Source organism: Streptomyces sp. NPDC014861 (assembly GCF_043081625.1).
Classification (GTDB): Bacteria; Actinomycetota; Actinomycetes; order Streptomycetales; family Streptomycetaceae; genus Streptomyces.
In genome coordinates this window covers 57672-113807 of record NZ_JBIBWV010000007.1, presented here as the reverse complement: position 1 = coordinate 113807, position 56136 = coordinate 57672, and the positions used below count along the sequence as shown (strand labels likewise).

The 56136-nt window shown below is 72.7% G+C and carries 51 protein-coding genes and 1 riboswitch (2 of these 52 running past the window's edge); of the genes, 36 read left to right on the top strand and 15 right to left on the bottom strand.

Translation table 11 applies throughout. The features are described 5' to 3' along the window. From ACF1BN_RS16865 to ACF1BN_RS16835, 7 genes are all read left to right on the top strand, one after another. Positions 1–41, top strand: partial view of an NUDIX hydrolase gene (locus ACF1BN_RS16865; protein WP_392332387.1) — the final stretch only. The gene continues 469 nt to the left of window position 1, outside the view; 41 of the gene's 510 nt are visible here — the last part of the coding sequence; its start codon lies beyond the left edge, outside the window; its stop codon occupies positions 39–41. Positions 42–70: 29 nt separating this feature from the next. Then, positions 71–379 (top strand): DUF2469 domain-containing protein, encoded by a 309-nt coding sequence (locus ACF1BN_RS16860; protein ID WP_005311352.1) that lies wholly within the window; start codon positions 71–73, stop codon positions 377–379. A gap of 116 nt (positions 380–495) precedes the next feature. Further along, entirely contained in the window at positions 496–861 is a 366-nt protein-coding gene (locus ACF1BN_RS16855) for a YraN family protein (protein WP_392332386.1), read from the top strand. Continuing rightward, complete coding sequence (locus tag ACF1BN_RS16850; protein ID WP_392332385.1) at positions 861–2474, top strand: YifB family Mg chelatase-like AAA ATPase; 1614 nt, start codon at positions 861–863, stop codon at positions 2472–2474. Before ACF1BN_RS16855 ends, ACF1BN_RS16850 begins: the two co-directional genes overlap by 1 nt. Further along, positions 2471–3730, top strand: a complete 1260-nt coding sequence (gene dprA, locus ACF1BN_RS16845; protein ID WP_392332384.1) for a DNA-processing protein DprA — start codon at positions 2471–2473, stop codon at positions 3728–3730. The genes ACF1BN_RS16850 and dprA overlap by 4 nt, the downstream gene beginning before the upstream one ends. Positions 3731–3951: 221 nt before the next feature. Then, a complete protein-coding gene (whiG, locus tag ACF1BN_RS16840) occupies positions 3952–4785 on the top strand; it encodes an RNA polymerase sigma factor WhiG (protein WP_360314453.1) in 834 nt (277 codons plus the stop codon). A 53-nt stretch (positions 4786–4838) separates the two neighbouring features. Next, a complete protein-coding gene (locus ACF1BN_RS16835; RefSeq protein ID WP_392332593.1) occupies positions 4839–5405 on the top strand; it encodes a TetR/AcrR family transcriptional regulator in 567 nt (188 codons plus the stop codon). Positions 5406–5679: 274 nt separating this feature from the next. On the opposite strand, the gene ACF1BN_RS16830 is transcribed toward ACF1BN_RS16835, so the two are convergent. Then, a complete protein-coding gene (locus ACF1BN_RS16830; RefSeq protein WP_392332383.1) occupies positions 5680–6129 on the bottom strand; it encodes a murein hydrolase activator EnvC family protein in 450 nt (149 codons plus the stop codon). Positions 6130–6386: 257 nt separating this feature from the next. On the opposite strand from ACF1BN_RS16830, the gene rpsB reads away from it, so the two are divergent. The 9 genes from rpsB to ACF1BN_RS16785 all read left to right on the top strand — a co-directional run bounded on the left by rpsB (position 6387) and on the right by ACF1BN_RS16785 (position 16289). Further along, on the top strand, positions 6387–7307 hold the full coding sequence (gene rpsB, locus ACF1BN_RS16825) for a 30S ribosomal protein S2 (protein WP_392332382.1): 921 nt from the start codon (positions 6387–6389) through the stop codon (positions 7305–7307). A gap of 111 nt (positions 7308–7418) precedes the next feature. Then, positions 7419–8255 (top strand): translation elongation factor Ts, encoded by an 837-nt coding sequence (gene tsf, locus ACF1BN_RS16820; protein WP_376600594.1) that lies wholly within the window; start codon positions 7419–7421, stop codon positions 8253–8255. A gap of 163 nt (positions 8256–8418) precedes the next feature. Then, positions 8419–9183: a UMP kinase gene (pyrH, locus tag ACF1BN_RS16815; RefSeq protein WP_376600592.1), complete on the top strand. Its 765-nt coding sequence runs from the start codon at positions 8419–8421 to the stop codon at positions 9181–9183. Positions 9184–9283: 100 nt separating this feature from the next. Further along, positions 9284–9841: a ribosome recycling factor gene (gene frr, locus ACF1BN_RS16810; protein ID WP_376600591.1), complete on the top strand. Its 558-nt coding sequence runs from the start codon at positions 9284–9286 to the stop codon at positions 9839–9841. Next, positions 9841–10950: a phosphatidate cytidylyltransferase gene (locus tag ACF1BN_RS16805; RefSeq protein WP_392332381.1), complete on the top strand. Its 1110-nt coding sequence runs from the start codon at positions 9841–9843 to the stop codon at positions 10948–10950. Before frr ends, ACF1BN_RS16805 begins: the two co-directional genes overlap by 1 nt. Positions 10951–11182: 232 nt before the next feature. Next, positions 11183–12295, top strand: a complete 1113-nt coding sequence (gene rlmN, locus ACF1BN_RS16800) for a 23S rRNA (adenine(2503)-C(2))-methyltransferase RlmN (RefSeq protein ID WP_383822917.1) — start codon at positions 11183–11185, stop codon at positions 12293–12295. Positions 12296–12324: 29 nt separating this feature from the next. Beyond that, positions 12325–12434, top strand: a riboswitch (TPP riboswitch). Positions 12435–12514: 80 nt separating this feature from the next. Continuing rightward, a complete protein-coding gene (locus tag ACF1BN_RS16795) occupies positions 12515–13606 on the top strand; it encodes a thiamine ABC transporter substrate binding subunit (RefSeq protein ID WP_392332380.1) in 1092 nt (363 codons plus the stop codon). Between the two features lie 38 nt (positions 13607–13644). Then, positions 13645–15258 carry an ABC transporter permease gene (locus ACF1BN_RS16790; protein WP_392332592.1) on the top strand — a complete coding sequence of 538 codons (1614 nt, stop codon included), beginning with the start codon at positions 13645–13647 and terminating at the stop codon, positions 15256–15258. Next, positions 15258–16289, top strand: a complete 1032-nt coding sequence (locus ACF1BN_RS16785) for an ABC transporter ATP-binding protein (RefSeq protein ID WP_392332379.1) — start codon at positions 15258–15260, stop codon at positions 16287–16289. The genes ACF1BN_RS16790 and ACF1BN_RS16785 overlap by 1 nt, the downstream gene beginning before the upstream one ends. Here the strand turns inward: ACF1BN_RS16785 and ACF1BN_RS16780 are convergent. From ACF1BN_RS16780 to ACF1BN_RS16760, 5 genes are all read right to left on the bottom strand, one after another. Beyond that, the gene (locus ACF1BN_RS16780) at positions 16274–17281 is read right to left on the bottom strand and encodes a hypothetical protein (protein WP_392332378.1); all 1008 of its coding nucleotides are present in this window, start codon (positions 17279–17281) and stop codon (positions 16274–16276) included. The two genes, ACF1BN_RS16785 and ACF1BN_RS16780, sit on opposite strands and share 16 nt — an antisense overlap. Before the next feature lie 171 nt (positions 17282–17452). After that, entirely contained in the window at positions 17453–18601 is a 1149-nt protein-coding gene (locus tag ACF1BN_RS16775; protein ID WP_392332377.1) for a hypothetical protein, read from the bottom strand. Further along, positions 18583–19311, bottom strand: coding sequence for an ABC transporter ATP-binding protein (locus ACF1BN_RS16770; protein WP_392332376.1), 729 nt, complete (start codon positions 19309–19311; stop codon positions 18583–18585). The genes ACF1BN_RS16775 and ACF1BN_RS16770 overlap by 19 nt, the downstream gene beginning before the upstream one ends. 225 nt (positions 19312–19536) lie before the next feature. After that, on the bottom strand, positions 19537–20925 hold the full coding sequence (locus ACF1BN_RS16765; protein WP_392332375.1) for an aspartate aminotransferase family protein: 1389 nt from the start codon (positions 20923–20925) through the stop codon (positions 19537–19539). Continuing rightward, complete coding sequence (locus tag ACF1BN_RS16760; RefSeq protein ID WP_234338256.1) at positions 20910–21401, bottom strand: Lrp/AsnC family transcriptional regulator; 492 nt, start codon at positions 21399–21401, stop codon at positions 20910–20912. Before ACF1BN_RS16760 ends, ACF1BN_RS16765 begins: the two co-directional genes overlap by 16 nt. A 205-nt stretch (positions 21402–21606) precedes the next feature. On the opposite strand from ACF1BN_RS16760, the gene ACF1BN_RS16755 reads away from it, so the two are divergent. From ACF1BN_RS16755 to ACF1BN_RS16745, 3 genes are all read left to right on the top strand, one after another. Continuing rightward, the gene (locus ACF1BN_RS16755; protein ID WP_392332374.1) at positions 21607–23043 is read left to right on the top strand and encodes a gamma-aminobutyraldehyde dehydrogenase; all 1437 of its coding nucleotides are present in this window, start codon (positions 21607–21609) and stop codon (positions 23041–23043) included. Between the two features lie 311 nt (positions 23044–23354). Continuing rightward, positions 23355–24518 (top strand): spermidine/putrescine ABC transporter substrate-binding protein, encoded by a 1164-nt coding sequence (locus ACF1BN_RS16750; protein WP_392332373.1) that lies wholly within the window; start codon positions 23355–23357, stop codon positions 24516–24518. 50 nt (positions 24519–24568) lie between these two features. Beyond that, the gene (locus tag ACF1BN_RS16745; protein WP_392332372.1) at positions 24569–25108 is read left to right on the top strand and encodes a hypothetical protein; all 540 of its coding nucleotides are present in this window, start codon (positions 24569–24571) and stop codon (positions 25106–25108) included. 75 nt (positions 25109–25183) lie between these two features. Here the strand turns inward: ACF1BN_RS16745 and ACF1BN_RS16740 are convergent, their stop codons facing one another. The 6 genes from ACF1BN_RS16740 to ACF1BN_RS16715 all read right to left on the bottom strand — a co-directional run bounded on the left by ACF1BN_RS16740 (position 25184) and on the right by ACF1BN_RS16715 (position 30847). Further along, entirely contained in the window at positions 25184–26365 is a 1182-nt protein-coding gene (locus ACF1BN_RS16740; protein WP_392332371.1) for a serine hydrolase domain-containing protein, read from the bottom strand. 95 nt (positions 26366–26460) lie between these two features. Continuing rightward, positions 26461–27174: a response regulator gene (locus tag ACF1BN_RS16735; protein ID WP_392332370.1), complete on the bottom strand. Its 714-nt coding sequence runs from the start codon at positions 27172–27174 to the stop codon at positions 26461–26463. Then, positions 27171–28331 (bottom strand): sensor histidine kinase, encoded by a 1161-nt coding sequence (locus ACF1BN_RS16730; protein WP_392332369.1) that lies wholly within the window; start codon positions 28329–28331, stop codon positions 27171–27173. Before ACF1BN_RS16730 ends, ACF1BN_RS16735 begins: the two co-directional genes overlap by 4 nt. Continuing rightward, positions 28331–29107, bottom strand: coding sequence for an SAM-dependent methyltransferase (locus tag ACF1BN_RS16725; protein WP_392332368.1), 777 nt, complete (start codon positions 29105–29107; stop codon positions 28331–28333). Before ACF1BN_RS16725 ends, ACF1BN_RS16730 begins: the two co-directional genes overlap by 1 nt. Next, positions 29107–29793 (bottom strand): glycerophosphodiester phosphodiesterase, encoded by a 687-nt coding sequence (locus tag ACF1BN_RS16720; protein ID WP_392332367.1) that lies wholly within the window; start codon positions 29791–29793, stop codon positions 29107–29109. The genes ACF1BN_RS16725 and ACF1BN_RS16720 overlap by 1 nt, the downstream gene beginning before the upstream one ends. A gap of 22 nt (positions 29794–29815) precedes the next feature. After that, entirely contained in the window at positions 29816–30847 is a 1032-nt protein-coding gene (locus ACF1BN_RS16715; RefSeq protein ID WP_392332366.1) for an adenosine deaminase, read from the bottom strand. A gap of 75 nt (positions 30848–30922) precedes the next feature. Between ACF1BN_RS16715 and ACF1BN_RS16710 the strand changes: the two genes are divergently transcribed. Continuing rightward, on the top strand, positions 30923–31729 hold the full coding sequence (locus tag ACF1BN_RS16710; RefSeq protein WP_392332365.1) for a DUF4190 domain-containing protein: 807 nt from the start codon (positions 30923–30925) through the stop codon (positions 31727–31729). A gap of 9 nt (positions 31730–31738) precedes the next feature. On the opposite strand, the gene ACF1BN_RS16705 is transcribed toward ACF1BN_RS16710, so the two are convergent. After that, positions 31739–32302 carry an NADAR family protein gene (locus ACF1BN_RS16705; protein ID WP_392332364.1) on the bottom strand — a complete coding sequence of 188 codons (564 nt, stop codon included), beginning with the start codon at positions 32300–32302 and terminating at the stop codon, positions 31739–31741. 175 nt (positions 32303–32477) lie between these two features. Here ACF1BN_RS16705 and ACF1BN_RS16700 point away from each other — a divergent pair, with 175 nt between their 5' ends. The 8 genes from ACF1BN_RS16700 to ACF1BN_RS16665 all read left to right on the top strand — a co-directional run bounded on the left by ACF1BN_RS16700 (position 32478) and on the right by ACF1BN_RS16665 (position 42286). Further along, positions 32478–33992 carry a gamma-aminobutyraldehyde dehydrogenase gene (locus ACF1BN_RS16700; RefSeq protein WP_392332363.1) on the top strand — a complete coding sequence of 505 codons (1515 nt, stop codon included), beginning with the start codon at positions 32478–32480 and terminating at the stop codon, positions 33990–33992. A gap of 49 nt (positions 33993–34041) precedes the next feature. Beyond that, on the top strand, positions 34042–35289 hold the full coding sequence (locus tag ACF1BN_RS16695) for a spermidine/putrescine ABC transporter substrate-binding protein (protein WP_392332362.1): 1248 nt from the start codon (positions 34042–34044) through the stop codon (positions 35287–35289). Between the two features lie 55 nt (positions 35290–35344). Further along, complete coding sequence (locus ACF1BN_RS16690; RefSeq protein WP_392332361.1) at positions 35345–36493, top strand: ABC transporter ATP-binding protein; 1149 nt, start codon at positions 35345–35347, stop codon at positions 36491–36493. Then, a complete protein-coding gene (locus ACF1BN_RS16685) occupies positions 36490–37419 on the top strand; it encodes an ABC transporter permease (protein WP_392332360.1) in 930 nt (309 codons plus the stop codon). The genes ACF1BN_RS16690 and ACF1BN_RS16685 overlap by 4 nt, the downstream gene beginning before the upstream one ends. Further along, positions 37419–38213, top strand: a complete 795-nt coding sequence (locus ACF1BN_RS16680; protein ID WP_392332359.1) for an ABC transporter permease — start codon at positions 37419–37421, stop codon at positions 38211–38213. The genes ACF1BN_RS16685 and ACF1BN_RS16680 overlap by 1 nt, the downstream gene beginning before the upstream one ends. A gap of 38 nt (positions 38214–38251) precedes the next feature. After that, complete coding sequence (locus ACF1BN_RS16675) at positions 38252–39670, top strand: NAD(P)/FAD-dependent oxidoreductase (protein ID WP_392332358.1); 1419 nt, start codon at positions 38252–38254, stop codon at positions 39668–39670. A gap of 209 nt (positions 39671–39879) precedes the next feature. Then, entirely contained in the window at positions 39880–40362 is a 483-nt protein-coding gene (locus tag ACF1BN_RS16670) for a hypothetical protein (RefSeq protein WP_392332357.1), read from the top strand. A gap of 121 nt (positions 40363–40483) precedes the next feature. Next, positions 40484–42286, top strand: coding sequence for a chitinase (locus ACF1BN_RS16665; protein ID WP_392332356.1), 1803 nt, complete (start codon positions 40484–40486; stop codon positions 42284–42286). On the opposite strand, the gene ACF1BN_RS16660 is transcribed toward ACF1BN_RS16665, so the two are convergent. Then, positions 42252–43004, bottom strand: coding sequence for a phosphatase PAP2 family protein (locus ACF1BN_RS16660; RefSeq protein WP_392332355.1), 753 nt, complete (start codon positions 43002–43004; stop codon positions 42252–42254). The two genes, ACF1BN_RS16665 and ACF1BN_RS16660, sit on opposite strands and share 35 nt — an antisense overlap. A 115-nt stretch (positions 43005–43119) precedes the next feature. Next, positions 43120–44454: a 4-aminobutyrate--2-oxoglutarate transaminase gene (gene gabT, locus ACF1BN_RS16655; protein WP_392332354.1), complete on the bottom strand. Its 1335-nt coding sequence runs from the start codon at positions 44452–44454 to the stop codon at positions 43120–43122. A gap of 251 nt (positions 44455–44705) precedes the next feature. Here gabT and ACF1BN_RS16650 point away from each other — a divergent pair, with 251 nt between their 5' ends. The 8 genes from ACF1BN_RS16650 to ACF1BN_RS16615 form a co-directional block, all read left to right on the top strand. Then, complete coding sequence (locus tag ACF1BN_RS16650) at positions 44706–47123, top strand: ATP/GTP-binding protein (protein WP_392332353.1); 2418 nt, start codon at positions 44706–44708, stop codon at positions 47121–47123. Positions 47124–47317: 194 nt separating this feature from the next. After that, positions 47318–48874, top strand: a complete 1557-nt coding sequence (locus ACF1BN_RS16645; RefSeq protein ID WP_392332352.1) for a PucR family transcriptional regulator — start codon at positions 47318–47320, stop codon at positions 48872–48874. Positions 48875–48943: 69 nt separating this feature from the next. Beyond that, positions 48944–49945: an EamA family transporter gene (locus tag ACF1BN_RS16640; protein WP_392332351.1), complete on the top strand. Its 1002-nt coding sequence runs from the start codon at positions 48944–48946 to the stop codon at positions 49943–49945. A 55-nt stretch (positions 49946–50000) separates the two neighbouring features. Beyond that, positions 50001–51440 (top strand): PQQ-binding-like beta-propeller repeat protein, encoded by a 1440-nt coding sequence (locus tag ACF1BN_RS16635; RefSeq protein ID WP_392332591.1) that lies wholly within the window; start codon positions 50001–50003, stop codon positions 51438–51440. Between the two features lie 219 nt (positions 51441–51659). Next, entirely contained in the window at positions 51660–53105 is a 1446-nt protein-coding gene (locus ACF1BN_RS16630) for an aldehyde dehydrogenase family protein (protein WP_392332350.1), read from the top strand. 344 nt (positions 53106–53449) lie between these two features. After that, the gene (aroA, locus tag ACF1BN_RS16625; protein WP_392332349.1) at positions 53450–54694 is read left to right on the top strand and encodes a 3-phosphoshikimate 1-carboxyvinyltransferase; all 1245 of its coding nucleotides are present in this window, start codon (positions 53450–53452) and stop codon (positions 54692–54694) included. A 34-nt stretch (positions 54695–54728) separates the two neighbouring features. Continuing rightward, a complete protein-coding gene (gene dxr, locus ACF1BN_RS16620; RefSeq protein WP_392332348.1) occupies positions 54729–56006 on the top strand; it encodes a 1-deoxy-D-xylulose-5-phosphate reductoisomerase in 1278 nt (425 codons plus the stop codon). Further along, on the top strand, positions 56003–56136 hold the beginning of the coding sequence (locus tag ACF1BN_RS16615) for a M50 family metallopeptidase (RefSeq protein WP_392332347.1). It continues 1174 nt past the right edge of the window; only the first 134 of its 1308 coding nucleotides appear in the window; the start codon lies at positions 56003–56005; its stop codon lies off the right edge, out of view. Before dxr ends, ACF1BN_RS16615 begins: the two co-directional genes overlap by 4 nt.

Sequence of the window (56136 nt, the reverse complement as noted above, 5' to 3'; positions counted from 1 at the left end):
CGGAAATCGTCCGAGGGGCGCCCGCGGCTGGCGCACAATAGGGGGACGCACGGCTGAAGGGGAACATGCCATGAGCGCCGAGGACCTCGAGAAGTACGAGACCGAGATGGAGCTGAAGCTCTACCGGGAGTACCGCGACGTCGTCGGGCTGTTCAAATACGTGATCGAGACCGAGCGGCGCTTCTACCTCACCAACGACTACGAGATGCAGGTGCACTCGGTCCAGGGAGAGGTCTTCTTCGAGGTCAGCATGGCCGACGCCTGGGTCTGGGACATGTACCGGCCGGCCAGGTTCGTCAAGCAGGTCCGCGTCCTCACCTTCAAGGACGTCAACATCGAGGAGCTCAACAAGAGCGACCTCGAACTGCCCGGCAGCTGACACCCGCCCCGCGCTCACCCGTGTGAGTGACACGGTCCTCCACGACCGCCCACTCGTCCACAGCCCCGCACGCGCCCAGGACCACCACCGTCACAGTCGGTGACGGAGGTGGTCCCATGAACGCGACCCGAGCACTCGGACGGTACGGAGAAGAGCTGGCGGCCCGCCGGCTCACCCGCACCGGCCTGCACATCCTCGCCCGCAACTGGCGCTGCGGCCGCACAGGAGAGATCGACATCGTCGCCCGGCACGGCGACACCCTCGTCATCTGCGAGGTCAAGACCCGACGCATCGGCCACTTCGAACACCCCATGGCCGCCGTCACCCCCCGGAAGGCCGCCCGCCTCCGGCAGCTCGCCCACTGCTGGCTCGACCGCACCGGCACCCCGGCACCCGCCGGCGGCGTCCGCATCGACCTCATCGGCATCGTCCTGCCCCGCCGCGGCGCCCCCGTCCTCACCCACGCCCAAGGGGTGGCCTGATGGGATTCGCCCGCACCTGCTCCGTCGCCCTCGTCGGCGTCGAAGGCGTCGTCGTCGAAGTCCAGGCCGACCTCGAACCCGGCGTCGCCGCCTTCACCCTCGTCGGCCTCCCCGACAAGAGCCTCAGCGAGAGCCGCGACCGCGTCCGCGCAGCCGTCGTCAACTCCGGCGCCGAATGGCCCCAGAAGAAACTCACCGTCGGACTCAGCCCCGCCTCCGTCCCGAAGAGTGGCTCGAGCTTCGACCTCGCCGTCGCCGCGGCCGTCCTCGCCGCGGCCGAACGCATCGACCCCCGCTCCGTCGCCGACCTCGTCCTCATCGGCGAACTCGGCCTCGACGGACGCGTCCGACCCGTCCGAGGCATCCTCCCCGCCGTCCTCGCCGCCGCCGACGCCGGCTACCACCAGGTCGTCGTCCCCGAACAGACCGCCGGCGAGGCCTCCCTCGTCCCCGGCGTCTCCGTCCTCGGCATCCGCACCCTCCGCCAGCTCATCGCCGTCCTCACCGACGAACCCGTCCCCGACGAGGACCCCACCGAACAAGGCCGCCCCGACGCCATGCTCGCCGGCCTCCTCGTCCCCGGCGCCGGCATCGGCACCGGACTCGCCCCCGACCCCGGCGAAGGCCCCGACCTCGCCGACGTCGCCGGCCAGCACGCCGCCCGCCGAGCCCTGGAGGTCGCCGCCGCCGGCGGCCACCACCTCCTTCTCAGCGGACCACCCGGCGCCGGAAAAACCATGCTCGCCGAACGGCTCCCCGGCATCCTCCCGCCCCTCAACCGCCAGGAATCCCTCGAAGTCACCGCCGTCCACTCCGTCGCCGGCATCCTCCCGCCCGGCGAACCCCTCGTCCGCCGCGCCCCCTACTGCGCACCCCACCACTCCGCCACGATGCAGTCCCTCGTCGGCGGCGGAAACGGCATCCCCCGACCCGGAGCCGTCTCCCTCGCCCATCGAGGCGTCCTCTTCCTGGACGAAGCACCCGAATTCTCCACGAAATCCCTCGACGCCCTCCGCCAGCCCCTCGAATCCGGACACGTCGTCATCGCCCGCACCGCCGGCGTCGTCCGACTCCCCGCCCGCTTCCTCCTCGCCCTCGCCGCCAACCCCTGCCCCTGCGGCCGCCACACCCTCCACGGCGCCGGCTGCGAATGCCCGCCCTCCGTCATCCGCCGCTACCAGGCCCGCCTCTCCGGCCCCCTCCTCGACCGCGTCGACCTCCGCGTCGCAGCCGAACCCGTCACCCGCGCCGACCTCCTCGGCCAAGGCAGCCGAGGCGAATCCACCACCACCGTCGCCGACCGCGTCCGCGAGGCCCGCGCCCGCGCCACCGCCCGCCTCACCGGCACCCCCTGGACCCTCAACAGCGAGATCCCCGGCCACGAACTCCGCACCCGCTACCTCGCCGCCCCCGGCGCCCTCGCCCACGCCGAACGCGACATCGAACGAGGACTCCTCACCGCCCGAGGCGTCGACCGCGTCCTCCGCGTCGCCTGGACCCTCGCCGACCTCGCCGGACACGACCGCCCCGGACACGACGACATCGCCCACGCCCTCGAACTCCGCACCGGCATCGCGCGAGGCGTCCCCCTCACCACCGGAGACCGCCCATGACCAGCCACCGCAGCAGCCACAGCGACCACACACACCCGACCCTCCCCGCCCCCGCCCCCGCTCCGGTCCCGACACCGCCCCCCGGCACCGGCGACACCGAACGACTCGCCCGCGCCGCCCTCACCCGCATCGTCGAACCCGGCGACGAACAAGCCGGCCACGCCCTGCGCACCCACGACGCCACCACCCTCCTCGCCCTCCTCCGAGACCCCCGCGAACCGCCACTTCCCGGCACCGGGACCCGCCGCCTCGCCGGCTGGCGCCACCGCGCCCGCACCACCACCACACCCGAAGCCGACCTCGATCACATCACCCGCCTCGGCGGCCGCTTCCTCATCCCGGGCGACCCCGACTGGCCCACCCAACTCGACGACCTCGGCGACACCCGACCCATCGGCCTCTGGACCCGAGGCCCCGCCCCCCTCCGCACCTGGGCCCTCCGCTCCGTCGCCCTCGTCGGAGCCCGCGCCTGCACGCCGTACGGCGCCCACACCGCCGCCGACCTCGCCACCGGCCTCAGCCGCCACGGCTGGATCGTCGTCTCAGGCGCCGCCTACGGCATCGACGGCGCCGCCCACCGAGGCGCCCTCGCCGCGGGCGGCGCCACCGCCGCCGTCCTCGCCAGCGGCGTCGACACCCCCTACCCCCGAGGCCACAGCGGACTCCTCGACCGCATCGCCCACCAAGGCATCCTCATCGGCGAACTCCCACCCGGCAGCCACCCCACCCCCAGCCGCTTCATCCTCCGCAACCGCGTCATCGCCGCCCTCACCCGCGGCACCGTCGTCGTCGAAGCCCGCCACCGCAGCGGCTCACTCGTCACCGCCCGCGCCGCCACCCGCCTCGGCCGCCACACCATGGGCGTCCCCGGCCCCGTCACCAGCGCCCTCTCCGCCGGCGTCCATGAACTCCTCCGCGGCGGCGCCACCCTCGTCACCGACGCCGACGAGATCGTCGAACTCGTCGGATCCATCGGCGACCTCGCCCCCGCCCGCCGCGGCCCCGTCCTCCCGCGCGACCTCCTCCACCCCGCCACCGCCCAGGTCCTCGAAGCCCTCCCCGCCCACCCGCCCGCACCCACCACCGAGATCGCCCACCGCGCCGGCACCACCCCCGACGACGCCCTCGCCCGGCTGTACGAACTCCACGCCCTCGGTCACGCCGAGCGGGACGGTGACGGATGGAGGTTGACGAACACCGGCAACCCGGCGTCGAACGCGCGGCGAGGCGGTCCTTGCCCCGGGGCATACGGGTGAAAAAGTGAGGCCGATGAGCAACCGAGTTCCCCCGGCCGCACCCGCGGGGCCGACGCGCGCCACGGCCCCGGATCGAAGATGTGGCCGAGCACGTCCACCCGGACCGGCGCGATCCGCTCCCGTTCGCTCACCGCGACAGCGCACTCACGCTACGCTCACCAGGATTCCCCACAGGACGACCGGACCGACGCACCCGACAGCAGAACGGCTCAAGGCAACGCATGCCCCAGCACACCTCCGGGTCTGACCGCGCTGCGGTGCCCCCAGCAGCCCGGGGCACCGTGCGGCCGCCCGCGCCGACCTCCCTCGAAGAGCTGTGGCGCTCCTACAAGGCCACCGGTGACGAGCGGCTGCGGGAACAGCTGATCCTGCACTACTCGCCGCTCGTCAAGTACGTCGCCGGACGCGTCAGCGTCGGCCTGCCGTCCAACGTCGAACAGGCGGACTTCGTCTCCTCCGGGGTGTTCGGCCTCATCGACGCCATCGAGAAGTTCGACGTCGAGCGCGCCATCAAGTTCGAGACCTACGCCATCACCCGCATCCGCGGAGCGATGATCGACGAACTGCGCGCCCTCGACTGGATCCCCCGATCCGTGCGGCAGAAGGCCCGCAACGTCGAGCGCGCCTACGCCACCCTGGAAGCCCAGCTCCGGCGCACCCCCAGCGAGAGCGAGGTCGCCGCCGAACTCGGCATCCAGCTGGAGGAACTCCACGCCGTCTTCAGCCAGCTGTCCCTCGCCAACGTCGTCGCCCTCGAAGAACTCCTCCACGTCGGCGGCGAGGGCGACCGCCTCTCCCTCATGGACACCCTGGAGGACACGGCCGCCGACAACCCCGTCGAGGTCGCCGAGGACCGCGAACTGCGCCGGCTCCTCGCCCGCGCCATCAACACCCTCCCCGAGCGGGAGAAGACCGTGGTCACGCTCTACTACTACGAGGGCCTGACCCTCGCCGAGATCGGCCACGTCCTCGGCGTCACCGAGAGCCGCGTCAGCCAGATCCACACCAAGTCGGTCCTCCAGCTTCGCGCCAAGCTTGCCGACGTGGGGCGCTGACCCCGCCCGACCGGTCGTACAGTGGAGCCGTGCCCAGGATTCGAGCGGCCTCCGTGGCCGAGCACCGGACCATGCAACGCGGCGCCCTGCTGGACGCCGCGCGATCCCTGCTGTCCGAGGGCGGGACGGAGGCGCTGACCTTCCCCGCACTCGCCGAGCGCACCGGCCTCGCGCGTTCGTCGGTCTACGAGTACTTCCGCTCCCGCGCCGCCGTCGTCGAGGAACTGTGCGCGGTCGACTTCCCCGTCTGGGCCGCCGAGGTCGAACTCGCCATGGCCGACGAGGACACCCCCGAGGCCAAGGTCGCCGCCTACGTCCGCAAGCAGCTGGAGCTCGTCGGCGACCGCCGCCACCGCGCCGTCGTCGCCATCTCCGCCGGCGAACTCGACGACCGGGCCCGCGAGAAGATCCGCGCCGCCCACGGCGGCCTCGTCGCCATGGTCGTCGCCGCCCTCGCCGACCTCGGCATGACCGAACCCCGCCTCGGCGCCATGCTCCTCCAGGGCGTCGTCGACGCCGCCGTCCGCCGCATCGAACTCGGCGTCGCCGAGGACCCCGACAGCATCGCCGAGGCCGCCGTCACCATGGCCCTCCACGGCGTCACGGGCCCCCACACCTGACACATCCGCGGCGCCCCCCTCCACCCGAACCAGGGGGCCCTCCCCCTCCCCCCCCCGCCCCCGCCCCCCACCCCCCACCCTCCCCACCCCCTCCGTGCATTCGGCTCAGCTCGGCCGGGCCCGTCACGACACGGCCCGACCCACCTCACCCCGGACCGCCCCGACCCGACCCGCCAACCCGCCCCGACCCGACCCGCCGACCCGGCCCGGCCCGACCCGCCGACCCGGCCCGGCCCGCCGTCCCGGCCCGGAAAGACCCCTGCCCCCGCTCGTCTCATTCCGTCAGCGGCAGCAGGCGTGACGGTGCCCTCCTCAGCAGTGACAGCGGGTCGAGGTACTGGTCGCCCCGGAGGAGGCCCCAGTGGAGGCATGAGCGGGGGCAGTGGGTGCCGGGGGCGACGGTGGCGACGGGGTCTCCGGCGCGGACGTGGTCGCCGGTGCGGGCCAGGGGGGTGACGGGGGTGAAGGTGGTGCGCAGCGGGGGTGTGCCGGTGCCGGGGAGGGTGAGGGTGAGGGTGCCTCGGCCGCCCACCGGGCCGGCGAAGGTGACGGTGCCGGTGGCGGGGGCACGGACGGTGGTGCCTTCGGGGGCCGCCAGGTCGATGCCCCGGTGGCCCGCGGCGTAGGGGCCGGCGGGGGGTTGCCAGGGGCGGAGGATGTCGGGGGCGGGTGGGCCCAGGGGCCACCAGAGGGTGAGGGCGAGGAGGAGTGTCGTCGTGTGCATGGGGTGAGCGTGCCCGGTGCGTACGGTCGGTGACGGGGACGGTTGCTTTCTGTGGACGACGGGCGGCCTGTGGACAGTGCCGTCACCCGGCGCTCCCGGGGTCCCGTACACTTCCTATGGCGACCCGGGTCACCGGGTCGACTTCGCACGCCCCGCCACTCGTCTCGCTGAGCGCGGTGGCAGCGCCTTTCGGTCCTTCGTGGCACGGCGCGCCGGGGCGTCAGGAACACAACCGAGAAACCCAAGGAGATACGGCCATGGCCGTCGTCACGATGCGGGAGCTGCTGGAGAGCGGCGTCCACTTCGGTCACCAGACCCGTCGCTGGAACCCGAAGATGAAGCGCTTCATCTTCACCGAGCGCAACGGCATCTACATCATCGACCTGCTCCAGTCGCTGTCGTACATCGACCGCGCCTTCGAGTTCGTCAAGGAGACGGTGGCCCACGGTGGCTCCGTCATGTTCGTCGGTACGAAGAAGCAGGCCCAGGAGGCCATCGCCGAGCAGGCGACGCGTGTCGGCATGCCGTACGTCAACCAGCGTTGGCTCGGTGGCATGCTCACCAACTTCTCGACCGTCTACAAGCGTCTGCAGCGCCTCAAGGAGCTCGAGCAGATCGACTTCGAGGACGTCGCGGCCTCGGGTCTCACCAAGAAGGAGCTCCTGGTCCTCTCTCGCGAGAAGGCCAAGCTGGAGAAGACCCTCGGTGGTATCCGCGAGATGCAGAAGGTGCCGAGCGCCGTCTGGATCGTCGACACCAAGAAGGAGCACATCGCCGTCGGCGAGGCTCGCAAGCTCAACATCCCGGTCGTCGCGATCCTCGACACCAACTGCGACCCCGACGAGGTCGACTACAAGATCCCGGGCAACGACGACGCGATCCGCTCCGTCACCCTGCTCACCCGCGTGATCGCCGACGCCGTCGCCGAGGGCCTCATCGCCCGTTCCGGTGCCGCGACCGGTGACTCGAAGCCGGGCGAGAAGGCCGCCGGCGAGCCGCTCGCCGAGTGGGAGCGCGACCTGCTCGAGGGCGAGAAGAAGGCCGACGAGGCCGGTGCCGAGGTCCAGGCCTCCGCCGAGACCGAGAAGGCCGTCGAGGCCGAGGCCGAGGTCGAGACCCCGGCCGCCGAGGTCGAGGCCCCGGCCGCCGAGGCCGACGCTCCGGCCGAGCAGGCCTGACCCTTCCGCACTCCGGAACACCACGGAGGTGACGGCGGGGGCCCATGAAGCCCCCGCCGTCCCGCCGTAGATCTTCGTAGATCTTTCTGACTTCGAGAGAGAAACAGACTCATGGCGAACTACACCGCCGCTGACGTCAAGAAGCTCCGTGAGCTCACCGGCGCCGGCATGATGGACTGCAAGAAGGCCCTCGAAGAGGCCGGCGGCGACGTCGACAAGGCCGTCGAGGCCCTGCGCATCAAGGGCCAGAAGGGTGTCGCCAAGCGCGAGGGCCGCTCTGCCGAGAACGGCGCCGTGGTCTCCCTCATCGCCGACGACAACACCTCCGGTGTCATCGTCGAGCTGAAGTGCGAGACGGACTTCGTCGCCAAGGGTGACAAGTTCCTGGCCGTCGCCAACGCGCTCGCCGCCCACGTCGCCGAGACCAAGCCGGCCGACATCGCGGCCCTGCTCGCCTCCGAGATCGAGGCCGGCAAGACCGTGCAGGCCTTCGTGGACGAGGCCAACGCGAACCTGGGCGAGAAGATCGTCCTGGACCGCTTCGCGGCCTACGCCGACGGCTACGTCGCCGCGTACATGCACCGCACCATGCCCGACCTCCCGCCGCAGATCGGTGTCCTCGTCGAGCTCGACAAGGAGAACGCCGAGGTCGCCAAGGGTGTCGCGCAGCACATCGCCGCCTTCGCGCCGAAGTACCTCACCCGTGAGGACGTCCCGGCCGAGGTCGTCGAGTCCGAGCGTCGCATCGCCGAGGAGACCACCCGCGCCGAGGGCAAGCCCGAGGCCGCGATCGCCAAGATCGTCGAGGGTCGCGTGAACGGCTTCTTCAAGGACGCCACGCTGCTCGGCCAGCCGTACGCGCTGGACAACAAGAAGTCCGTCCAGCAGATCCTGGACGAGGCCGGTGTCACCCTGAAGCGCTTCAGCCGCATCAAGGTCGGCATCTGAGTCCTTCGCCCACGCGACGGACACCGGACCCGGGTAGGGTCTGAGACAGTCGTCCCGCCCCGCGCGGGACGACCGCAGATGTGACGAGGAGGCCATTGCCGTACGGGAAACCCACGAGGACCCAAGGCAATGGCCTCCTTCGTATGTGCACGAGGAGAACTCCATGAATCAGGGCGCCGTACAGGGCGACGACAACAGCGGCAAGAAGCTCGGCCGCTACATGCTGAAGCTGTCCGGGGAGGCCTTCTCCGGCGGTACCGGTCTCGGAGTCGACCCCGACGTCGTGCACGCCATCGCGCGTGAGATCGCGGCCGTCGTCCGAGACGGCGCTCAGATCGCGATCGTGATCGGCGGCGGCAACTTCTTCCGCGGCGCCGAGCTCCAGCAGCGCGGCATGGACCGGGCCCGCTCCGACTACATGGGCATGCTCGGCACCGTGATGAACTGCCTCGCCCTCCAGGACTTCCTGGAGAAGGAGGGCATCGACTCGCGCGTGCAGACGGCCATCACCATGGGCCAGGTCGCCGAGCCGTACATCCCGCTGCGCGCCGTGCGCCACCTGGAGAAGGGCCGCGTGGTCATCTTCGGCGCCGGCATGGGCATGCCGTACTTCTCCACGGACACCACCGCCGCCCAGCGCGCCCTGGAGATCGACGCCGAGGCCCTCCTCATGGGCAAGAACGGCGTGGACGGCGTCTACGACTCCGACCCGAGGACCAACCCCGCCGCGGTCAGGTTCGACGCGCTGGAGTACAGCGAGGTCATCACCCGCGACCTCAAGGTCGCGGACGCCACGGCCATCACGCTGTGCCGCGACAACAAGCTCCCGATCCTCGTCTTCGAACTGCTCGCCGAGGGCAATATCGCGCGCGCCGTGACAGGTGAGAAGATCGGCACGCTCGTGAGCGACCAGGGCACCCGGGCCTGAGCACGTCTCCCACCGGGAACCGCCCCTCACGGGGCTGGACGACAGCCCTGCCGGTCGTACACCGTGCAGGACACAACGCGACGACACGCAGGAGCATGTGGTGATCGAAGAGACCCTCCTCGAGGCCGAGGAGAAGATGGAGAAGGCCGTCGTGGTCGCCAAGGAGGACTTCGCCGCGATCCGCACCGGCCGTGCGCACCCGGCGATGTTCAACAAGATCGTGGCCGACTACTACGGCGCCCTCACTCCCATCAACCAGCTGGCCTCGTTCTCGGTGCCGGAGCCGCGCATGGCCGTGGTGACCCCGTTCGACAAGAGCGCGCTGCGCAACATCGAGCAGGCCATCCGCGACTCGGACCTCGGCGTCAACCCGAGCAACGACGGCAGCATCATCCGTGTGGTGTTCCCCGAGCTGACCGAGCAGCGCCGCAGGGAGTACATCAAGGTCGCCAAGGGCAAGGCCGAGGACTCCAAGATCTCGATCCGCTCCGTGCGCCGCAAGGCCAAGGAGACCATCGACAAGCTCGTCAAGGACGGCGAGGTCGGTGAGGACGAGGGCCGCCGCGCGGAGAAGGAGCTCGACGACACCACCGCGAAGTACGTGACGCAGGTGGACGAGCTGCTGAAGCACAAGGAAGCCGAGCTGCTCGAGGTCTGATGAACGACTCATCCTGGGGGGCGCCGGCGGCCGGTTCAGGCCTCGGCGGACCCGACCAGGGGCCTGCCCCGGCGGGTCCCGCCCACGATCGGCACCGGGCGGCGCAGACTCGCCCCATGCCCATCGTGCCCGACGTACCCGCCGGCGGATTCCAGGACGGACACGGTCGGGGGGACGCTCACCCGGGCGGCCCCCTGTTCCGTGACGAGACGCCGCACGAGCACCCGCAGGAGCCCATGCCCAGCCCCGTCCCGCCTCCTCCGCCGCCCGCGGCCCCCGCGCCGCGGCAGAAGAAGAACGCGGGCCGGGACCTGGGGGCCGCCATAGGGGTCGGCGTCGGTCTCGGGGCAGTGATCATCGTGTCGCTGTTCATCTGGCCGCCGGCGTTCATCGGCGTCGTGGCGGTGGCCGTGGTCGTCGGTCTGTGGGAGCTGACCTCGCGGCTCCAGGAGCGCAAGGCGATCAAGGCACCGCTGGTGCCGCTCGCGGTCGGCGGCGCGGCCATGGTCGTCGCCGGGTACGTGCGGGGCCCCGAGGGCGCCTGGGTCGCGATGGCCCTGACAGCGCTCGCGGTGCTCGTCTGGCGGATGACGGAACCCCCCGAGGGGTATCTGAAGGACGTCACGGCGGGTGTCTTCGCCGCGTTCTACGTACCGTTCCTGGCGACCTTCGTGGCGCTGCTGCTGACCGCCGACGACGGGCCGTGGAGGGTGCTGACCTTCCTGCTGCTCACGGTGGTCAGCGACACCGGCGCGTACGCGGTCGGCTGGCGGTTCGGCAAGCACAAGCTGGCGCCGCGGATCAGCCCCGGCAAGACCCGTGAGGGCCTGTTCGGCGCGGTGGCCTTCGCGATGGCGGCCGGCGCGCTGTGCATGCAGTTCCTGATCGACGGCGGCACCTGGTGGCAGGGGCTCGTCCTCGGCCTGGCGGTGGCGGCGAGCGCGACGCTCGGCGACCTCGGCGAGTCGATGATCAAGCGGGACCTGGGCATCAAGGACATGGGGACGCTGCTCCCCGGTCACGGCGGCATCATGGACCGGCTGGACTCGCTGCTGCCGACGGCGCCGGTGGTGTGGCTGCTGCTCGCGCTGTTCGTGGGCACGGGCTGAGCGGGCGCCGCGCCGTCCGCCGGCGGTGGCCGGGAGGACGGTCGTGATCTCCGTCGGAGCGGGTTGACGGACAACGGGTACTCTGGAAGGGCTCGGGGCGTGTGTCCCGGGCCCTTTCGTCGTCCTCGCCGCCGCGGGGACGGTCCAGTGAGGTCGCTCCGGCACCAGCGTGCCGTGCTCCCCGCCGTCGCGGGACGTCCGACCTCGTGCCTGTTTGAGGAGAGACGCCGCCGTGGCTCGTCCGGCCCCCGGAGAACTCACTTTCGTCGCCCCGCGCGGAGCCAAGAAGCCGCCGCGGCACCTCGCCGACCTCTCGCCCGCGGAGCGGAAGGAGGCCGTCGCCGCGATCGGCGAGAAGCCGTTCCGCGCCAAGCAGCTGTCGACCCACTACTTCTCCCGGTACGCGCACGACCCGGCGGCGTGGACCGACATCCCGGCCGCCTCGCGGGAGAAGCTGGCCGGGGAGCTGCTGCCGGACCTGATGTCGGTGGTGCGGCACATCTCGTGCGACGACGACACCACCCGCAAGACGCTGTGGCGGCTGCACGACGGCACGCTCGTCGAGTCGGTGCTGATGCGCTACCCGGACCGGGTGACCATGTGCATCTCCTCGCAGGCCGGCTGCGGCATGAACTGCCCGTTCTGCGCGACCGGGCAGGCGGGGCTCGACCGGAACCTGTCGACCGCCGAGATCGTGCACCAGATCGTGGACGGCATGCGGGCGCTGCGCGACGGCGAGGTGCCGGGCGGTCCGGCGCGGCTGTCGAACATCGTGTTCATGGGCATGGGCGAGCCGCTCGCCAACTACAAGCGGGTCGTCGGCGCCATCCGCCGCCTGACCGACCCCGAGCCCGACGGGCTCGGGATCTCCCAGCGGGGGATCACCGTGTCCACGGTGGGCCTGGTGCCGGCGATGCTGCGCTTCGCCGACGAGGGCTTCAAGTGCCGGCTCGCGGTGTCGCTGCACGCCCCGGACGACGAGCTGCGGGACACGCTGGTGCCGGTGAACACGCGCTGGAAGGTGCGGGAGGTGCTGGACGCGGCGTGGGAGTACGCCGAGAAGTCCGGGCGCCGGATCTCCATCGAGTACGCCCTCATCCGGGACATCAACGACCAGGCCTGGCGGGGTGACCTGCTGGGCAAGCTGCTCAAGGGCAAGCGGGTGCACGTCAACCTGATCCCGCTGAACCCGACGCCGGGGTCGAAGTGGACCGCGTCGCGTCCCGAGGACGAGAAGGCGTTCGTCGACGCCATCGCCCGCCACGGCGTGCCGGTGACCGTCCGTGACACCCGGGGCCAGGAGATCGACGGTGCCTGCGGGCAGCTGGCGGCCTCCGAGCGCTGACCTTGTACTCTGTGCTCGAACACACCTGCATATTCCGACAGGGGAGCGCCACAGCGCTGAGAGTGCGGTAACCGTAGACCGCAGACCCTCTGAACCTTGCCCAGGTCATTCTGGGTAGGAAGTTCGGTCGTAACTCGAGCTGTTGCGCCCTGCCCGCGTCCGGTCCCCGGCCGCGGGCAGGGCCGCGTCTCTTCCTGGTCCCACCCAGGAGGACAACCGATGCACACCAAGAAGGCAGCCGCCGTCGCGCTGGTCGCGGCGCTCGGCGTCACGAGCCTCGCCGCCTGCTCCACCGAGGACGTCCGCGAGGGCGCGGGCAAGACGGGGGAGCCGGCGCCGAAGTCCGTGACCCTCGTGAGCCACGACTCCTTCAACGCCTCCAAGGAGGTGCTGGCGGAGTTCACGAAGCAGACCGGATTCACCGTGAAGGTGCTGAAGGCCGGCGACGCGGGCGAGGCCGTCAACAAGGAGATCCTGACCAAGGGCTCCCCGCAGGGCGACGTCTTCTTCGGCGTCGACAACACGCTGCTCTCCCGCGCCCTCGACAACGGCATCTTCGAGACCTACGAGGCGAAGGGCCTGGACCGGGTCCCGGAGGCCTTCCGGCTCGACAAGGAGCAGCGGGTCACGCCGATCGACACCGGCGACATCTGCGTCAACTACGACAAGAAGTACTTCGCGGACAAGAAGCTGGCGCCGCCGCAGACCTTCGACGACCTCGCGAAGCCGGAGTACAAGGATCTGCTGGTGGTGGAGAACCCCGAGCGGTCCTCCCCGGGGCTCGGCTTCCTCCTCGGCACGGTCGCGCAGTACGGCGACGAGGGCTGGCAGGACTACTGGAAGAAGCTCAAGGCGAACGGCGTGAAGACCGTCGACAGCTGGGAGCTGGCCTACAACCAGGAGTTCTCCGGCTCGGCCGGCGGCAAGGAGGCCAAGGGCGACCGCCCGCTGGTCGTCTCCTACGCCTCCAGCCCGCCGGTGGAGGTGCTGTACGCGGAGCCGCAGCCGAAGGAGGCCCCGACCGGGGTGTCCGCCGGCACCTGCTTCCGGCAGATCGAGTTCGCGGGGCTGCTGCACGGGGCGAAGAACCCCGAGGGCGGGAAGGCGCTCATCGACTTCCTGCTCTCGAAGAAGTTCCAGGACGACATGCCGCTCCAGATGTTCGTGAACCCGGTGGCGAAGGACGCCGCGCTGCCCGAGCTGTTCACGAAGCACGGCGTGGTCGTGGAGAAGCCGCAGACGATGGCGCCGGAGAAGATCGCCGAGAAGCGTGAGGCGTGGATCCAGCAGTGGTCGTCGCTCCTCAAGTGAGGCGTGGCCGCGGGGGGAGCGCGGCGCGGCTGGGCCTGATGGTCCTGCCGGTCGCGTTCTTCGCGGTCTTCTTCGCCTGGCCCGTCGTGTCGATCGTCGAGCGCGGGCTGCGGCCGTCCGGCGCCTGGGACCTGGGCGTGATCGGGACGACGCTGGGCCGGCCCGACATCCTCGGCGTGCTCGGCTTCACCGTGTGGCAGGCGGCCGCCTCCACCGGTCTGACGCTGCTGGTGGCGCTGCCGGGGGCGTATGTCTTCGCCCGCTTCGACTTCCCGGGGAAGAGCGCGCTGCGGGCGGTCGTCACGGTGCCGTTCGTGCTGCCGACCGTGCTGGTCGGCACGGCGTTCCTGGCGTTGGTGGGGCGGGGCGGGTTCACCGACGCGCTGTGGGGGCTGCGGCTCGACACGACGGTGTGGGCGATCCTCCTCGCGCACGTCTTCTTCAACTACGCGGTCGTCGTCCGGACGGTCGGCGGACTGTGGGCGCAGCTCGATCCGCGGCAGGAGGAGGCGGCGCGGGTGCTGGGCGCGTCGCGGTGGACGGCGTGGCGGGCGGTGACACTGCCGGCGCTGGTGCCGGCGGTGTCGGCGGCGGCCCTGATGGTCTTCCTCTTCACCTTCACCTCGTTCGGTGTCGTGCAGATCCTCGGCGGGGACGGGTACACGACGCTGGAGGCGGAGATCTACCGGCAGACGGCCCGGCTGCTCGACCTGCGGACGGCGGCCGTGCTGACGCTGGTGCAGTTCGTGGCGGTCGGCGCGATCCTCGCGGTGCACGCGCGGACGGTGCGGCGGCGGGAGACGGCGCTGCGGCTGGTGTCCCCGGAGCTGACCGCGCGGCGGCCGAGCGGCTTCGGCCAGTGGGCGCTGCTCGGCGGGGTGCTGGTGTCGGTGGCGGTGCTGGTGGTGCTGCCGCTCGGGGTGCTGGTGGAGCGGTCCTTCGCCACGCCGGAGGGGTACGGGCTGCGCTACTACCGGGCGCTGGGTTCGCTGGACGAGGCGGGGACGTTCCTGGTGCCGCCGCTGGAGGCGGTGGGGAACTCGCTGCGGTACGCGGTCGCGGCGACCGCGATCGCGGTGGTGATCGGGGGGCTCGCGGCGGCGGCGCTGACCAGGCGGGCGGGCCGGCTGGTGAGGGGTTTCGACGCGCTGCTGATGCTGCCGCTGGGTGTGTCGGCGGTGACGGTGGGCTTCGGTTTCCTGATCACGCTCGACGAGCCGCCGTTCGATCTGCGGGCCAGCTGGATCCTGGTGCCGCTGGCGCAGGCGCTGGTGGGTGTGCCGTTCGTGGTGCGGACGATGCTGCCGGTGCTGCGGGCGGTGGACCAGCGGCTGCGGGAGGCGGCGGCGGTGCTGGGGGCGTCGCCGTGGCGGGCGTGGCGCGAGGTGGACCTGCCGCTGGTGCGGCGGGCGCTGCTGATCGCGGCGGGGTTCGCGTTCGCGGTGTCGCTCGGCGAGTTCGGCGCGACCGTCTTCATTGCCCGGCCCGACAATCCGACGCTGCCGGTGGCGGTGGCGCGGCTGCTGGGCCGGCCGGGGGAGCTCAACTACGGGCAGGCGATGGCCCTGTCGACGATTCTGATGGTGGTGTGCGCGGTCTCGCTGCTGCTCCTGGAGCGGCTGCGGACCGAGCGGACCTCCGGGGAGTTCTGATGCTGGTCCTTGAGGGTGCGACGGTGCGGTTCGGGGCGCGGGCGGTGCTCGACGCGGTGGACCTGGAGGTCGCCGAGCACGAGATCGTCTGCGTGCTGGGGCCGAGCGGGTCCGGGAAGTCGACGCTGCTGCGGGCGGTCGCGGGGCTCCAGGCGCTGGACGCGGGGCGGGTGCTGCTCGCCGGTGCCGACCAGGCGGGGGTGCCGGTGCACCGGCGGGGGGTGGGGCTGATGTTCCAGGACCACCAGTTGTTCCCGCAGCGGGACGTCGCCGGGAACGTGGCCTTCGGGCCGCGGATGCACGGGGTCGCGAAGGACGAGCGGGCCGCGCGGGTCGCGGAGCTGCTGGAGCTGGTGGGCCTGCCGGGTGCCGGCGGCCGGTCGGTGGCCGCGCTGTCGGGCGGCGAGCAGCAGCGGGTGGCGCTGGCGCGGGCGCTGGCGCCGCGGCCCCGGCTGCTGATGCTGGACGAGCCGCTGGGGCAGTTGGACCGGGGGCTGCGGGAGCGGCTGGTGGTGGAGCTCCGGTTGCTGTTCGGGCGCCTGGGGACGACGGTGCTCGCGGTGACGCACGACCAGGGGGAGGCGTTCGCGCTCGCGGACCGGGTGGTGGTGATGCGGGACGGGCGGATCGCCCAGTCGGGGGCGCCGGTGGAGGTGTGGCAGCGGCCGGCGTCGGAGTTCGTGGCGCGCTTCCTGGGGTTCGAGAACGTGGTTCCGGCGACGGTGTCCGGTGCGGTGGCGGAGACGGTGTGGGGCCGGGTGCCGGTTCCGGAGGGCTCGCCGCAGGGGGAGCGGACGCTGTTGGTGCGCCCGGCGGGGGTCCGGCCGGCGCGCGGGGGTCTGCTCTGCCGGGTCGAGTCGCGGACGTTCCGGGGCCATCACGTGTCGGTGGTGCTGCGTCCGGCGGAGGGGCCGCCGCTGGAGGCGGAGCTTCCGCTGCGGGAGGTGCCGGAGGTGGGCGCGGAGGTGGCGGTGGCGTTCGGGGTGGAGGAGGTCGTGGTGCTGGACGGGGAGGGTCAGCAGCGGTTGTAGAGGGCTCGTAGCCAGGGTTCGCGGACCCGGGGCAGCCTGGCCAGGGTGTGGCGGACCGTCCCGCGGTCGGGGGCGAGGAGGCCCCGGGGGTGGTCGGGGAGCGGGTAGTCGTCGCGCAGCACGCCGGGGGGCAGGTGGCCGGAGATCGGCATGGGCGAGGTCTCGGGCGGGAGGGCGAGATGGGCCCAGACGTCGCCCGGCAGGCCGACGGGGACCGCGCCGCAGGGCGGTGCCCAGGGCCGCCCGGTCCGCCGGTCGCTGGGGACGAGCGCCAGGTCGGCGCCGTCCGCGGGTATGCCGGGGCCGGCGAGGGCGACCCGCAGGGTGCCCGGGCCGGCCGGGAGCAGTCGGTCGAGGTGCGGGCCGAGGAGCGCGGTGACGGGGCCGGCGGGGAGCGCGAGGGGCCGGCCTTCGGAGGCGGCCAGCAGGTGCGCGAGGGCGACCCCTGCGGCGGCCGTCCAATGAGGGCTCCAGTTGCCGTCCGGGGTGATCGGCGGGGTCGCGCGGAGTGGTTCGGGGGTTGGGGCGGGGTCGGCCGTCCGGTGCCGGAGGACGGTGTGGGGCTCGTACCGGACCGTGTTCCAGATCCCGCAGTCGTCCTCGCGCACCCCGATGCCCAGGCCGCAGCCGGCGCAGAGCAGGGTGGGTCGGGAGCCGCCGACGACACCCAGGCAGGAGTCCCCGGACCGCTCCGGGACGAGCCGAGTGCCGCGCGTGTCGCCGGGGGCGAGGACGTACCGGTGACGGGGGCCGGCGGAGTACGACCACACCGGGGCGTACACCCCGGCGGCGGCCGCCTCCTCCTCGTCGGCCTCCTCCCACGAGCGCCACGGGTGCCCGGAGGGCTCGGGGTCGACGGCGTAGGTGCCGGGGTCCATCAGCGGTGGCATCCACGAGTGGCCGCCTCGGTAGCGGGCCTCGACGGGGAGGGCGACCCGCTCGACGGGCACGGACAGCTCGGCGCCGCAGCCGGCGCACAGGAAGAGGTCCACCTACACGCTTCCGGCGGGGGCGGGGTCCGCGGAGTGGGTCGGGGGTGTCGCCATGGGCGCAGGATAGGTGGCCCGGGGTGGCCGGGGCCGCTGGTTTTCCGGTGGCACCCGGGCCGGGGGTACGGCTGCGGCCGCGGCCCGAGGGGGCGGGCCGCGGCCGTGCGCGTGCGGTCAGGCGGTCAGCGGCAGGGCGGCGAGTTCGCCGATGAGCCAGGTGAGGGGGAGGAAGACGGCGAGCAGCGCGGCGGCGCGCAGCAGGGCGGCGGTGCGGAGCGCGGTCGGCGGGGCGCCGATGCGGATCAGTGCCTCCGTGGTGCGGGCCCGGCTCTGGCGGGACTCCAGGGTGGCGGTGAGGAGGGTCGCCGTGGTGCAGGCCATGACGACGCCGGCGCCGAGGCCGGTGAGCGGTCCGAAGGCGGTGCCGCCTTCGGAGGCCGCGTGGACGGTGGCGGCGGCGAGGGTGCCGGAGAGCACCGCGCCGACCACGCCGAGGGGGCGGCCGATGCGGTGGGCCTCGTCCATGAGGACGCGGCCGGCGAGGAGGCGTACGGCTCCGGGCCGGGCGGCCTGGAGGAGCCGGCCGCTCAGGTGGGTGAGGCCGGGTCCGGCGAGGGCGAGGCCGGCGGCGGTGAGGATCCAGCCGGCGAGGACGCCGGCGGGGGAGCCGTCGAAGCGTCCGGGCAGGGCGACGCCGTCGCCGCCGCCGCGGCCCGCGTACGTCTCCACGGCGAGGCCGACGGCGATGAGCGCCACGCCCCAGGGGAGGCCGGTGGGGACGGGCCGGGCGGCGCCCTCGGGTGCGGGGGTGCGGGTGCGGGGGCGCAGGGCGAGGCCGGCGGCGGTGGCACCGGCGACGGGCACGACGGCGAGGAGGGTGAGGGCGGCGGCGAGCGGGAGCGGCTGTCCGGCGGCGAGGAGTCCGGCGGCGGCGCCGTCGAAGGGGAGGCCGGTGATGTCGCCGCGCAGGTGCAGGTAGACGAGGAGGGCGACCATGGAGCCGAGGGTGCAGGCGACGGCGGTCGAGGTGGCGGCGATGGCGGTGAGCCGGGCGGGGCCGAGGCCGATGGAGGAGAGGCCGGGGCGGGGCCGGGTGGCGGGGTCGGTGCGGGCGACGGCGACGGCGAACTGGACGGTGGCGGCGATCGGCAGCGCGCACCAGAGCAGCCGCAGCACGGAGGCGGAGGAGTGCTCGGGGTGGCCGACGGCGTAGCCGAGGGTGCAGAGCAGCAGGAAGCCCACGCCGGCGGCGGCCGCGGCGACGAGGAGCCGCCGCAGCTGGACGAGCGGGTGGGAGCCGCGGACTAGACGGAGAGCGAGCACGCCGCGACGCCCTCCGCCCCCGTGGCGGGCGGCACGCTGCCGGCCCGGCGTCCGTCGAGCAGGGTGACCGTGCGGTCGGCGAGCGCCGCGACCTCGCCGTCGTGGGTGGCGAGGAGCACGGTGATGCCGTGGGAGCGGGCGGCGGCGGTGAGGGTGCGGAGCACCTGCGCGCCGTCGGCCCGGTGCAGGGCGGCGGTGGGTTCGTCGGCGAAGAGGACGGTCGGTCCGGCGGCGAGCGCGCGGGCGATGGAGGTGCGCTGGCGCTGGGAGCGGGTCAGGCCGTGCGGGCGGGTGCGGGCGCAGGCGCCGATGTCGAGGCGGTCGAGCCATTCGCCGGCGGCGGTCCTCGCGGCCTTGTGGGGGACGCCGCGGAGCAGCAGGGGGAGGGCGGTGTTCTCCCAGGCGGTGAGTTCGGGGACGAGGCCGTCGTCGGGGCCGATCCAGCCGAAGCGTTCGCGGCGGAGCTGTTCGCGGCGGGCCGGGGGGAGGGTGTGGACCGGGGAGCTGTTGAACCAGACCTCGCCCTGCTGGGCGAGGAGTTCGCCGGAGAGGCAGCGCAGGAGGGTGGTCTTGCCGCTGCCGCGGGGTCCGGTGACGGCGAGGATCTCGCCTTCGCGGACGCCGACGGAGACGCCGCTGAGGGCCTCCGTGCCGCCCAGGGAGCAGTGCAGGGAACGCGCCCAGAGCACGTCGTTGTCCGGTGGGGCCATCGCGTACACCTCGATGTCGGATCCGATTCTTGCGTTCCCCCGTCCGGGGGAACGAGGGTCGGGCCTGTCGGTCACTGGGCACCGTAAGTATTCGGATCCGTTTGTACGGACAGCACACGGCCCGGGCCGCCGCCATCCACTCGGATGGCGGCAGGCCCGGGCCGCGGGGTCACGCCGTGAGGGCGGCGTGGGGGCGGGAACCTCGGGGGAGGGCTCCCGGTGGACTCAGAGCTTGGTCCACGCCTCGGTCAGCACCGTGCGCAGGATGCCCTCGATCTCGTCGAAGGTGCCCTGGTCGGCGATGAGCGGCGGGGCCAGCTGGATGACCGGGTCGCCGCGGTCGTCGGCCCGGCAGTACAGGCCGTTCTCGAAGAGCGCCTTGGAGAGGAAGCCGTACAGGACGCGCTCGGTCTCCTCGTCCGTGAAGGACTCCTTGGTGGTCTTGTCCTTGACGAGCTCGATGCCGTAGAAGTAGCCGTTGCCGCGGACGTCGCCGACGATCGGCAGGTCGTGCAGCTTCTGGAGCGTCGAGAAGAAGGCGCCCTCGTTGTCCAGGACGTGCTGGTTGAGGCCTTCCTTGTCGAAGATGTCCAGGTTGGCGATGGCGACCGCCGAGGACACCGGGTGGCCACCGAAGGTGTAGCCGTGCAGGAAGGTGTTGTCGCCCTTGTAGAACGGCTCGGCGATGCGGTCCGAGACGATGCAGGCGCCGATCGGGGAGTAGCCCGAGGTCATGCCCTTGGCGCAGGTGATCATGTCGGGCACGTAGCCGAACTTGTCACAGGCGAACATGGTGCCGAGGCGGCCGAAGGCGCAGATCGTCTCGTCGGAGACGAGCAGCACGTCGTACTGGTCGCAGATCTCGCGGACGCGCTGGAAGTAGCCGGGCGGCGGCGGGAAGCAGCCGCCGGCGTTCTGCACCGGCTCCAGGAAGACGGCCGCGACGGTGTCGGGGCCCTCGAAGAGGATCTGCTGCTCGATCTGGTCGGCGGCCCAGCGGCCGAAGGCCTCGGGGTCGTCGCCGTGGATCGGGGCGCGGTAGATGTTGGTGTTCGGCACCTTGTGCGCGCCGGGGACCAGCGGCTCGAAGGGGGCCTTCAGGGCCGGCAGGCCGGTGATGGACAGGGCGCCCTGCGGGGTGCCGTGGTAGGCGACCGCACGCGAGATGACCTTGTACTTGGTGTGCTTGCCCTGCAGCTTGAAGTACTGCTTGGCGAGCTTCCACGCGGTCTCGACGGCCTCGCCGCCACCGGTGGTGAAGAAGACCTTGTTGAGGTCGCCCGGGGCGTAGTGGGCGAGGCGCTCGGCGAGCTCCACGGCCTTCGGGTGGGCGTAGGACCACACCGGGAAGAAGGCGAGCTCCTGGGCCTGCTTGTACGCGACCTCGGCCAGCTCCTGGCGGCCGTGACCGGCGTTGACCACGAAGAGGCCCGCGAGACCGTCGAGGTAGCGCTTGCCCTTGTCGTCGAAGATGTAGGTGCCCTCACCGCGGACGATGGTGGGGACGGGGCTGTTCTCGTACGACGACATGCGGGTGAAGTGCATCCACAGGTGGTCGTAGGCGGACTTTGACAGGTCGCTGCGGTCCTGGCTCACGGTTATCGGGTTCCCCACATGTAGGTCTGCTTCTTGAGCTTCAGGTAAACGAAGCTCTCGGTGGAGCGCACGCCGGGGAGCGTGCGGATCCGCTTGTTGATGACTTCCAGAAGGTGGTCGTCGTCCTCGCAGACGATCTCCACCATCAGGTCGAAGGAGCCCGCGGTCATCACCACGTACTCGCACTCGGGCATGTCCGTCAGCGCTTCCGCGACCGGATCCAGGTCACCCTCGACGTGGATGCCGACCATCGCCTGCCGCCGGAGGCCCACGGTGAGCGGGTCGGTGACGGCGACGATCTGCATGACGCCCTGGTCGAGGAGCTTCTGGACGCGCTGCCGCACCGCCGCCTCGGAGAGGCCGACGGCCTTGCCGATGGCGGCGTAGGGACGGCGGCCGTCCTCCTGGAGCTGCTCGATGATCGCCAGGGAGACGGCGTCGATCGTCGGGGACGAACCGGTTCCGGTTCTGGAGTCTGTGCTTCGACTGGCCACGTCCTCACTGTGCACCGAGATGCACCGTCGCGCAACCCCAGAGCGATGTAATTCGTTGTTCGAGGCTCCTGTGAGCACTGAATCCGAAGTCGGAGGGGTCCGGGGCTGTTGAAAGCGTCAGCCGAAGAAGTAGGCTGAGGTGTCTCACCCATCGGGACACCGCACAACGCCGTGCGAAGACAGAACGTGACAGGAGGGGTGGCAAGTGACCACCGAGCTGCGCCGGCTGCGCAACTACATCGACGGAGAGTTCCGCGACGCGACCGACGGCCGCACCATCGAGGTGATCAACCCGGCCACCGGCGAGGTGTACGCGACCTCCCCGCTCTCCGGCCAGGCCGACGTCGACGCCGCCATGGAGGCCGCCGCGGCCGCCTTCCCCGCCTGGCGCGACACCACGCCGTCCGAGCGCCAGAAGGTGCTCCTCAAGATCGCCGACGCCTTCGAGGAGCGCGCCGACGAGCTCATCGCCGCCGAGGTCCTGAACACCGGCAAGCCGACCGCCCTCGTCGCGAGCGAGGAGGTGCCCCCGATGGTGGACCAGATCCGCTTCTTCGCGGGCGCCGCCCGTCTCCTCGAAGGCCGCTCCGCCGGCGAGTACATGGAGGGCATGACCTCCATCGTCCGCCGCGAGCCGGTGGGCGTCTGCGCCCAGGTCGCGCCGTGGAACTACCCGATGATGATGGCCGTGTGGAAGTTCGCCCCGGCCCTCGCCGCGGGCAACACGGTCGTCCTCAAGCCCTCGGACACCACCCCCGCCTCCACGGTCCTGATGGCCGAGATCATCGGCTCGATCGTCCCCAAGGGCGTCTTCAACGTCCTCTGCGGCGACCGCGAGACCGGCCGCGCCATGGTCGAGCACCCGACCCCGGCGATGGCCTCCATCACCGGCTCCGTCCGGGCCGGCATGCAGGTCGCCGAGTCGGCGGCCAAGGACGTCAAGCGCGTCCACCTGGAGCTGGGGGGCAAGGCCCCCGTCGTGGTCTTCGAGGACACCGACATCGACAAGGCCGTCGAGGACATCTCCGTCGCCGGCTTCTTCAACGCGGGCCAGGACTGTACGGCCGCCACCCGCGTGCTCGTCCACGAGTCCATCCACGACGAGTTCGTCGCCGCCCTCGCCAAGGCCGCCGCCGAGACGAAGACCGGTCAGCCGGACGACGAGGACGTGCTCTACGGCCCGCTCAACAACGCCAACCAGCTGAAGCAGGTCACCGGCTTCATCGACCGCCTCCCGGCCCACGCCAAGGTCGAGGCCGGCGGCCACCGCGTCGGCGACAAGGGCTACTTCTACGCCCCGACCGTCGTCTCCGGCCTCGAGCAGGACGACGAGATCGTCCAGAACGAGGTCTTCGGCCCGGTCATCACCGTCCAGTCCTTCACGGACGAGGCGCAGGCCCTTCAGTACGCCAACGACGTCGAGTACGCCCTCGCCTCCTCCGTCTGGACCAAGGACCACGCGCGCGCGATGCGCATGTCCAAGGCCCTCGACTTCGGCTGCGTGTGGATCAACACCCACATCCCGCTCGTCGCCGAGATGCCGCACGGCGGCTACAAGAAGTCCGGCTACGGCAAGGACCTCTCCGCGTACGGCTTCGAGGACTACACGCGCATCAAGCACGTGATGACCTCGCTGGGCTGAACCGCCCGGTCGTAGGCTTGGCTTGACCTCGCCGGGCCGAACCGCCCGGCAGTACGCACGGCTTGACCTCGCCGGGCCGAACCGCCCGGCAGTACGCACGGCTTGACCTCGCCGGGCCGAACCGCCCGGTGGTCCAGGCGGGTTGACCTCGCCGAGCCGCCCGGTCGTCCGTCCGCCACGGCCCCGGCACCCGTCGATCAGATGATCGACAAGGTGTCGGGGCCGTGCCGTGCCGCTCGACGGAGCGTCCATTGCGGGGCCGAGGAGCCGGACGCGATGCTTCACGGGTGAGAGCGACAGCCAGGAACCCCATGCCGCGCCGGTCCCTCCTGCGGGGCCTCGGCGCCGCCGGCACCGCCGGCCTCCTCGCCGCCTGCGGCGTCAAGCCCGCCTACGTCGCCGAGGACCGGCGGGCCGGCCGCGACCTGTCCGGCCGCGAGCGGACCGTCACCTTCGCCAACTGGCCGCTCTACATCGACACCGCCGACGACGATCCGCGCGCGCGGCCCACGCTCGACGCCTTCCGGGAACGGACCGGGATCTCCGTCCACTACACCGAGGAGATCAACGACAACGACGAGTTCTTCGGCAAGGTCGGCCCGGCCCTGATGAACGGGCAGTCCACCGACCGCGACCTCATCGTCGTCAGCGACTGGATGGCCGCCCGCTTCGTCCGGCTCGGCTGGGTCCAGAAGATGGACCGCGCCGCGCAGACGCACGTCGCCGGCCACCTCGACCCGCAACTGCTGCGCCCCGCCTTCGACCCCGGCCGGCTGCACTCCGTGCCCTGGCAGTCCGGCATCACCGGCATCGCCTACAACCGGCGCAGGCTCGGCCGGGAGCTGCGCTCCACCCGCCAGCTGTGGGACGCCGACCTGCGCGGCAAGGTCACCCTCCTCTCCGGCCTCGACGAGTCCATCTCCCTGCTCATGCAGGGCGACGGAGTGGACGTCACCCGCTGGACCGAGGCCGACTTCCACCGGGTCTGCGACCGGATCGAGGGGCTCGTCAGGACCAGGCACATCCGCCGCTTCACCGGGAACGACTACATCAAGGACCTCGCCGGCGGCGACGTGCTGGCCTGCCAGGCGTACTCCGGCGACGTCATCCAGCTCCAGGCCGACAACCCCGACATCGAGTTCGTCGTCCCCGAGGAGGGCGGCGAACTGTGGGCCGAGTCGCTGATGATCCCCAACCTCGCCCGCCACAAGGCCAACGCCGAGAAGCTCGTCGACTACTACTACGAGCCCGAGGTCGCCGCCGAACTCGCCGCCTGGGTCAACTACGTCTGCCCCGTCCCGGCCGCGCAGGCCGTCCTCGCCGACTCGGGCGACGAAGAGCTGGTCGCCCTCGCCGAGGACCCGCTGATCTTCCCCGACCGGGAGATGCGCGGCCGCCTCGCCATCGCCCGGGACATCACCTCCACGGAGCGCCGCGCGATGGCCAAGCGGTGGAACGGGATCGTCGGCCTCTGAGACCGCCCCCCCATTTCTGAACACGTTCAAGAGGGGCGTACGCTGGGGCCATGAGCGACACGAACGGGCCCGGAGCCCTTCTCACGCGCATCCGCGCCTGGCTGATCCTCTTCGTCGTTTGTCTCGTCCTGAGCGGGCTCACCGCCTTCCCGCTCGTCACCGAACTCCGCTGGCTCGACTCCTCGCTGACCGGCTGGGCGGCGCCGGTCGCGGAGGCCCTGCCCGGGCTCGCGGAGTGGATCCACAAGGTGGCCGGCGGGCTGGAGACCGCCGCGGCCGAGGCGCCGTACCTGCTGTACGGCAACGACTGGCTGGCCTTCGCCCACCTCGTCATCGCCGTCGCCTTCCACGGCGTGTACCGCGACCCCGTCCGCAACATCTGGGTCGTCGAGTTCGGGATGATCGCCTGCGTCGGCATCATCCCCCTGGCCCTGATCTGCGGGCCGATCCGGGACATCCCCTTCTGGTGGTCGGTCATCGACATGTCCTTCGGGGTCTTCGGCATCCTGCCCCTGATCCACGTGCGCCGCATGATCAAGCGGCTCGAAGCCGTCACGGCGGCGGCGGCACCGGCGGCCGTGCCCGCGTAGCCGCGGACCGCCGCCACCCGGTCCAGGGGCGCACCCGGCCGGGACGGTCACGCCCTGCCCGGCGGACGCCGGTGATCAGTCCGGCAGGCCGTAGGCCCCGACCATCAGGCCGAGGACCGTCCGGTTGGTGTCCTGCCCCTTGGCGTCGGTCGAGTTGACCGAGTAGACCAGGGTCCGCTCCCCGTGCCGGGTCGAGGCGATGGCCGCGTTGTAGCCCCAGCGGCCGCCCGTCTTGCCCCACACCTCGCGCCCGCCCAGCCGCTTCATCGACAGGCCGACGGAGAAGGCGGCCGGGTCGCCGCGCAGGTCGGTCACCTTCGGCAGGGTGAACATCTCCTCCAGGAGCGGGCCGCGGACCACCCGGCCCGCGAACAGGGCCCGGGTGAACCGCTCCAGGTCCGCCGTGGTCGAGATCAGATCACCGGCCGCCCACCCGTCCGTCGCCCGCCACACCGAGACGTCCCGCAGCCCGGTCGTCCCGTCCTCCAGCCGCATCAGCTGGTAGCCGTGGTTGTACGGGCCCCGGATCCCGGCCTCCCGGCCCGGGAGGTAGGTGTCCCGCAGACCGAGCGGGCGCAGGATCCGCTTCCCCACCTGCGCCTCGAACGAGTCCCCGGTCACCCGCTCCACGATCAGGCCCGCGATCGTGTAGCCGATGTTCAGGTAGTGCTGGCGGGTGCCCGGCCGGAACTCGCGCGGCTTCGCGGTCGCCGAGCGGACCAGCTCCTCCGGCTCGTGGACGGCGAAGCGGTTCTCGTACCACTCCTCCACCGTCGTCCCGGGGAAGTCCGGTGCCGGGATGCCGTGCGTGTGGTTCAGCAACTGCCGCACGGTCACCGCCGCGTACCGGCCCGGGACCAGCTCCGGAAGGTACGAGCGGGCCGTCCGGTCCAGGTCGACCCGCCCCTCGGCGGCCAGCTGGAGCACCGTCGCCGCCGTGAACACCTTCGTCACCGAACCCGCCCGGAAGCGGCCCGCCGGATCGGCCGGGGCCCCCGACTCCACGTCGTGGACGCCCGCGCCGCCCCGCCAGACGCCCTCGGTGCCGCCCACCCGGACCAGCGCCGCCGTCGCGTCGGCACGCGGCAGCCCCGCGAGCACCGCCGACAGGTCCGGAGAGGCCGGGTCGGTCGCGGCCGGCGCCGTCGCGGCGGACGCGGGGGCGGACGCCGCGAAGGCGGGGGAGAGGGCGGCGGGGCCCGCCGCGACGCCCAGGACCAGGGCGGCGGCGAGCAGCGTGCGGGTGGACTTCCTCATGGTCAACTCCCGTGGTGCGATCGGTCGTTCTCGATGGCTCCATCCTGCTGCGCCGCGGCGGTCCGCGGATCGCCCGCACCGGCGGTCCTCGCCCGTCACCCCCTCGCCCGCGCGGGGGAGGGGCCGCCGTCCGCGGCTCCCCCCGGCGGGGGAGGAGCGGGCGCCACCAGGCCCGTCTCGTAGGCGCAGATGACCGCCTGGATCCGGTCCCGCAGCCCCAGCTTCGCCAGCACATGGCCCACATGGGTCTTCACCGTGTGCTCGCTGACCACCAGCTCCGCCGCGATCTCCGCGTTCGACAGCCCCCGCGCGAGCAGCAGCAGCGTCTCCCGCTCCCGGCCCGTCAGCACGTCGAGCCGCGGGTCCGGCGCCGCCGCCCGGCGCGGACCGCCCGCCGTGTACTGCTCCACGAGCCGCCGCGCCACCGACGGCGCCAGCAGCGAGTCGCCCGCCGCCACCACCCGGACCGCGTGCACCAGATCGTCCCGGCGCACGTCCTTCAGCAGAAAGCCGCTCGCGCCCGCGTGCAGCGCCTCGTACACGTACGCGTCCGAGTCGAAGGTCGTCAGGATCACCGTCCGGCAGGTGCTCTCCGCGCCGATCGTCCGGCACGCCTCGATCCCGTCCATCCGGGGCATCCGGATGTCGAGCAGCGCCACGTCCGGCCGGTGGCGGCGCACCGCCTCCACCGCCGCCGCCCCGTCGGCGACCTCCGCGACCACCTCGATGTCGTCCTGGACGTCGAGGATCAGCGCGAAACCACTGCGCACCAGCTCCTGGTCGTCGGCCACCACCACACGGATCGTCACGGCCCCACCTCCGCGGCGGAGGGTACGGGCAGCTCCGCCCGCACCTCGAATCCGGTGCCACCGGGACCCGCGCCCGCCGTCGCCGTGCCCCCGTGCGCCGCCGCCCGCTCCCGTATCCCCGCCAGACCGTGGCCCGCGGACCGGCCCGGCGCCCGGAGCGCGGAGGCCCGGGGGCCACGCCCGTCGTCGGTGACCACGACGGTGAGGACGGGGCCGGAGCGGTCGATCCGGACCGTGGCGGTACGGGCCCGGGCGTGCCGGACCGTGTTGGTCAGGGCCTCCTGCGCGATCCGGTACGCCGTCGCCGCGAGCGGCGCGGGCAGCGCCGCCACCCCGCCGGAGGTCTCGTACCGCACGTCCAGGCCACCGGCCCGCACCCGGTCGAGGAGCGCGGGCAGTTCCCCCAGGTCCGGCTGGGGCGAGCGCCCGCCGCCCGGGTCCTCGTCCCGCAACACACCGAGCATGCGCCGCAGTTGGTCCATCGCGTCCCGGCCGGTCGCCGAGATCGCCTCGAAGGCCGCCTCCGCCCGCTCCGGCGCCCTGCGCACCGCCACCGGACCCGCCTCCGCCTGCACGATCATCAGGCTCACCGCGTGCGACAGGATGTCGTGCATCTCCCGGGCGATCCGGGCCCGTTCCCGCGCCGCCGCCCGCTCCGCCTCCACCCGCTGCGCCCGCTGCCGGGCGTCGGTGAGCCGGCCGAAGGCATAGGCCGCGCCGAACACGAAGAGCGAGAAGGTGAGTTCACGGACCGAACGGGTGTTGAGCCACACCGACACCGGCACCGCCACCACGAGCAGCCCGGCCGTCACCGCCCGCTGCCAGGCCGACGCCAGTGCCGCGACCGTGTACACGCACACCAGCCCCTGGTAGGGCAGCGGCTGCCCGGGCCCCTCCGTGCCGAGCTGGTACAGCGCGCTCGCGGCGAGCACCGCGAGCAGCACCGCCATCGGCGCCCGCCGCCGCCACACCAGCGGCAGCACCGTCAGCGTCGTCAGTCCGTACGCCGGCCAGGTCGCCGGCTCCAGCTCCGGCGCGCGCGGCACCACGAAGGGCATCGTCACCGCCGCCTGCACCAGCAGCGCCAGGCCCGCGTCCACCGCCGGCGGATGCGCCGCCCCCCACTCGCGCGCCTGCCCCACCCCCCGTATCCGCATTACGGCTTGCGGCCCACCGCGCCGAACTGCGCCACCGCGGGAGCCTCCGGCGCGCCCCACCGCGCGCAGGAGACGACACCCGGGCCCAGCAGCTCCAGGCCGTCGAAGAAGGAGGTGAACTCCTCGCGGGTGCGGGCGGTGATGGGCGGGGTGGCGTTCTCGTTCCAGAAGGCCATCGCCTCCCTGTTCCCCTCCCCGCCCAGCTCCGGGTCGTACGTCGGGTGGGTGAGGACGAGATGGCTGCCCGAGGGCACGGCGGCCATCAGCGTCCGCACGATCGACCGCGCCTCGTCGGTGTCCAGGACGAAGTTGAGGATGCCCAGCATCAGCACCGCCACCGGGCGCGTCAGGTCCAGGACCTCGCCGGCCGCCGCCACGATCTTCTCCGGGTCGTGGGCGTCGGCGTCCACATAGGCCGTGACGCCCTCGGGGGCGCTGGTCAGCAGCGCCCGGGCGTGGGTCAGGACGATCGGGTCGTTGTCGACGTAGACGATCCGGGCGTCCGGCGCGATCCGCTGCGCCACCTCGTGGGTGTTGTCGGCGGTCGGGAGGCCGGTGCCGACGTCGAGGAACTGGCGGACGCCGTCCGAGGCCAGCCCGGTCACCACGCGGCCGAGGAACGCCCGGTCGGCGCGGGCGACTTCACCGATGCTCGGGTGGAAGGCGGTGACCTGGTCGCCGACGGCGCGGTCCACCGGGTAGTTGTCCTTGCCGCCCAGCCAGTAGTTCCACACCCGGGCGTTGTGGGCGATGTCGGTGCGGATCCGGTCGTTCATCAGGGAGCCTTTCGCAGGACGGCGGCGAGGACGTCGACCCGGTTGGTGGTGATCGAGTCGACCCCGTGGGCGATCAGCCTACGCATGCTCCTGCGGGTGTCCGGCGTCCAGGCCGAGACGAGCAGCCCGTCCCGGTGCACCCGCTGTACCAGCTCGCTGCCGACCAGCCCGAAGCGGTAGTTGAGCCACTTCGGGCGGACCGCGTCGAGGAGCACCGGGCGCGGCGGCGCGAGCGAGGTCCAGGTGAGGGCGATCTCCGCGCGCGGGTCCGCCGCCCGCACCTGGAGCATGGCGACCGAGCCCGCGCAGTAGTGGACGCGCTCGCCCGCGCCGGCCTCGCGGACGGCCCCGACGATCCGGCGCACCGACGCCTCGTTCCCGCCGGGCAGGTCGAGCATCAGCCGGCGCGGCCCGGCCGCCAGGAGCGCGTCCCGGAGCGTCGGCACCCCGCCCCGGGTCAGCTCGCGCAGCTGCTCGTGGGTGAGCGAGGACAGCGGGCGGTCGTGCCCCCACAGCCGCTTCAGGGTGTCGTCGTGCAGCAGGACGGGCACCTCGTCCTTGGTGAGCCGGACGTCGACCTCGACCGCGTCCGCACCCGCCTCGAAGGCGGAGCCGATCGAGGCGAGGGTGTTCTCACGGGCGCGGTACGGGTCGCCGCGGTGGCCTACGACAGTGACAGATCGCATGGCCCCCATTCTTCGCCGCGGTTCAGCGCGCCAGCCAGTCCTCCGTGTACGTGTCGATCTCGGCGGCCAGCCGCTCCTTGCCCGCCGGGTCGAGGAAGGACGCCTCCACCGCGTTCTTCGCGAGGCCGGCCACCCCCCGCTCGTCCAGCTCCAGGAGCCGGGCGGCGACGGCGTACTCGTTGTTCAGGTCGGTGCCGAACATCGGCGGGTCGTCGCTGTTGACCGTCACCAGCACACCGGCGTCCGCCATGGCCCGGATCGGGTGCTCGTCGAGGTTCGCGACGGCCCGGGTCGCGATGTTGGAGGTCGGGCAGACCTCCAGGGCGATCCGGTGCCCCGCCAGGTACGCGAGCAGCTCCGGGTCCCGCACGGAGCTGGTGCCGTGGCCGATGCGCTCGGCCCCCAGGTCGCGGACGGCGTCCCAGACCGTCTGCGGGCCGGTGGTCTCGCCGGCGTGCGGCACCGAGCGGAGCCCGGCCGCGCGGGCCCGGTCGAAGTACGGCTTGAACTGCGGGCGCGGCACCCCGATCTCCGGGCCGCCGAGACCGAAGGAGACCAGGCCCTCGGGACGGATGCCGTCGGTGACGGCGAGCCGCGCGGTCTCCTCGGCGGCGTCCAGGCCGGCCTCGCCGGGGATGTCGAAGCACCAGCGCAGCACGGTGCCGAACTCGGCCTCCGCCGCCTTGCGGGCGTCCTCGATCGCCGCCATGAACGCCCGCTCGTCGATGCCGCGGCGGGTGGAGGAGTACGGGGTGATGGTCAGCTCGGCGTAGCGGATGTTCTGCCGGGCCATGTCCCGGGCGACCTCGAAGGTCAGCAGCCGGACGTCCTCCGGGGTGCGCACGAGGTCCACGACGGAGAGGTACACGTCGATGAAGTGCGCGAAGTCGGTGAAGGTGAAGTAGTCGGCCAGCGCCTCCGGGTCCGTGGGGACCTTGGAGTCCGGATGCCGGGCGGCCAGCTCGGAGACGATCCGGGGGGAGGCGGAGCCCACGTGGTGGACGTGCAGCTCGGCCTTGGGCAGGCCCGCGATGAAGGGGTGCAGATCGGTCATCGGGTCATCGTAGGCCGGGCGGGGGGAGCCGGTGCGGACGCCGTAGCATGACGGGACCAGGGAGGGAGCCCCGACATGTCCGACCGAGCCGAGCCGCGCCCGCAGGGCGGGGACACCGTCGACCCGTGGGCTCCGCCGGAGCGCGCGGAGGCCCCGGTGGAGACGGGCAAGCGGGTCCCGGTGCACGACCAGCCGACGATCACCTCGATACCCACCGGGGACGCGGCCGGCGCCGAGCTGCCGCCGCCCCCCGTCGCCCCCGGCGGCCCGGCCGCGTACGGCGCGCCGGCGCCGCGGCCCGGTCACGCGCCCGGCCCCGCCGCCCCGGGATACGGCCACCCGCCCGCGGGCCCCGCCACCGGCGCGTACGGCTATCCGCCCTCGGGCCCCGCCACCGGCGCGTACGGCTATCCGCCCTCGGGCCCCGCCACGGGTGCGTACGGCTACCCGGCCGCGGGCCCCGCCACGGGTGCCTACGGCTACCCGGCGGCCGGTGCGTACGGCTATCCGCCGGCCCGCCCGATGCCCTACGGGCCGATGTCCGGGCAGAACAACGGCATGGGAACGGCCGGCCTGGTGCTCGGCATCATCGGCACCTGCCTGTTCTGGGTCTGGGGCGTCCCGTCGATCGTGCTCGGCGTCCTCGGCCTGATCTTCGGCATCCTCGGGCGCAAGCGTGCCAACCGGGGCGAGGCGAGCAACGGCGGGACCGCCACCGCGGGCATCGTCCTCGGCAGCGTCTCGATCGTCCTCGGGGCCGCGGTCCTGGCCCTCATCGTCCTGGCCTACCGGTTCGAGGAGTACGAGGAGGAGGGCGGCGAGCGGACCTCCGCGGTCCTCGTCGTCGACGCTCCCGGCCAGGCCCGGGAAGGCGCTTCCTAGAGCCTGTCGTCAGACGGGAGGCCGACGACAGGCCCGCAGCCGCTCCCGGGCCTCCATCAGCGCGAAGCCCAGCAGGTTGAGGCCGCGCCAGCGGGTCGGGTCGTGGGCGCCGGGGTCGCCGGCGGCGAGGCCGATGCCCCACACGCGGTCCAGCGGGCTCGCCTCCACCAGGACGCGGGTGTTCGTCCCGAGCAGATAGCTCCGCAGCCCGTCGTCCGAGGCGAACTTGTGGAAGCTGCCCGCCACCACGATCCCGGAGCGCTCCCGCGCCCACACGGTCTCGTCGAAGCCGCGGACGAGCCGCCCCGCGTTCTTGGCCTCGGCCGGAGTGGCCGCGGAGAGCGCGGCCCGCTCCGCCTCGGCGTCGCCGAAGAGGCGCGCCTTCTCCGCCATCATCCAGTGCTCCGCCGTCGCGTACCGCACGCCGGCGACCTCGAAGGGCGACGGCCACCACTGGCTCAGACAGCTCTGCGTGAGCCGTCCGTCCGGGGCCGCGCGGTGGCCCCAGAAGTGCAGCCACTTCACCGTGTCACCCCTGCTGACCTGCTGTGTCAGCGATTCGACCGTCATCATGCACGCGAGTCTGACATCCGCGACAGGCATTCCGTACGAAGATTTTCCCGGGACCTCGACACATGGTCGACCGATTCCGTCGAGTAACCAAAAGGCAACAACGGAATCACTTGTTCGGGCTGTATCCCTCTGTCAGGATCGGCACTCAATTCGAGCTGGGACAACGGAGAGCGTCATGGGCAACCGCTTCCAGGTGACGGACCGCTTCGCGGACGGCGCGCAGTACATCGGCGGACGGCTCCGCCCCGGAACCTCGGGACGGACCCACAGCGTCGTCGACCCGGCCACCGGCGAGAGCGTGTACACCTACGCGCTCGCCTCCACCGCCGACGTCGACGACGCCGTCGCCGCGGCCAAGGCGGCCTTCCCCGGCTGGGCGGGGGCCACCCCAGGTGAGCGCTCCGACGCCCTGCACCGCTTCGCCGCGGTCCTCGCCGAGCAGGCCGAGGACTTCGCCCGGGTCGAGTCGCTCCAGTGCGGCAAGCCGATCCGGCTCACCACCGAGTTCGACGTGCCCGGCACCGTCGACAACACCGCCTTCTTCGCCGGCGCGGCCCGGCACCTCCAGGGCCAGTCCGCCGGCGAGTACTCCGGCGACCACACCTCGTACGTCCGGCGCGAGCCGATCGGCGTGGTCGGCTCCATCGCCCCCTGGAACTACCCGCTCCAGATGGCCGCCTGGAAGATCCTCCCGGCGATCGCCGCCGGAAACACCATCGTCCTGAAGCCGGCCGAGCTGACCCCGCTCACCTCGCTGATGTTCGCCCAGGCGGCCACCGAGGCCGGCATCCCGGACGGCGTCGTCAACATCGTCAACGGCTCCGGCCGCGAGGCGGGCGAGCACCTGGTCGGCCACCCCGACGTCGCCATGACCTCCTTCACCGGCTCCACCCCGGTGGGCAAGCGGGTCGCCGAGGTCGCCACGGCCACCGTGAAGCGGCTCCACCTGGAACTCGGCGGCAAGGCGCCCTTCGTCGTCTTCGACGACGCCGACCTGGAGGCCGCCGCCCACGGCGCCGTCGCCGCCTCCCTCATCAACACCGGCCAGGACTGCACCGCCGCCACTCGCGCCTACGTCCAGCGCCCGCTCTTCGACGCCTTCGTGGCCCGGGTCGCGGAGCTCATGGAGACGGTCCGGCTCGGCGACCCCTTCGACCCCGCCACCGATCTCGGCCCGCTGGTCTCGCACGTCCAGCGCGACCGGGTGGCCGGCTTCGTCGAGCGGGCCCGCGGCTGCGCGACCGTGGTCACCGGAGGAGAAGCCCCTGGTGGAGAGCTCAAGAACGGCGCATACTATCGGCCCACCCTGATCACCGGCGCCGCGCAGGACAGCGAGGTCGTGCAGTCGGAGATCTTCGGACCGGTCCTGGTGGCCCTGCCCTTCGACGGTGACGACGAGGGCATCCGGCTCGCCAACGACACCCCGTACGGCCTCGCCGCCTCCGCCTGGAGCCGTGACGTCTTCCGGGCGAACAGGGCCACCCGCGAGATCAAGGCCGGCTGCGTCTGGGTCAACGACCACATCCCGATCATCAGCGAGATGCCGCACGGCGGATACAAGGCGTCCGGCTACGGAAAGGACATGTCGGCCTACTCCTTCGAGGAGTACACGCAGGTCAAGCACGTGATGTTCGACAACACCGCGGTGGCGGCCAAGGACTGGCACCGCACGATCTTCGGGGACCGATAGTCGTCTGCCGCCCGACCAGCGGCGCAACCATCCCGAAAGGGCACAGCGCATGGAGCAGTACGAGCCCGACCGCCTGTCCGCCGCCCAGCTGGCGGCGATCCGGCGCAGCATGACGAGCGGCCGTGGCGCCCTCAGCCGCCGCTCGCTGCTGCGGGCGGGCGGCGTGGGCGCGCTCACGGTCGGCGGCCTGGCCGGCCTGACCGCCTGCGGCATCCCGCCGGCCAAGCGGGAGGGCCAGGGCCCGGCGTCCAGCGACTTCTCGGACAAGGAGAAGACCCTCAGCTTCTCCAACTGGACCGAGTACATGGACGTCAGCGAGGACGAGAAGTCCCGCCCGACCCTGGAGGCGTTCGCGAAACGCACCGGGATCAAGGTCAAGTACACCGAGGACATCAACGACAACGTCGAGTTCTTCGGCAAGATCAAGCCGCAGCTCGCGGCCGGCCAGGACACCGGCCGCGACCTGATCTGCGTCACCGACTGGCTCGCCGCCCGCATCATCCGGCTCGGCTGGGCGCAGAAGCTCGACCCGGCGAACCTGCCCCACGCGTACGCCAACCTCTCCGCCCAGTTCCGCCGCCCCGACTGGGACCCGGGCCGGTCCTACTCGTACCCCTGGACCGGCATCTCCACCGTCATCGCCTACAACACCAGGGCGACCGGCGGGAAGAAGGTCGACTCGGTCAGCCAGCTCCTCGACGACCCCGCGCTCAAGGGCCGGGTCGGCTTCCTCACCGAGATGCGCGACACCGTCGGCATGACCCTGCTCGACCTGGGCAAGGACCCGGGGAAGTTCACCGACGCCGACTTCGACGCGGCGGTCGGCCGCCTCCAGAAGGCCGTCGACAGGAAGCAGATACGCCGCTTCACCGGCAACGACTACACCTCCGACCTGGACAAGGGCGACCTCGCCGCCTGCCTGGCCTGGGCCGGCGACATCATCCAGCTCCAGGCCGACAACCCGGACATCCAGTACACGATCCCGAACGCCGGGTACATCACCTCCACGGACAACCTGCTCGTCCCCACCCAGGCCCGGCACAAGGCCAACGCCGAGAAGCTCATCGACTACTACTACGAGCTCCCGGTGGCCGCCCAGCTCGCCGCCTACATCAACTACGTCTGCCCCGTCGACGGGGTGAAGGACGAACTGGCCGAGATCGACCCCGAGCTCGCGGCCAACACGCTGATCCTCCCGGACAAGGCCATGGCCAGGAAGTCCCGCGCCTTCCGCTCGCTGACCAGCGAGGAAGAGACGGCGTACGAGGAGAAGTTCGCCAAGCTCATCGGCGCCTGAGCCGTCGTCCACCGTCACCAGGCCACGAAGCCACGAAGATCCGGGACCGCAACCCATGACTGACAAGACCACCGGCGGCGACGTCCGACTCACCGGGATCAGCAAGACCTACGGCTCCTTCACCGCCGTCCACCCCCTCGACCTCACCGTGCCCCAGGGCTCCTTCTTCGCCCTGCTCGGCGCCTCCGGCTGCGGCAAGACCACCACGCTGCGCATGATCGCCGGCCTGGAGGACCCCTCCACCGGCACCGTCTTCCTCGGCGACCGCGACGTCACCGACCTCCCGCCCTACAAGCGGCCGGTCAACACCGTCTTCCAGTCCTACGCGCTCTTCCCGCACATGGACATCTCCGAGAACATCGCCTTCGGACTGCGCCGGCGCGGCATCAAGTCGGTGAAGAAGCAGGTCGACGACATGCTGGAGCTCGTCCAGCTCGGCGACAAGGCGAGGCACAAGCCGCACCAGCTCTCCGGCGGCCAGCAGCAGCGCGTCGCGGTGGCCCGCGCGCTCATCAACCACCCGCAGGTCCTCCTCCTCGACGAGCCGCTCGGCGCGCTCGACCTCAAGCTGCGGCGCCAGATGCAGCTGGAGCTCAAGCGGATACAGACCGAGGTCGGCATCACCTTCGTGCACGTCACCCACGACCAGGAGGAGGCCATGACCATGGCCGACCAGGTCGCGGTCATGAACGGCGGCCGGGTCGAGCAGCTCGGCGCCCCCGCCGACCTGTACGAGAACCCGCGCACCACCTTCGTCGCCAACTTCCTCGGCACCTCCAACCTCATCGAGGCCGAGGTCGTCGAGACCGGTTCCGAGGTCGTCGTCACGGCCGGCGGCGGCAGGCTCAGGGTCCCCGGCGACCGCTGTACCGACGCCGTCCGCCGGGGCGGCAAGCTCCTCGTCGGCGTCCGCCCCGAGAAGATCTCCCTCACCCACGCCGACGACGCCGACTCGATCGCGGACGGCCGCAACAAGGTCACCGGCCGGATCGCCGACTCCTCCTTCATCGGCGTCTCCACCCAGTACGTGGTGAACTCGCCGGCCGGCGCGGAGCTCCAGGTCTACGAGCAGAACATCGAGCGCGACGCCCGCCTCCGCCCCGGCGCCGAGGTGGTCCTGCACTGGAACCCGGCGCACACCTTCGGCCTCGACGCCACTCAGGCCATCGACGCGGGCGTGGAGACGGTGGAGGACGCCTCGTGACCACCACCCTGACCAAGGAGGCGCCGGGACCGGTCGAAGAACCGATTCTGCGCAAGCCTCCCACCCGCAAGCGGCTCGTCCCCTACTGGCTGCTGCTCCCCGGCATCCTCTGGCTGCTCGTCTTCTTCGCCCTGCCGCTCGTCTACCAGGCCTCCACCTCGGTGCAGACCGGCTCCCTCGAAGAGGGCTTCCAGGTCACCTGGCACTTCCAGACGTACGTCGACGCCTTCACCGAGTACTGGCCGCAGCTGCTGCGCTCGCTGCTGTACGCCGGCACCGCGACCGCGCTCTGCCTGCTCCTCGGCTACCCGCTGGCGTACCTCATCGCCTTCAAGGCCGGCCGCTGGCGCAACCTGCTGCTCGTCCTCGTCATCGCCCCCTTCTTCACCAGCTTCCTCATCCGGACGCTGGCGTGGAAGACGATCCTCGCCGACGACAGCCTCGTGGTCGACGTCCTCAACGCGCTGCACGTCCTCGACGTGACCAGCTGGCTCGGCTGGACCGAGGGCGAGCGGGTGCTCGCCACGCCGATGGCGGTCGTCTGCGGCCTCACGTACAACTTCCTGCCGTTCATGATCCTGCCGCTCTACACCTCGCTGGAGCGGATCGACGGCCGGCTGCACGAGGCCGCCCAGGACCTGTACGCCTCCCCGGCCACCACCTTCCGCAAGGTGACCTTCCCGCTGTCGATGCCCGGCGTCGTCTCCGGCACCCTGCTCACCTTCATCCCGGCGAGCGGCGACTACGTCAACGCCGAACTGCTCGGCTCCACCGACACCAAGATGATCGGCAACGTCATCCAGTCGCAGTTCCTCCGCGTCCTCGACTACCCGACGGCCGCCGCCCTGTCCTTCATCCTCATGGCGATCGTGCTCCTCATGGTCACCGTCTACATCCGCAAGGCGGGAACGGAGGACCTCGTCTGATGCGCTGGATCCGCAAGAACCTGGTCGTCGTCGCCGGCCTGCTGACGCTGGCGTACATGATCCTGCCGAACGTCGTGGTCATGGTGTTCTCGTTCAACAAGCCGAACGGGCGCTTCAACTACTCCTGGCAGCAGTTCTCCCTGGACGCCTGGAAGGACCCCTGCGGCGTCGCCGACATGTGCGAGTCGCTCACGCTCTCGCTCCAGCTCGCCGCCTGGGCCACGGTCGGCGCCGTCGTCCTCGGCACGATGATCGCCTTCGCCCTGGTCCGCTACCGCTTCCGGGCGCGCGGCGCGATCAACTCGCTGATCTTCCTGCCGATGGCGATGCCCGAGGTCGTCATGGCCGCCTCGCTGCTCACCCTCTTCCTGAACATGGGGATCGAGCTGGGCTTCTGGACGGTCCTCATCGCCCACATCATGTTCTGCCTGTCGTTCGTCGTGACGGCGGTCAAGGCCCGGGTCATGTCCATGGACCCCCGCCTGGAGGAGGCCGCGCGCGACCTCTACGCCGGGCCCGCGCAGACCTTCCTGCGCGTCACCCTGCCGATCGCCGCGCCCGGCATCGCCGCCGGCGGCCTGCTCGCCTTCGCGCTCTCGTTCGACGACTTCATCATCACCAACTTCAACGCGGGCTCCACGGTGACCTTCCCCATGTTCGTCTGGGGCTCGGCGCAGCGCGGTACCCCCGTTCAGATCAACGTGATCGGCACCGGGATGTTCGTCCTCGCGGTACTGATCGTCGTAGCCGGGCAAATCATCACGAACCGGCGCAAGAAAACAGCAACAGCCTGAGTGTAGGAAGCTCTCAGGCACCGAAGGAGTTGGAAACCATGGCCCCAGTCGCCATGCGTCTCGCTGCACAATCTCTCTCCGACGCCCAGCCCGTCCCCTTCTGGCTGGAAGACCCCGGCAAGCCCGGCGCCCTGCCCGCCCTCACCGGCACCGAGAAGTGCGATCTCCTCGTCGTCGGCGGCGGCTACAGCGGACTGTGGACCGCGCTCCTCGCCAAGGAGCGCGACCCCTCCCAGGACGTCGTGCTCATCGAAGGCCGCGAGGTGGGCTGGGCCGCCTCGGGCCGCAACGGCGGCTTCTGCGCCGCCTCCCTCACCCACGGCTTCGGCAACGGCCTCGCCCGCTGGCCGGGCGAGCTGCCGAAGCTGGAGCGGCTCGGCGCGGCCAACCTCGACGCCATCGAGGAGGCCGTCACCCGCTACGCGCTGGACTGCGAGTTCGAGCGCACCGGCGAGATCGACGTCGCCACCGAGGCGTACCAGGTGGAGGAGCTCCACGAGTGGTACGAGGAGGCCGAGCGCCTCGGCCTCGCCGACGGTCTCACCCTTCTGGACCAGGACGCCGTCCGGGCCGAGGTGAACTCGCCGACCTTCCGCGGCGGCCTGTGGGACCGCGACGGCGTCGCCATGGTCCACCCGGCGAAGCTCGCCTGGGGCCTCAAGCGGGCCTGCCTCGACCTCGGCGTGCGGATCTTCGAGAACACCCCGGGCCTCGACCTGGTGGCGGCCGGTGCCGGCATGGCCGTCCGCACCCCGTACGGCCGGGTCGCCGCCCGCCGGGTCGCCCTCGGCACCAACGTCTTCCCGTCGCTGGTCAAGCGGCTGCGCCCGTACACCGTCCCGGTCTACGACTACGCGCTGGTCACCGAGCCGCTCACCGAGGAGCAGCTGGCCTCGATCGGCTGGGGGAACCGGCAGGGCCTCGGCGACTTGGCCAACCAGTTCCACTACTTCCGGATCACGGCCGACCACCGCATCCTGTGGGGCGGCTACGACGCCATCTACCGCTTCGGCGGCAAGGTGCAGGCGGAGATGGACCACCGCCCGGAGACGTACCTCAAGCTGGCCGAGCACTTCTTCACCTGCTTCCCGCAGCTGGAGGGACTCCGCTTCAGCCACGCCTGGGGCGGCGCGATCGACACCTGCTCGCGCTTCTCGGCCTTCTTCGGCACCGTCCACCAGGGCCGGGTGGCGTACGCGCAGGGCTACACCGGCCTCGGCGTCGGGGCCACCCGCTTCGGCGCCGACGTGATGCTCGACCTCCTCGACGGGGAGCGCACCGAGCGCACCGAGCTGGCCATGGTCCGCTCCAAGCCGCTGCCCTTCCCGCCGGAGCCGATCGCCTGGGCCGGCATCGGGCTCACGAAGTGGTCGCTGGCCCGCGCCGACGCCAACGGCGGGCGGCGGAACCTGTGGCTGAAGGCGATGGACAAGCTGGGCCTCGGCTTCGACAGCTGAGCGGCCGAACGGCCGGGACCGCCCTTAGGAGCCATCCTTCGTCGTGACCCTTCGGTGTGATCCTTCGGCGTGGTCCTTCGATGCGATCCTTTGGTGTGATTCAGATCACAACCGATGGGTAGGGAAACCCGCGTAAGAGCGGGGAACCATCGCGCTCTCTCCGTGTGGACGCGCACCTCCGCGCGTCCCCACGGAGAGGAGCACGCACGATGACGACTACGGGGGCCTCCGGTGTCAGGGCCGCGGTGGAATGGCTGGCCGCGGTCGCGCCGGATCCCGACGCCTGCCGCTGGGAGTGGGAGCGCAACCCCCACGGGGTCGCCCTGCTGCCCGCGGGCCTGCGCTGGGACGTACTGATCCTGCCGGGCGGGCTCGGCCACCCCACCCTCGACGTCCTGACCCGCCTGGTCGGACGGACGGGACCCGTCCTCGCCGACTTCGGAGACTCCCGGGTCGGCTTCTTCGTCCCGCCCGGTACGGCCGCCCGCTGGCTCGGCACCGGGGTCCGCGGCGCCGGACCCGGCACCTGGATCGTCGTCCCCCATCCGGGGCGGGCGGCCGGGGGAGTGCGCTGGCTGGTGGTGCCGGACGGGACGGGCACGCTCACGGACGCCTCGCTGCTCGAACTCGCCATGCACGAGGCGGCCGGCGGGCCGGCCCGGGGGCGGTCGCGCGGGGGGAGCGCCTCCTGAGACCGCCCCCGTGCGCGTACCCCTTTCCAACCCCGTTCCCGTACAGAGGTCTTGACCAGTCGATTGGTCTGGACCATGCTGTGGCGCGCTCCACTCCGATCCCCCACCCCCGGAGGCAGTCGTGGACCGCACCAGACCTGTCAGCCTGCTCCTCGCGGGCGCGCTCGCCCTCGGCGGGCTCGCCGCGCTCGCCCCGGCCGCCCAGGCCGCCGACTCCGAACTTGCCCGCAACGGCGGCTTCGAGGCCGGCCTGGACGGCTGGAACTGCGCCGCGGGCAGCGGCGCCGTCATCTCCTCACCCGTGCACGGCGGGACGAAGGCGCTCCAGGCGACCCCCGCCGGCAGCGACAACGCCAAGTGCGCGCAGACCATCACGGTCAAGCCCAACTCGACGTACACGCTCAGCGGCTGGGTCCGCGGCAGCTACGTCTATCTCGGCGTCACCGGCACCGGCACCGCCGACGGATACGCCTGGACCCAGTCGGCCCCGGACTGGCAGAAGCTCAGCAAGACCTTCACCACCGGCGCCACGACCAACTCGGTCACGATCTACACCCACGGCTGGTACGGCACCCCCGCCTACCAGGCCGACGACCTCTCGCTGTACGGCCCCGGCGGCGACCCCGTCCAGATCCCGGCCACGCCCACCGGCCTCGCCGCCGGCAGCCCGACCTCCACCACGGTGCCGCTCACCTGGCCCGCGGTCGCCGGAGCCGCCTCGTACAAGGTCTACCGCGGCGGCACCCTCGTCGCCACGGTCACCGGCACCTCGTACACCGCCACCGGGCTCACCCCGAACACCCCGTACGCCTTCCAGGTCTCCGCCGCCAACAGCGCGGGCGAGTCCGCGAAGTCCACGGCCGTCAGCGCCACCACGACCACCGGCGGCGGCGGGGGAGGCGGCGAACTGCCCGCCCGCGCCCTCGTCGGCTACCTCCACTCCAGCTTCGCCAACGGCTCCGGCTACACCCGCATGGCCGACGTGCCGGACTCCTGGGACGTCATCAACCTCGCCTTCGGCGAGCCGACCTCGGTGACCTCTGGTGACATCCGCTTCAGCCTGTGCCCGGCGACCGAGTGCCCGAACGTCGAGTCCGTCGCGGACTTCAAGACCGCCATCAAGGCCAAGCAGGCCGCCGGCAAGAAGGTCCTCATCTCCATCGGCGGACAGAACGGCCAGGTCCAGCTCGCCTCCACCGCCGCCCGCGACGCCTTCGTCACCTCCGTCTCGAAGATCATCGACGAGTACGGCCTCGACGGCCTCGACATCGACTTCGAGGGCCACTCGCTCTCGCTCCAGACCGGTGACACCGACTTCCGGAACCCGACCAGCCCGGTCATCGTCAACCTGATCCAGGCGATCAAGACCCTCAAGGCCAAGTACGGCGCCAAGTTCGTCCTGACGATGGCCCCGGAGACCTTCTTCGTCCAGCTCGGCTACCAGTTCTACGGCTCCGGCCCCTGGGGCGGCCAGGACCCGCGCGCCGGCGCCTACCTGCCGGTCATCCACGCCCTGCGCGACGACCTCACCCTGCTGCACGTCCAGGACTACAACTCCGGCCCGATCATGGGCCTGGACAACCAGTACCACTCCATGGGCGGCGCCGACTTCCACATCGCCATGACCGACATGCTGCTCGCCGGCTTCCCGGTCGCCGGCAACACCGAGCGCTTCTTCCCCGGCCTGCGCCCCGAGCAGGTCGCCATCGGCCTCCCCGCCTCCACCCAGGCGGGCAACGGACACACCAGCCCGGCCGAGGTGAACAAGGCCCTGGACTGCCTCACCAAGAAGACCAACTGCGGCAGCTACCAGACCCACGGCACCTGGTCGTCCCTGCGCGGCCTGATGACCTGGTCGATCAACTGGGACCGCTTCAACCAGTGGGAGTTCAGCCGGAACTTCGACGCCTACAACTGGAGCTGACGGCGGCGATCCCGCCGACCCCCAGGACCAGGAAGCCGAGGCAGCCACTGGCCAGCACGTCGAGCGGCCAGTGGTAGCCCCGCAGGACCAGACCCGTCCCCGTCACCGCCGTCAGCACGGCGGCGACGGGGACGAGTCGTCGTGACACCAGATACGCGGCACCGAAGTAGGCCACCATCGCGGTGGCCGTGTGACCGGAGGGGTAGTAGCCCTCGGCCCAGGGTTCGAGGGGGCCGGAGCGGGCCGTCCACTCCTTCAGCGGGACGACGAGCAGCGGCACCGCGGCCATCGCGAGGCCCGCGTACAGGGCGTCGGTGCGGCGACCGCGCCACACCGCGTACGCCATCGCGGCGGCGAGGACGGGCAGCGCCACGGTCAGATTGCCGAGATCGGAGGCGAGTTCGCTCAGGCGCCGTGGGACGGAGTCCACCACGGCCGCGGACACCCGCTCGTCGAGCCTGGTCAAGGGGCCGTGGACGAGCACCTGCCAGGTCACGACGACGAGGGCGACGAGCGCCGAGAAGAGAGCCGGCCGCCCTGGAACAGGGGGGGTGGTTCCGGGGCGGCCGAGGGGATCGGGCTGCCGCGCGCCCCGGGGGGTGTGGGGCGGGCGGCCATCCGATCGGTGAGGAGTCCCGGAGCACGAGGCTCCGGTGGTGTGCGCATCGGCACGGTGCGGGCGGGGCTGGGGAGGCTCCGCCCTGGGTGTTTCTCTCATCTGGGGAAGACCGTACGGCACGGCGAAGGGTACCGACAGCGGGAAACGCGTCCCGCCATCGGCCCCCCACAGAGTCTTCACTCTTTGCGCCGAACCGTCCTGGTGGAGCCCCGGGTCAGACGGCGGCCAGCGCCGCCTCGATGACGTCCAGGCCCTCGTTCAGCAGGTCCTCGCCGATGACCAGCGGCGGGAGGAAGCGCAGCACGTTGCCGTAGGTGCCGCAGGTGAGGACGAGGACGCCCTCGTTGTGGCAGAACTTGGCGAGCGCGGCGGCGACGTCGGCGGCCGGCTCCTTCGTCACCGGGTCCTTGACCAGCTCGATGGCGATCATGGCGCCGCGGCCGCGGATGTCGCCGATGACCGGGAACTTCTCCTGCATCGCGGTGAGGCGGCCCTTCATGACCTCCTCGATGCGCTTGGCCTTCCCGTTGAGGTCCAGCTCCTTCATCGTCTCGATGGCGCCGAGCGCACCGGCGCAGGCCACCGGGTTGCCGCCGTAGGTGCCGCCCAGGCCGCCGCCGTGGACGGAGTCCATGATCTCGGCGCGACCGGTCACGGCGGCGAGCGGCAGACCGCCCGCGATGCCCTTGGCGGTGGTGATCAGGTCCGGGACGATGCCCTCGTCCTCGCAGGCGAACCACTGGCCGGTGCGGCAGAAGCCGGCCTGGATCTCGTCCGCGACGAAGACGATGCCGTTGTCGTTGGCGAACTTCACGATCGCCGGCAGGAAGCCCTTGGCCGGCTCGATGAAGCCGCCCTCGCCGAGGACCGGCTCGATCACGATCGCGGCGACGTTGTCCGCGCCGATCTGCTTGACGATGTTGTCGATCGCCTGGGCGGCGGCCTCGGGGCCGGCGTTCTCGGCACCGGTGGGCCAGCGGTAGCCGTAGGCGACCGGCACGCGGTAGACCTCGGGCGCGAACGGACCGAAGCCCTGCTTGTACGGCATGTTCTTCGCCGTCATGCCCATGGTCAGGTTCGTGCGGCCGTGGTAGCCGTGGTCGAAGACGACGACCGCCTGGCGCCTGGTGTACGAACGCGCGATCTTCACCGCGTTCTCGACGGCCTCGGCGCCCGAGTTGAACAGCGCGGACTTCTTGGCGTGGTCGCCCGGGGTCAGCTCGGCCAGCGCCTCGCAGACCTCCACGTAACCCTCGTACGGCGTCACCATGAAACAGGTGTGGGTGAAGTCCTGGAGCTGCGCGGAGGCGCGGCGCACCACGGCCTCGGCGGAGGCGCCCACGGAGGTCACGGCGATGCCGGAACCGAAGTCGATCAGCCGGTTGCCGTCGACGTCCTCGATGATGCCGCCGCCCGCGCGCTTCGTGAACACCGGCAGCGTGGAGCCCACGCCCCCGGCGACCGTCTCCAGCCGGCGAGCCTGAAGCTCCTGCGACTTCGGACCGGGAATGGCGGTGACGACGCGCCGCTCCTGCGGGACAGCGTTCATGCGGGGCTCCTGGGGTGTTCTGGACGCTCTTGCGGGTTTCCTCCGCAGGCTAGGCGCGGCGGAGGGCTCCGGGCATGCGCCGATCGGGAGTGTTGACGGCGTGTCGTTGGACGGGATGGACAGAGGGTGCCGAGAGCCGCCTCGCGCCGCCGCTCTCGCGGACGCGTCCGCGAAACCCTCCCGGGAAGCCCCGGGCCCACTAGATTGACGCTGGCACAGAGGCGACCTGGCTGGTCAGGGGGCAGGGGTTCATGGAGACCGACGGCACGTACGAGTCGCACGACACGAGGGGGGCGGCGGTCCCGCAGCCGACGCCCCCGCCGATGCCGTCGGCGCCGCCCGCCCACGCTCCGCGGGTGCCCCCCTCCGCGCCACCGGCCACCGTCCCCGCCCAGCCCACCGGAGCCCCCGGGGCGCGCAGCGCCGTCGCGGACTGGCTGGACGCCCCCCGACCCGAGACCGCCCCCGGCATCTGGCGATTCCGCCACGTCCCGCCGGCGCCGCCCCGGGAACGGGCCCGGCTCGCGCCGGTCACCGTGGCCGGACTCGTCATCCCCATCGTCATCGCCCTGATCCTCTGGTCCGTGTGGCGCCGCGGAGGGGTGCCCTACCTGTGGATCCCGCTGCAGGTCCTCACCCCGGAGGAGTGGTGGTACGCCGGGACGACCACCGCCCGCGACTGGCACGGCGTCGAAGCGCACATCGTCTACAGCGGCGTCGTCTTCGGCGCGATCGTCCTCGCCGTCGCCCGGCTCGGCGCCTGGGGCACCGTCGTACGCCATCTGCTGGAGCCGTACGGGCCACCCGCCCGGGCCGCCCTCACCGCCGCCGCCGGTCTGGTCGCCCTGACCTTCGTCTGGCCCGAGTGGTTCCCCTTCGTCGACTGGGACCCGCTGCCCATCGCCTCCCCGTTCTTCTCCCTCCTCGCCCTCGTCGGCGGCGGCTACGGGATCATCACGACCGTCCCCGTCTACCTCCTCTCCCTGCTGATCACCGTCGGCGTGCTGTGGCCCTTCGCCCGGGTCGGCGACTGGAGCGGAGCCCTCAGGACCTGGCGTGGCTCCCGGCGCCCGGCCGCCGCGGCCCCCGGCGCTCCCGCCCTCCGCTCCACCTGGCCCGGACTGCGGGACGCCGGGCAGGGACAGGCGGCCGATCTGCTCCAGGGCGAGGTGACGGGCGGGCGCATGAACGAGGTGGACGTCGCCCGCGTCACGCACCGCTGGGAACGCAGCCGTGACGACGCCCGACGACTCGCGGGCTTCGTCGACACCGTGTTCCGGCAGGGCGCCGCCGCCTGGGCGCACCCCTCCGGCGACCGCGACCTGCCGCGCCGACTGGCCGCCCACGATCTGCTGCTCGGGCAGGTCCGGATCGGGCGGGCCGCGGACGGGGAGCGCAACCCGGCCGCCTACCGCGGCGCCGGGGTCGCGCTCGACCCGGCCGTGCTCGGCACCTCGATGCTCGTCGTCGGCCCCCCCGGCGGCGGACCCGCCGGGGGAGTGACCGCCGCCGCCGCCGAGGCCCTCACCCTCCAGGCCCTCACCGGCAGCTGCGCGGTCGTCGCCGTCGGCGGCCCCTCCGCCCCGTACGGCCCGGACGCGGCCTACGACGTGGTGGTCCGGCTCGGCGACCCCGCCTCCCCCTACGACCTCGACCTCTACGGCGGGCTCACCGAACCGGACGAGGCCGCCGCCCTGCTCGCCGAGGGCCTCGCGGGCGATGTCGAGTCGCTCGACCCGCGCCGCGCCGGGACCGTGCTCGCCCAGCTCCTCGGCCCGTACCGGGCCGTCCACGGGGCCTTCCCCCCGGTGCCGGTGCTGCGGGAGCTCCTGGAGGCGGGGGCCGAGCCGCTCACCGCCCTGCTCGGCCGGCTGCCGGCCGACGCCGCGGCCATGCGGCGCGAGCTGGAGGGACGGATCCGTCAGGCGGGCGGACCCGCCGACCCCGGCCCGCTCCTCGCGGACCGGCTCGCCCTCCTCGACCGCCCCGCCTTCGCGGACTTCTTCGGCGCCGGTACGGGAGCGGCGCGGCCCTTCTCCCTGAACACCGTCGCCCACCATCCGCTCCGGGTCCGCCTGGAGCTGCCCGAGCACGGACACGAGGAGGCGTCCCGACTGCTCGCGCGTCTCGTCCTCGCCCAGTTCCTGGCCGCCGCTCGGTCCGGCGGCGGCCGCCGATCCCACTTCGCCGGGCTGGTCCTGGACGACGCCACCGGCGCGCTGACCGGCGGGACCGTCCGCGCCCTCCAGCGGCTGCGCTCCCACGACGCGGGTGTCGTCCTCGGCCTGCGCACCCTCGGCGACGTGCCCGAGCAGCTGCACGGTCCGCTGCTCGCCGCGGTCGGCTGCCGGGCCGCCCTCTCCGGCGTCACCACCTGGGACGGCCGGGGCCTCGCCGAGGCGTGGGGCACGGAGTGGGTGGAGACCGAGGAGGTCGCGCACCACACCGTCTTCGCCAACCAGCCCATGACCCGGGCCCTCCACGCCGTCCGCAAGCGGCTCACCGGCAAGGCGGTCACCACCGACGCCGTCACGCTGCGGAAGGTCGAGCGGGAACGCTGGTCGGCGTCCGAACTCGCCCACTCCGTGCCGCCCGGCCACGCCGTCGTCTCCCTGACGAGCGTCCACGGCCCGCACATGCCTCCCGTCCTGGTCGACCTGCGCGGCTGACCGGCACCTGCCGAACAGGCCGAAGCCGTCCGAGGGGCCAGGCCGCCCGCCCGAGCCGCCCGACCGCCCGCGCGGGCCCGCGCGGCCGGTCGGCGGCCCTGGCACAATCGGGTGCGCCGCCCTCCCCAGCGGCGTCCCCGTCGCCGGGTGCGGTTCGTCCGTGTTCGGTCCGCTCAAAGGTCCGCCGGTTCCCGATGCCGCCCACCCTCGCCTCGCTCGTCCAGCACTCCTCCCTCCGGCTCGTGGTCCGGGCCGGGGAGGACCGGCTCGACACGCCCGTACGGTGGGCGCACGTCAGTGAGCTGGCCGATCCCGTGCCGTACATGGAGGGCGGGGAGCTGCTGCTGACCACCGCCCTGACGCTCGACGCCGAGGACGCCGAGGCGATGCGCCGGTACGTGCGGCGGCTGCTCGGGGCGGGGGTGGTCGGGCTCGGGTTCGCCGTCGGGGTGAACCACGACGAGATCCCCGGCGCCCTCCTCGAAGCCGCCCGGGCCGAGCACCTGCCGCTGCTCGAGGTGCCGCGCCGCACCCCGTTCCTCGCCATCAGCAAGGCCGTCTCCGCCGCCATCGCCGCCGACCAGTACCGGGCCGTGACCGCCGGTTTCGAGGCGCAGCGCGAGCTGACCCGGGCCGCGCTCGCCGAGGGGCCCGACGCCGTCGTCGCCCGGCTCGCCGCCCACGTCGACGGCTGGGCCGCGCTCTACGACGCCGCCGGCACCGTCGTCGCCGCCTCGCCCGACTGGGCCGCCCGCCGCGCCGCCCGGCTCACCCCTGACGTCGAGCGGCTGCGCGAGCGGCCCGCCCCCGCGAGCGCCGTCGTCGGCGGCACCGACGACCGGGTCGAGCTCCAGTCGCTCGGCACCGGCCGCCGGGTCCGCGGCGCCCTCGCCGTCGGCACCGGCGCGCCCCTCGGCACCGCGGAGCGGTACGCCGTCCACTCGGCGATCGCCCTCCTCACCCTCACCACCGAGCGGTCCCGCTCCCTCCAGGCCGCCGAGCACCGGCTGGGCGCCGCCGTGCTGCGGATGATGCTCGCCGGACAGTCCGAGCACGCCCGCACCGTCGCCGGAGACGTCTACGGCGGCCTCCTCGACGCCCCCTTCCGGCTCCTCGTCGCCGAGTCCGCCGGCGGCGAGCAGGCACCCGCCGAGCCCCCGCTGCCGGTCCTCGCCGAGTCCCTGGAGGCCGCCGCCGCCCGCGCCGGCGAGGCCGTGCTCACGGTCCCGGAGGGCGACGACCGGCTCGTCGTCCTCGCCGGCGACTCCGGCGCGGTCGTCGCCGCCTGCGCCGCGTACGCCGAGCGCGAGGCCGAGGAGACGGGGGTCGTCGTCGGGCTGTCCGCCGCCGCCGGGCCGGTCACCGCCGCCGTCGCGTACAAGCAGGCCGAGCAGGCGCTCTCGGTGGCCCGCCGCCGCGGCCGCGCCCTCGTCGAGCACGAGGACCTGGCGGCCGGCTCCGTCCTGCCGCTCCTCGCCGACGACGCCGTACGGGCCTTCGCCGACGGCATGCTCCGGGCGCTGCGCGAGCACGACGCGACCGGCCGCGGCGATCTGGTGGCGTCGCTGCGCGCCTGGCTCTCCCGGCACGGCCAGTGGGACGCGGCCGCCGCGGACCTGGGCGTGCACCGGCACACCCTGCGGTACCGGATGCGGCGCGTCGAGGAGATCCTCGGCCGCTCGCTCGACGACCCGGACGTCCGCATGGAGCTCTGGCTGGCCCTCAAGACCACGGGCGAGGGCGAGAAATAGCGGCCGTTCCTGCCCGGAGGCGGGCAGAATTCCTGGCCGGGCGCGACCGGAATCCCTAATCTCCTGGTCATGACAAGTCCTGCCGTCGATCCCGGTCCCGATCCCGCCGCCCCCTCCGCACGCCCGGCACCCCCGGCGCCCCCGTCCGCGATCACCCTCCCGGGGAAGCCCGGCCCGCCCGGCCGGCGCATCAGCGGTGCCGTCTGGGCCGCCCTCGCCATCGTGTACGTCGTCTGGGGATCCACCTACCTCGGCATCCGGTTCGTCGTCGAGACCGTCCCGCCCTTCCTCGCCTCGGGCTCCCGCTTCATCGTCGCCGGACTCCTCCTCGCCGTGATCGTGGCCTGGCGCCACGGCCCCGCCGCGCTCAAGGTGGACCGGCGCCGGCTCGGCTCCGCCGCACTCGTCGGCCTGCTCCTGATCCTCGGCGGCAACGGCCTCGTCAACCTCGCCGAGACCAGCATCCCCTCGGGTCTCGCCGCCCTCCTCGTCGCCGCCGTCCCCGTCTGGGTCGTGCTGCTGCGCCGCGCCGCCGGAGAGCGCCCCGGGCGCGGCGCGTACGGCGGCGTCCTGCTCGGGATGGCCGGCCTCGCCGTCCTCACCCTCCCCGGGCTCAGCGGCGAGGTCGGCATCGGCGGCGTCCTCGCCGTCGTCCTCGCCGCCCTGCTCTGGTCGCTCGGCACGGTCTCCTCCGCCCGCCTTCCCCTGCCCGCCAACCCCTTCACCGCGAGCGTCTACGAGATGCTGGCCGGCGGCGTCGGCGGCATCGTCGTCGGCCTGGTACGCGGCGAGCACCGCGGCTTCGACCCCGGCGCCGTCTCCGGCAGCTCCTGGGCCGCCCTCGCCTATCTGGTCGTCTTCGGGTCGCTGATCGCCTTCACCGCGTACGCCTGGCTCCTCCAGTCCGCCCCGGTCTCGCTCGCCGCCACGTACGCGTACGTCAATCCGGTCGTCGCCGTCCTGCTCGGCGCGCTGATCCTCGACGAGGCCCTGACCTGGCCGATCCTCCTCGGCGGCGGGATCGTCGTCGCCGCCGTCTGCCTGATCGTCACCACCGAGCGGAGGGGATGACCGCCGAAGATCGTCCTGGCCCTACCCTGATCCCTCGTAACGACGGGTCGTGAGCATGACGACAGGGGTGGGGATCCGGATGGCGGCGACGGGGACGAGGAACGGCAGAGCGGCGCGGGACGCGCGGAGCGGGAGGACCTCGGGAGGCCGGGCTCCGCGACCCGCCTCCCGCCCCGTCCGGTACGCCGTCGGCGTCGGCATCGGTCTCGCCCTCCTCGCCGGCTGCGGCGGGATCACGGCCGGCGTCCTCGCCGGCGAGGGCTACCTCCCCGGCGATTCCCTGCGCGAGGTGTGGACCACCGGACGCGAGACCACCGGTTCCGACTCGGGCAACGGCGCCTGGGCCACCGGGGACACCGTCGTCAGCAGCCGCTCCGACGGCGTCACCGGCTTCGACGCCCGCTCCGGGGCGGAACGCTGGCGGTACGCGGCGCCCGCGGGCGCCGCGATCTGCTCGGTCAGCCGCGCAACCGAGGACGGCGTCGCCCTGATCGCCCTGGGCACGCGCGGCGCCGACAGCGCGGAGTCGATCGGGGCGGGACGGGGCTGCGCCACGGTCGTCGCCCTCGACCTCGCGGACGGACGGGCGCTGTGGCGAGCCGCCCGAACCCCGGAGACCGGCGAGATCGAGGACGAGAGGGACGTCGTCGCCGTCGGTGGCGGACTCGCCCTCGTCCGCGACGAGTACGCGTACTGGGGCCAGGGCTGGGCCGACGGGCAGCCCGGCTTCGTCCGTCCCGACCGTGCCGTGCGCGCCCTCGACCTGCGCACCGGCAAGCCCCGCTGGACGGCCGCCATGCCGAAGGACTGCTTCCCGCACGGCGTCGCCGCCGGGAAGCGCCAGGTCCTCGCGCTCGTCGCCTGCGGGGGCGACGACGTCCGGCTCGCCGCCTTCGACCCGGCCGACGGCCGGCACCGCTGGACCAGCGCGCTCGACGAGCGCCGGGCCGTCGACCGGATCACCCACGCGCCCGCCTTCCTCTCCGCCGAGCCCGCCGTGGTGAGCGTGGACGGCCTCGACATGACCGGCCACCCGACGGTCCTCTCCTTCGGCGACGACGGAAGCCGCCAGGGCCGTATCGCCCCCGGCACCGACGGCATCGGCCGCGTCTCCACCGCCCTGCCGGCCCAGACGCGGATCGCGTACGGGCGGCTGTACGCGGTCGAGGCCTACGACCACGAGACGGTCACGGCCTTCGACCTCCGCAGCGGACGGCGCCTGTGGCACGCCGAGCTCGGGAACCTGGAGGACGTTCTTGGGCTGCGCGTCGCCGACGGCCGGGTCACCGCCGTGGTCGACCTGTACGCGAGCAAGGGCGAGGACGGGCTGCTCGTCCTCGACGCCGACACCGGCGAGGAGCGCGACATGCGCACCTTCCCCGACTCCGTCGCCTCCTCCTCCGGCGAGATCCGGGACCTCTTCGCGCACGAGGGGCGCCTGATCACCGCCAGGGTCGGCGGCTCCCGCCCCTTCACCGCGTACGAGGAGCGCTGAGCGGCGCGACCCAGCCGCCGGGAGTCCGGGCCGAGTCGGGGCCGAGCCTGCCCCTAGCCCGCCGAGCCCGCCCCGAGTCCGCCCCGACTCTTCGGCCGAAGCGGACAGACCGCCACGCCCATCACTCCACCGCGGACAAACGCCATGCGCCGGTCCCGGCCCTAACGTGTCTGGAGAGCAACCGCTCGCACCCCGAAACGGAAAGGGCCGGGACGCACAATGACGACCACCCACGCCTTCTGGGTCGCCGGCCACGAGGCCACCGGCGACACCACCTTCGACGTCACGAACTCGTACGACGGACGTCTGGTCGGCAAGGTCGCCGTGCCCACCGAGGCCCAGGTCGAGGAGGCCGTCGCCGCCGCCCACGCGGTCGTCGACGAGTTCGCCGCCACCCCGGCGCACGTCCGTGCCGCCGCCCTCGACCACGTGTCGAAGCGGCTCGCCGAGCGCACCGAGGAGATCGCCCAGGTCATCTCCGCCGAGAACGGCAAGCCCATCAAGTGGGCCCGCGGCGAGGTCGGCCGTGCCGTCTCCGTCTTCCGTTTCGCCGCCGAGGAGGCCCGCCGCTGGAACGCCGGCGAGGCCCAGCGCCTGGACACCGAGGCCGGCGGCGCGGGCCGCCTCGCCCTCACCCGCCGCGTCCCCAAGGGCGTCGTCCTCGGCATCGCGCCCTTCAACTTCCCGCTGAACCTCAGCGCCCACAAGGTCGCCCCGGCCATCGCCGTCGGCGCCCCGATCATCCTCAAGCCGGCCCCGTCCACCCCGATCTCCTCCCTCATCCTGGGCGAGATCCTGGCCGAGACCGACCTGCCGGCCGGCTCCTGGTCGATCCTCACCGTGCCGAACGACCGGATGCCCGCCCTCGTCCAGGACGAGCGCCTCCCGGTCATCTCCTTCACCGGCTCGGACAAGGTCGGCTACGCCATCGCCGAGTCCGTGCCGCACAAGCACTGCACCCTGGAGCTGGGCGGCAACGCCGCCGCCGTCGTCCTCCCGGACTGGTCCTCCGAGGCCGACCTGGACTGGGCCGCGAGCCGCATCGCGACCTTCTCCAACTACCAGGGCGGCCAGTCCTGCATCTCCGTGCAGCGCGTGATCGCCGACGCCACGGTCTACGACCGCCTGCTCCCGAAGATCGTCGCGGCCGTCGAGGCCCAGGTCACCGGCGACCCGGCGGACGACGCCACCGACGTCGGCCCGCTCGTCGACGAGGCCGCCGCGCGGCGCGTCGAGTCCTGGGTGGACGAGGCCGTGGCGGCCGGCGCCAAGCTCCTCGCCGGCGGCAAGCGCGAGGGCGCCACCTACGCCCCGACCGTCCTCACCGACCTCCCGGCCGACGTCACCCTGGCCCGCGCCGAGGTCTTCGGCCCGGTCCTCACGGTCGCCAAGGTCGACGGCGAGGCCGAGGCCTTCGCCGCGGTCAACGACTCGGACTTCGGCCTCCAGGCCGGCGTCTTCACCCACGACCTGCAGACCGCCTTCCGCGCCCACCGCGCGCTGGAGGTCGGCGGCGTGATCGTCGGCGACGTCCCCTCGTACCGCGCCGACCAGATGCCGTACGGCGGTGCCAAGCGTTCCGGCGTCGGCCGCGAGGGCGTCGCGTACGCCATGGACGACTACACCTACGAGCGCGTGCTCGTCCTGACGGGCCTCGCCCTGTAGGACGCGCCGCACCACGAGACCAGGCGGTCCGAGCCCACTGTGCGGGGGCTCGGACCGCCTTTCGTACGCCCCGGCCCGCGCCCCCCGCCGGCCCCGCAACCCCTGCCCGGCGGCGCCTCACCCCGGCCCGCGCCCGCCCCCGGCCCGCGCCCCTGCCCGGCCCGTGCCCGGCTCCGTACGCCCCCGGCTCCCGCCCTCCCTGGGCCCCCGCCCTCCCCGGGCCCCCGCCCTCCCCGGCTCCGCCTCACCCCGGCCGTGCCCGCGACCCCCTCCCCGCCCCTCCGCCCGTCCACGGAGCGGAACACCGCGACGGGCGTCCCGCCCGGCGCGGCAGGATGGGCGGCGTGACCGTCATCGACATCCCCGGCTCCAAGTCCGTCACCGCCCGCGCCCTCTTCCTCGCGGCCGCCGCGGAGGGCACCACCACCCTCCTGCGCCCGCTCGTCTCCGACGACACCGAGGGCTTCGCCGAGGGGCTCGGCGCCCTCGGCTACTCCGTCCGGCGGGAGCCCGGCGCCTGGCACATCGAGGGCCGCCCCGCCGGACCCGGGACCACCGACGCCGACGTGTACTGCCGCGACGGCGCCACCACCGCCCGCTTCCTGCCCACCCTCGCCGCCGCCGGCCGCGGCACCTTCCGCTTCGACGCCTCCGCCCAGATGCGCCGCCGCCCGCTCGGCCCGCTCTCCACCGCCCTGCGCGAGCTGGGCGTCGACCTGCGCCACGGGGAGCGCGACGGCCACCACCCCCTCGCCGTGCACGCCGCCGGGGTCAAGGGCGGCGCGCTCACCCTCGACGCCGGGCAGTCCTCCCAGTACCTGACGGCCCTGCTGATGCTCGGCCCGCTCACCGCCGAGGGCCTCGACATCACCGTCACCGACCTCGTCTCGGAGCCGTACGTCGAGATCACCCTGGCGATGATGCGGTCCTTCGGGGCCGAGGTCACCCGCGAGGGCCGCACCTACCGGGTCGCCCCCACCGGCTACCGGGCGGCGCGCTACCCGATCGAGCCCGACGCCTCCACCGCCAGCTACTTCTTCGCCGCGGCCGCCCTGGAACCCGGCCGCGCCGTCACCGTCCCCGGCCTCGGCACCGGCGCCCTCCAGGGCGACCTCGCCTTCGTCGACGTGCTGCGCCGGATGGGCGCCGAGGTCGAGGTGACGCCCGACGCCACCAGCGTCCGCTCCACCGGCACCCTGCGCGGCCTCACCGTCAACATGCGGGACATCTCGGACACCATGCCGACGCTCGCCGCGCTCGCCCCCTTCGCCGACGGGCCGGTCCGCATCGAGGACGTCGCCAACACCCGGGTCAAGGAGTGCGACCGGCTCGACGCCTGCGCCGAGAACCTCCGCCGCCTCGGCGTCACCGTCGAGACCGGACCCGACTGGATCGAGATCCACCCCGGCACCCCCGCGGGCCCCGCCGAGATCGCCACCCACGGCGACCACCGGATCGTCATGTCCTTCGCGGTCACCGCCCTCAGGACCCCCGGCATCACCTTCGACGACCCCGGCTGCGTGAAGAAGACCTTCCCCGACTTCCACCGCGTGTTCGGCGGATTCGGCCCGATCGCCCGTACCGCGTGAAGAGCGCACAGCGTTTGAGGCCAGAATGGGGGGCATGAGCGACCGCCCCTCACCTCTCGCCGACCCGCACATCGCCTTCGACACCACCGAAGGACGCCGGGACATCGTCGTCCTCGGCTCGACGGGATCCATCGGCACCCAGGCCATCGATCTGGTGCTGCGCCACCCCGACCGCTTCCGGGTCACCGCCCTGGCCGCCTCCGGAAGCCGGATCGACCTGCTGGCCGAGCAGGCGCACCGCCTCGGGGTCGCGCAGGTCGCCGTGGCCCGCGAGGAGGCCGTCGAGGAGCTGCGTACGGCCCTGAAGGCGCGATGGGAGTCCTCCCGCGCGAGCGGAGCCGGGAACGGCGGACCGCTGCCGGAGATCCTGGCCGGGCCCGACGCCGCCACCCAGCTCGCCGCCTCCCCGTGCCACACCGTGCTCAACGGCATCACCGGCTCCATCGGCCTCGCGCCGACCCTCGCCGCCCTGGAGGCCGGCCGGACGCTCGCCCTCGCCAACAAGGAGTCGCTGATCGTCGGCGGCCCCCTGGTCAAGGCGCTCGCCCAGCCCGGTCAGATCATCCCGGTCGACTCCGAGCACGCCGCCCTCTTCCAGGCGCTCGCCGCCGGCACCCGCGCCGACGTCCGCAAGCTGGTCGTCACCGCCTCCGGCGGACCCTTCCGCGGCCGCACCCGCGCCGACCTGGAGCGGGTCACGCGCGAGGACGCGCTCGCCCACCCGACCTGGGCGATGGGCCCGGTCATCACGGTCAACAGCGCGACCCTGGTCAACAAGGGCCTGGAGGTCATCGAGGCGCACCTCCTCTACGACATCCCCTTCGACCGCATCGAGGTCGTCGTCCACCCCCAGTCGTACGTGCACTCCATGGTCGAGTTCACCGACGGCTCCACGCTCGCCCAGGCCACCCCGCCGGACATGCGCGGCCCCATCGCCATCGGCATCGGCTGGCCCGAGCGGATCCCCGACGCGGCCCCCGCCTTCGACTGGTCCACCGCCTCCACCTGGGAGTTCTTCCCGCTGGACGACGAGGCGTTCCCGTCGGTGAACCTCGCCCGGCACGTCGGCGAGCTCGGCGGCACCGCCCCCGCCGTCTTCAACGCCGCCAACGAGGAGTGCGTCGAGGCGTTCCTCGCCGGCCGGCTGCCCTTCAACGGCATCATGGACACCGTCACGGCGGTCGTCACCGAACACGGTCGGCCCAGCGGGGGAACCTCCCTGACGGTGCCGGACGTCCTGGAAGCGGAGACCTGGGCGCGGGCCCGGGCCCGAGAGCTCGCAGCGAAGGCAACCGCGGAGGCGCGCGCATGACGGAAGTGCTCCTGACGATCCTCGGCGTCGTCCTGTTCGCCCTCGGGCTGCTCGTCTCCATCGCCTGGCACGAGCTGGGCCACCTCTCCACGGCCAAGCTCTTCGGCATCCGCGTGCCGCAGTACATGGT

What these genes read in the sequence shown, in the direction of transcription:
- ACF1BN_RS16860 (WP_005311352.1), top strand. Translation starts at nt 71, where the DNA reads ATGAGCGCCGAGGACCTCGAGAAGTACGAGACCGAGATGGAGCTGAAG.
- ACF1BN_RS16855 (WP_392332386.1), top strand. Translation starts at nt 496, where the DNA reads ATGAACGCGACCCGAGCACTCGGACGGTACGGAGAAGAGCTGGCGGCC.
- ACF1BN_RS16850 (WP_392332385.1), top strand. Translation starts at nt 861, where the DNA reads ATGGGATTCGCCCGCACCTGCTCCGTCGCCCTCGTCGGCGTCGAAGGC.
- dprA (WP_392332384.1), top strand. Translation starts at nt 2,471, where the DNA reads ATGACCAGCCACCGCAGCAGCCACAGCGACCACACACACCCGACCCTC.
- whiG (WP_360314453.1), top strand. Translation starts at nt 3,952, where the DNA reads ATGCCCCAGCACACCTCCGGGTCTGACCGCGCTGCGGTGCCCCCAGCA.
- ACF1BN_RS16830 (WP_392332383.1), bottom strand. Translation starts at nt 6,129, where the DNA reads ATGCACACGACGACACTCCTCCTCGCCCTCACCCTCTGGTGGCCCCTG.
- rpsB (WP_392332382.1), top strand. Translation starts at nt 6,387, where the DNA reads ATGGCCGTCGTCACGATGCGGGAGCTGCTGGAGAGCGGCGTCCACTTC.
- tsf (WP_376600594.1), top strand. Translation starts at nt 7,419, where the DNA reads ATGGCGAACTACACCGCCGCTGACGTCAAGAAGCTCCGTGAGCTCACC.
- pyrH (WP_376600592.1), top strand. Translation starts at nt 8,419, where the DNA reads ATGAATCAGGGCGCCGTACAGGGCGACGACAACAGCGGCAAGAAGCTC.
- ACF1BN_RS16805 (WP_392332381.1), top strand. Translation starts at nt 9,841, where the DNA reads ATGAACGACTCATCCTGGGGGGCGCCGGCGGCCGGTTCAGGCCTCGGC.
- ACF1BN_RS16795 (WP_392332380.1), top strand. Translation starts at nt 12,515, where the DNA reads ATGCACACCAAGAAGGCAGCCGCCGTCGCGCTGGTCGCGGCGCTCGGC.
- ACF1BN_RS16790 (WP_392332592.1), top strand. Translation starts at nt 13,645, where the DNA reads ATGGTCCTGCCGGTCGCGTTCTTCGCGGTCTTCTTCGCCTGGCCCGTC.
- ACF1BN_RS16785 (WP_392332379.1), top strand. Translation starts at nt 15,258, where the DNA reads ATGCTGGTCCTTGAGGGTGCGACGGTGCGGTTCGGGGCGCGGGCGGTG.
- ACF1BN_RS16770 (WP_392332376.1), bottom strand. Translation starts at nt 19,311, where the DNA reads ATGGCCCCACCGGACAACGACGTGCTCTGGGCGCGTTCCCTGCACTGC.
- ACF1BN_RS16750 (WP_392332373.1), top strand. Translation starts at nt 23,355, where the DNA reads ATGCCGCGCCGGTCCCTCCTGCGGGGCCTCGGCGCCGCCGGCACCGCC.
- ACF1BN_RS16745 (WP_392332372.1), top strand. Translation starts at nt 24,569, where the DNA reads ATGAGCGACACGAACGGGCCCGGAGCCCTTCTCACGCGCATCCGCGCC.
- ACF1BN_RS16740 (WP_392332371.1), bottom strand. Translation starts at nt 26,365, where the DNA reads ATGAGGAAGTCCACCCGCACGCTGCTCGCCGCCGCCCTGGTCCTGGGC.
- ACF1BN_RS16730 (WP_392332369.1), bottom strand. Translation starts at nt 28,331, where the DNA reads ATGCGGATACGGGGGGTGGGGCAGGCGCGCGAGTGGGGGGCGGCGCAT.
- ACF1BN_RS16725 (WP_392332368.1), bottom strand. Translation starts at nt 29,107, where the DNA reads ATGAACGACCGGATCCGCACCGACATCGCCCACAACGCCCGGGTGTGG.
- ACF1BN_RS16720 (WP_392332367.1), bottom strand. Translation starts at nt 29,793, where the DNA reads ATGCGATCTGTCACTGTCGTAGGCCACCGCGGCGACCCGTACCGCGCC.
- ACF1BN_RS16715 (WP_392332366.1), bottom strand. Translation starts at nt 30,847, where the DNA reads ATGACCGATCTGCACCCCTTCATCGCGGGCCTGCCCAAGGCCGAGCTG.
- ACF1BN_RS16710 (WP_392332365.1), top strand. Translation starts at nt 30,923, where the DNA reads ATGTCCGACCGAGCCGAGCCGCGCCCGCAGGGCGGGGACACCGTCGAC.
- ACF1BN_RS16705 (WP_392332364.1), bottom strand. Translation starts at nt 32,302, where the DNA reads ATGATGACGGTCGAATCGCTGACACAGCAGGTCAGCAGGGGTGACACG.
- ACF1BN_RS16700 (WP_392332363.1), top strand. Translation starts at nt 32,478, where the DNA reads ATGGGCAACCGCTTCCAGGTGACGGACCGCTTCGCGGACGGCGCGCAG.
- ACF1BN_RS16695 (WP_392332362.1), top strand. Translation starts at nt 34,042, where the DNA reads ATGGAGCAGTACGAGCCCGACCGCCTGTCCGCCGCCCAGCTGGCGGCG.
- ACF1BN_RS16690 (WP_392332361.1), top strand. Translation starts at nt 35,345, where the DNA reads ATGACTGACAAGACCACCGGCGGCGACGTCCGACTCACCGGGATCAGC.
- ACF1BN_RS16680 (WP_392332359.1), top strand. Translation starts at nt 37,419, where the DNA reads ATGCGCTGGATCCGCAAGAACCTGGTCGTCGTCGCCGGCCTGCTGACG.
- ACF1BN_RS16675 (WP_392332358.1), top strand. Translation starts at nt 38,252, where the DNA reads ATGGCCCCAGTCGCCATGCGTCTCGCTGCACAATCTCTCTCCGACGCC.
- ACF1BN_RS16670 (WP_392332357.1), top strand. Translation starts at nt 39,880, where the DNA reads ATGACGACTACGGGGGCCTCCGGTGTCAGGGCCGCGGTGGAATGGCTG.
- ACF1BN_RS16660 (WP_392332355.1), bottom strand. Translation starts at nt 43,004, where the DNA reads ATGAGAGAAACACCCAGGGCGGAGCCTCCCCAGCCCCGCCCGCACCGT.
- gabT (WP_392332354.1), bottom strand. Translation starts at nt 44,454, where the DNA reads ATGAACGCTGTCCCGCAGGAGCGGCGCGTCGTCACCGCCATTCCCGGT.
- ACF1BN_RS16650 (WP_392332353.1), top strand. Translation starts at nt 44,706, where the DNA reads ATGGAGACCGACGGCACGTACGAGTCGCACGACACGAGGGGGGCGGCG.
- ACF1BN_RS16645 (WP_392332352.1), top strand. Translation starts at nt 47,318, where the DNA reads ATGCCGCCCACCCTCGCCTCGCTCGTCCAGCACTCCTCCCTCCGGCTC.
- ACF1BN_RS16640 (WP_392332351.1), top strand. Translation starts at nt 48,944, where the DNA reads ATGACAAGTCCTGCCGTCGATCCCGGTCCCGATCCCGCCGCCCCCTCC.
- ACF1BN_RS16635 (WP_392332591.1), top strand. Translation starts at nt 50,001, where the DNA reads ATGACGACAGGGGTGGGGATCCGGATGGCGGCGACGGGGACGAGGAAC.
- ACF1BN_RS16630 (WP_392332350.1), top strand. Translation starts at nt 51,660, where the DNA reads ATGACGACCACCCACGCCTTCTGGGTCGCCGGCCACGAGGCCACCGGC.
- dxr (WP_392332348.1), top strand. Translation starts at nt 54,729, where the DNA reads ATGAGCGACCGCCCCTCACCTCTCGCCGACCCGCACATCGCCTTCGAC.